Below are 57,671 nucleotides of genomic sequence, written 5' to 3'. Positions count from 1 at the left end.
GCTGGGTTAATAAAAAGCGGTAGGGCATGGGCAAATTAGATGGACTAGTGATTTTTCCAATTTTGCGGGCTTTAGAAAGGGTTTGTATCGCTTCTTTTAATGCTTGGGATTGCGAATTTGCCTGCGCAAATGAATTTGGGATTGCTAAAATTATCGCCGTGGCAAAGCAAAGGACAAATTGTTTTCTCATTGTCGTTCCATTTAATGAGGAGATCTTAAAGAATGAATCATAACTTAATTGCGGGATATAGGGCATGGTTAGTCGGATGTATTTTCTTAGAACAATGAATCCATGATATACTTGATTAACCTAGCTTCTGTTATGTATGACTAACAAGCCTTATTTTCTCTCCAAATCTTCATCTACCAACAGAGTATAAGCTGACGAATTTAAGTAATGTTCAGTTAGTTAATTTTTATAGGAAACAAAACAACATGAGTTTTAAATTATTAGGTTTAGTAGAGCCCCTGGTTCGTGCTGTTAACGAATTGGGTTATCTAGAACCTTCGCCCATCCAAGCCCAAGCCATTCCCGCCATTTTAAGTGGTAAGGATGTCCTGGCCTCAGCGCAGACAGGAACAGGTAAAACTGCCAGTTTTGTCTTGCCTATTCTGCAAAAATTAAATGAAAAACCTCGTGCTAAAAATAACCGCACCAGAGCATTAATAGTTACTCCCACACGGGAATTGGCCGCACAAGTCCATGAAAGTATTATTCAATACGGGCGTCATTTGTCCCTTCGCTCTGCTGTAGTTTTTGGTGGGGTAAAAATTAATCCACAGATGATGAAATTACGCAGTGGCGTAGAGCTCCTGGTAGCCACCCCTGGGCGACTGCTGGATTTACAGCAGCAACGAGCCATTCAATTGGATGATGTTGATGTCTTGGTGTTGGATGAAGCTGATCGGATGCTGGATATGGGGTTTATCCATGATATAAAACGCATCATTAAGTTATTGCCTGCAAACCGACAGAATTTGATGTTTTCTGCTACTTTTTCTGATGAGATTCGCACTCTGGTTAAAGGGATATTGCAACAGCCACTAGAAATTGACGTAACCCCACGCAATACCACTGCGGTTGCTGTAAAGCAAACGGTTCACCCGGTGGATAAAAGCCGTAAATCGGCTTTACTTAGCCATCTGATTCATAAAAATAAACTGGGGCAGACCTTGGTATTTTCTCGAACCAAGCATGGTGCAAACAAATTAGTAAAACAATTGGCTGAAGACCATATTCATGCTGCCGCCATTCATGGTAATAAGTCGCAGTCACAGCGCACCAAAGCCCTGGCTGAATTTAAATCAGGAGAGTTACATGTTTTAGTTGCGACAGATATCGCAGCACGTGGAATTGATATCAATCAACTCCCTTGTGTTATTAATTACGATCTTCCCCAGGTTGCCGAAGATTATGTGCATCGCATTGGCCGTACCGGCCGGGCAGGAGCCTCAGGATTGGCCATTTCTTTAGTCAGTGCAGATGAAGTAGGGCAACTGAATGCAATCGAACGGTTAATCAAACGCAAACTGAACCGAGTTGAAATTGATGATTTTGAACCGACACATAATGTTCCTCAGAGCACATTATCGACTCCCAATAAAAAAAACTTTCCCTCTAACTCAAAAAAGAAAACATCTGCCTTTTCAAAACAAACAACGAAGCAAAATTTTGGCAGACGTAAATAAATTGCAGGATGATAAGGTGAGTCCCATTTATCTTATCTAAAGTGCGGATCCTTTTAATCGCTGAAGCGCATATCCTAGTCAGAAGATACAGCCTTCAGCGAAACCATCATTGCAACGAATTATCCGCGCACTTTGAGTGTACACGAGAGAGCTCTTATAGCAGGCTAATTGCTTTGCGAAAATAGAGTAAAGTGCTGTAGAAAAAAATAGAACCAATAAGGGCTAGTGCTGCCAGTTGCGGCCATATAATATCCAAACCTGCTCCGCGAAATAAAACGGATTGAGCGAGCATGACAAAATGGGTAATTGGAGCAGCAAGCATAATTGTACGTACCAGCTCAGGCATATTTTCCCTAGGAGTCATGCCTCCTGAAAGCATCTCCAAAGGTAGAATAACCAGGATCAACAGCAATCCAAATTGGGGCATCGAGCGTGCTATGGTTCCCATAAAAATACCCATAGACGTTGTTGCAAATAGATTCATGGTGCTCCCTAAAAGAAATAAAAAGATGGAGCCCTCAATTGGAATCGCCAATAGATGACGTACTATAACAATCAGTGAAAAGGTACTCACCACTAAAACCACTAAACCCATTGCACAAATTTTACTGGTCATAATTTCGAAAGGGGTAATAGGCATCACCAATAAATGTTCTATAGTGCCATGTTCCCGTTCGCGAAGAAGCGCTGCCCCAGTAAGGACAATGGACAACATGGTTATGTTGTTGATAATTTCCATAACTGCGCCAAACCAGGTTTTGCTCAAGGTGGGATTGAAGCGAACCCTCATTATCAGATCCACGGCTGGTACAGCAACTTCACGATAATGTTTTAAAAATTCAATGATTTCCCCACTAATAATGGTTTGAATATAACCTGAACCAATGAATGCTTGACTCATACGGGTTGCATCAACATTTAACTGAATGGATGGTTTACGTCCTGCTAACAAATCTCTTTGAAAATCGGGTGGTATGTCCAGGGTGAACGTATAAGTTCCAGAGTTCATGGCTGAATCAATTTCCGTTAACTTGATGGGAACAGGACGAGTAAATTGGGGAGGATAAAAAGCATCTGCAATTCTTTGCGATAAAGGGGATTGATCTTCATCAACTACAGCGATAGGCGTATTATTCAGCGTCTCAGGCATAGCCGTTGCGGCAGCATAAACAGAAACTGTAAATGCAAAAATAATTAATGCCAGCATGATGGGATCACGGAGCATTCCACGTAATTCCTTAGTTACGAGATAAGCTATATTACTAATCGCCATGAACTACTCCTGCTTTTTTATGAACACTAAGCAAAGGCCTAGTAAAATCGGAACCGTAAACAACAAGGAAAAAAAAGGTCTGTATAGATCACTAAATCCAAGACCTTTGGAAAAAACTCCACGGGATATATCAAGAAAATGAGTAACAGGGTATATCCTCCCAATTATTGCACCTATGCCTTCCAATGATGATACAGGTTCAAGCATTCCTGAAAATTGAGTGGCAGGAAGAATGGTTAAAATTGCTGTACCAAAAATCGCGGCAATCTGGCTGTGCATGAAGGTGGAGATCAAAAAACCCATGGAGGTAGCTATTACCACATAAAGAAATGCCGCAATGAACAAGGTCAAAAAACTTCCGGTGACTGGTACTTTAAAAAAGAATATGGATAGCGTGACCAGAGATAGAAAATTGACCATGGCCAAGCCAATATAGGGTAGTAACTTCCCGAATAAAAATTCAATGCGGGTAACTGGGGTAACATATAAATTGATAATGGAACCCAGTTCTTTCTCGCGCACCACAGCTAGTGCAGTCAGGATGGCAGGGATCAGCATCAGGAGGAGGGGGATTATTGCCGGAACCATAGCCGGTAAGCTCTTAACGTCTGGGTTGTAACGGAATCTTGTCTCTATATTGAAATAATCCAGCAAATTGACTTGCTGCAATTCATGGATATTTGCGACCAACCAATGCTGATGTAATCCCAAAATATAATTTTCTGCTGTTTCTGCGCGTTGAGGCATAACTCCTTCAATCCAAGCTCCAATCTCCACTGTTCGGCCACGCTTTATATCTCTCGCAAAGCCATTTGGAATTTCAAGGGTCAGATTCAATTGGCCGGAGCGCATTCTTCTGTCTAATTGTTCGTAATTCTGAATGGGTGGGTACTCACTAAAATAGCGTGAACCGGCGATATTAAGCACATAATTCTGACTTAAAGTGCTTTGATCTCGATCCCATACTGCAAAAGAAAGATTCTCAACATCCAGATTAATGCCATAACTCATAATAAGCATTAAGATGACGCTGCCTAAAAAGGCCATCACTGCCCTTATGGGTTCACGAATCAGTTCAAGCGTTTCTCGTCTGCAGTAACTGTACATTCGCCTTGCATCAAATGCTGCCTTGCTTTGAGCTTGTTCCACCGAAAAAGAGTTTTCTCTAGCATTATCTATTGATGAGGAAGTCTGTGTTTTCGAAGTTTCATTTTGTGCTTCCTCAAGATAACGGATAAATGCCTCCTCGAGAGTTTTGGTTTTTTTCATTTCAATTAAATGGCTTGGCTTATCACTGACTAATACCTTGCCTGCATGCATTAAAGATATTCGATCACAACGTTCCGCTTCATTCATAAAATGAGTGGAAATAAAAATCGTAACCCGATCGTTTCGCGACAAATCAAGCATTAATTGCCAAAATAAATCACGGGCTAAGGGATCTACACCTGAAGTTGGCTCGTCCAAGATTAAAATTTTCGGCTTATGAAGCACCGCTACAGCTAAAGAAAGTCTTTGTTTGTACCCTAAAGGTAGAGCGCTCGGAAATTCATAGATTACCTCAGTTAAATAAAACCGCTTCACCAATTGATTAATGCAAGTGTTTAGATCTTCTTTAGGTAAATGAAACAAATGCGCATGCAATAACAAATTTTGAGAAACGGTTAATTCTGTATAGAGTGAGAAGGATTGCGACATGTAACCAATTTGACGACGTATTGTTAAGTCATTCGCATCAACGGTTTTACCAAAAAGCCAAACTTGCCCGTCACTGATTGGTAAAAGCCCTGTCAGCATCTTCATCACCGTCGTTTTACCGCAACCATTTGATCCCAAAAACCCAAAAATTTCTCCGCACTCAATCCGAAAATTGACTGAGTCGACCGCAGTAAAGTTGCCAAATTTCTTAGTCAAATGGTTTGCTTCTATAGCAACTTCAGAGTGTTCCTGTTGCACTCGTGGGCGCATAACTACTCTTTGATGTTGTTTCTGCTGTTCTTTGGTTAATAAAGAAATGAATGCATCCTCCAGGGAGGATGTATGGGTTTGAGAAAGCAAGCTCTCATATGTGCCTGTAGCTAAAATTCCTCCATCATTCATCGCGACCAACCAATCAAATTCTGCTGCTTCGTCCATATAAGCAGTGGCCACGAGGACAGTCATCCTGGGTTTATTCCTACGTATCGCACTGATTAATTCCCAGAATTGGCGCCGGGATAGCGGATCAACACCTGTGGTAGGTTCATCCAGAATAAGCAAATCAGGTGAGTGAATCAGAGCACAGCATAAGCCAAGTTTTTGTTTCATTCCGCCAGATAATTTGCTTACAACGCGATCCTTGAAGGGTAAAAGCCCTGTAATAGCCAATAATTGGACAATGGACTGTTCGCGTTCCATTCGGCCATGTCCAAATAAACGCCCAAAGAAATCGACATTTTCAAAGATTGAAAGGGAGGGATAGAGATTTTTTCCTAACCCCTGGGGCATATAGGCAATACGCGTACATACCGCATTACGGTGCCTGGCGCTTTTCATATCGCCGTCTAAGATCCTTACACCTCCTTGTTGAATTCCACGCGCTCCTGCAATTAAGGACAGCAAGGTGGATTTCCCAACTCCATCCGGACCAATAAAACCCATCATACAACCGGCAGGGAGTTTGAGATTAATTTGTTTGAGTACCTGAATCTTGCCAAACCAGAAGCTAACATTATCCACCAGACCAATAAGTGAAGGCTCTTCAATCATTTGGTACATTCACTTTTAGGTTGGCAGGCCATTCACTTTTTGGATTCAACTGGACATAGGCCATGCCTGGCAAACCAGTTTTTACCGCATGGATGTGCTTTTTTAACAGTTTAGGAGAAATTCGAGCTTTAACACGGAACATCAATTTTTGTCGTTCACTCGCTGTTTCAACTGTTTTGGGTGTAAATTGGGCTACGTCTGCGACAAAAGTCACTTTTGCCGGTATTACGTATTGAGGAATAGCATCCAATACAAGATGGACAGGGGCCCCAATCTGAACCCTTCCAGCCTGTTCTGTTGGTAAAAAAAAGACCATATATACATTGGTGAGATCCACCATATTTAATACTTTCCCCCCAGATGAAAGCACCTCACCTGGTTGGGCAACCCGAAATTGAATGCGTCCATCTAATGGTGCAATCAAAGTACTGTCTTTGATTTCAACCTTCAGACGCTCTATGGTGGCATCCGCCGCCTCAACAGATAATTCAGCCGCCATAACCTGCGCATTTGCATTTGCAATTAAGGCATCTTTTTCTGCAACCTGAGCATTGGCAGCTTTTAATCCCGCTTGCGCACTAAAGAAAAGGGCGCGCGTCTCATCCAGGCTATCAACTGAGGCCGCTTCTTTGGCCACCAATTTTTCAACTCGAGATAAGCGATTTCGTGCTAAATTTAATTCAGCCTCGCGCTGAGCCACTGTAGCCAGAGCAACTTCTTTTTCATTTTTCCTTTGGTTAACCTGAAATTTGGCACTGACGACATTACTTTGAGCTTCTTTGTATCTGGCTTTTGCTTCTCGAAGCTGGGCTTCAAGAGAGTCTGTATCCATAACAGCAAGTATCTGGCCTGCCTTTACAAAATCACCTTCATCGACCAAGATATTTTTAATTCTGCCAGCAATTTTAGTGTCGATATCAACTTCAATCGCTTCAATTCGTCCATTGCCACTGGCGAAATCACTACCCATATCTTTAGGTTGGAAGTATTGCCAGAACAGGAATAACAGGATAATTACAGTAATTACAGCTAAACCTAATAACCATTTCGACTTCATGTCATGTACCATTTGGAAATCCTTTATAGGCCATCATTCTTCCTATCAGGCTTGCCGATGGGGATATACTTTAATAAAGAGCTTATTACATGGTAATAGTGGTCATCTCAGTGTACTACCTTGGATAAAAAGAGCAATACAGCGCTGATGAAGCATGGGGAATACTACAAAGAAGACCCATGCTTTCCAAAAATAATAAGAGCGGCTTTCAACAATTAGTGGAGCAGAGTTTCCATGTTCTGTCTCGTCGTAAAGCGTTTGGCAATTTGCAAGTAAGGATATTCCAATGACCCTTGGGAAAGATTCATTAGAATCTATTATTTTTCTAATAAGATAATATCCGTCCCTCGAATACGAGAGATTTTTTGAACTGTGATTGACGTTCCCTGTAGAATTTCTTGAGTTTCTAAAAATAAATCCAGACCATGATGTTTTAATGATCGCAATAAGAAATAAGCTTTTCCTTTGTTTGTAAGGGTATTTACTATAGCTAGAATATAACTCTTAAAAGAGCTATCCAAAAAAAACCTACAACGATTTTTAAATTGAGATGGGGAAAGCGTCCCATGGTCTGGTAGAAAATAGGGGGGATTGCTGATGATTAAATCAAATTTGCCCGTCCATTCCGTTTTATGTAATTCATCATAATTTAAAAGATGCCAACGACATTGGAGTTCGGGTCGATTAATATTAGCTAAATTCTGAAAAAAGTGTTCCGTATAAACATTTTGAATCTCAATAAAATCAATATGCCTTAATTCGCGAAGATGCCAGGAGAGCTCAAATCCAATGACTCCACACCCGGCACAGAGATCCAGTACTTTTAACGATGAAAGATCCAGGGATGATTTAAATTGTGTCGCAACAAATTTTGCAAGATGAACCGAATCTAAACTGAAGTGGTATTCATCAGGTTGTTGATAATTATAAGTATATTCTATGATTGGCTCACTAGACATAATATTATTTTAAAGCAGTATTTTGGAATTTTAATATTCATCAAATAATTGATCCACTAATGCAAATACAAAGTACCCTCGTGTTTGCTTTTTATTACTGTTGCTGACGTATCGGCCTTAAAAGGTCTTATGTTCTATCATGACTTGTGAAATGCAAGCAGGGAGGGTCTTTTGTTGCACCCAGTGAGTGGATTTGTCAAAATAATCATCCATTTCCTTTAAAACCGCTCCATTCAAAAACGCTCTAATGAAAAAGTTAATCAACAAATCATTGATGTTAAAATTTGTAATGCTGTATTTGTATTCACCAATTGATGAAAACATGATACGGGTTTTTAAGGAATTTTTAGATATCAGTCGTGATGAACTTGATTTCATTTATACGTTGCAGAAGTTTCAAAAAGACATACATTCTATACCTCATCCCAGTCGTTATAAAAAAAGAAATTTATTCTTTTGTAATTTGGTTCAGGAATCAGCTCATTTCAAAAAATTAAACGCACTGTTTGATTTCTATTTAGCACCAAACCCAAGCCAAGCAACCTGGTCTGAAAATTGGTCCTACTTTTGCCATTGGACTAGCCTCCATGTATTTAAACATTATAGAAAGTACATAAGTGCTTGGTATTTGTTTGGGAGTGCGTACTTAATATACTTAATTGCTCCCATGGTTTGGGCTAAATCTGTTTGTGGCCACTCTTATCAGTTTCAAAATTTGACGCATAATGGATTGTGCTTAAATCCCAATGAATTTGTTTTAAACAATTCGCTCACCATCTATGGCTCGAGCAATCACTTTTTTACCGAATTGTTATGTCGCAATTGTGATAATGGTCATTTTTACTTTGATAAAAATAGCATTTATGGGCCAATTATAGGAACTCTCAGGGATGATTATAAAACAACAAAATATTACAACGGTAAATTTTTCAAAAAATACATATCCGACGAAGAAGCTATTAATGCCTTAAAACAAATCCGAGCCATTTACTCGCAAATTGAAAAAGGGGAAATTTCTTATTCTTTGTTCTCTTTTTCATGCATGGATTTTACGCAAATGATTTATCAGGCAGCGGGTGGAAAGGAAGATTTGTATAAAGAATTCACGCAACAGCGACTTTCAGGATTAACAGGGGCATGGGCCACTTTAAAATATAATCGTTTTCATTATAAGTTTTGGTTATCCGCATTGACAGTGCTCTGGCAAATGCCTTCTATCCAGGAAGAGATCGATCAGTTTGAAGAACAACTTATATCTTGCATGGATAAAAAATCAGAAAATGACGACCTCATCTACTGCCAACAAACCCCATCTGGGGAAAAGTATCCTGAGGGCTATCAGCCAAGCTATCAACCAACTGCCGAATTTCAAGATGGAAATATCAATTATCTATGTAGGCCATAAATAGGGATATACATAGTCTTACTGTGTTTTACAATAAATCTGCCGGTTTTTTCAACAACCCGTTTTCCTTTCTATAACAAAGTGTTGCGTTAATTTCTTTTATGATAAGCTCTTTCAGTAAACAATTGGGATAGTTGCTATCATTCTAATCCCTAGGCTAATGCGGTTATTCTTTTTTGCCCAATACTGAAGCAATAATGTGATTACTCACTAGATTTAAAATCCAAACCTGAGCTAAGGGCTTGGAGCGTATAGGCCAGTAAACTAATAACGAATTTAAGTCTGTGGAAATAGATATAGAAGGATTCTGAATGCGTTTTTATTACCTCGACTTCATGTCATGTACCATTTGGAAATCCTTTATAGTCCATCATTCTTCCTATCAGGCTTGCCGATGGGGATATACTTTAATAAAGAGCTTATTACATGGTAATAGTGGTCCTCTCAGTGTACTACTTGGATAAAAAGAGCAATACAGCGCTAAGAAAGCTCTATACCAAAGATGTTAGTAATTTTTTTTCGTTGATAAAGTGGGATTTTCTGTTGCTGAAATATGATTAAATATTATGTAGTTAAAACCTATAAATACTCTTCATCATTACTAAGGGATTTTTGAATATATAAATGAAAAAGGAGATCAGTTATTCCTATGCTAAGGGAACATACCTCACAATTATCAACAATACATGTTCAGTGTGCTTAAATGCTCATTCGCTTCAGTCAAATAATACATACACTATATGAAACTGTCACCAGACAACAAGAGAAGATAGGTTGAACGATTTAACAAGCAAATACATCCTAATACCAAAGGACATCACCCGGGTTTCCAAGGAAAGTTTGCATTTTTTAGTGATTTATCTGAAGTATATGTCTATGAAGGGCAAGTGCCGTACTATACAAATGCATTAACTGGTTAAAGATTGTCATAATAAATAGAGCAGGAAGGTTTTATCAGTGAGACTTTGGAAAGATCATTAGAATGTTCATTTTTGCAATAAAATTATATCCGTCCCTCGAATACAAGAGATTTTTTGAACTGTGATTGCTGTTCCCTTTAAGATTTTTAGTATATCTAAAAATAAATCCAGGCCATGATGTTTTAATGAGCGTAATAAAAATAAGCTTTTCCTTTGTTTGTAAGCGCATTCACAATCGCTCGAATATAGCTGTGAAAAGCTATCCAGATAAAATCTGCAGCGGTTTTTAAATTGAGATGGAGAAAGTATTCCGTTGCCAGGCAGAAAATAGGGTGGGTTGCTGATGATTAAATCAAATTTAGCAGTCCAGTGCTCTTTAAGTATTCAAAAGATGCCAGTTACATTGGAGTTCAGGTCGATTAATGTGAGCTACATTTTGAAAAAAGTACTCTGTATAAATATCCTGGACCTCAATAAAGTCAATTTGTCTTATTCCTTGAAGATGCCATGACAGTTCAAAGCCAATAACCCCGCATCCTGCACAGAGATCCAGTACTTTTAATGATGAAAGATCTGTCTGATTTAATTTGTGTTGCAACAAATTTTGCAAGATGGATGGAATCCAGACTGAAGCGGTATTCGTCAGGTTGTTTGTAATTATACGTATAATCTATGTTTCGCTCATTCTGCATGGTACAAAATTATTCCGGACATTTGCAATAATGAGTTTAAAGTATTTTATTGAGGAGTTGAAATAGATGAAGTACATTTGACCTATCTAAAACGGGTTGCTTGCTTACTGTTGAGTGAGATAATCCAGTGCTCCGTCGCGCGAAGTAAAGTCACCCTGTTTTATCCTGAGGCTTGGCTTTTGGTAATAGGTATTTTATAAATCCATTGACTTTCAATAGCTTTCATAAATAATTAAGAAATTAATGGCAGGAAGCTTGGATGTTTAGAAACAAAATTTTATTTGTTGTCTTTATTTTTATAACAATCTCGATAGTTTTTGTGTACGTTGCAATTAAACAAGCAAAAAATTTGCAACGTGATACAAAAGCCCTTATGGAAAAATATTATCTGTTAAATAAAACTGATAAAGCCGCAGCAAAAAGAACTCTTCTTATCATTTTAAGTCAAGAAAAACAAAATATTGCTGCATTGAAAGAATTAACCAATTTGTATCTTCGGGAGAAAAATTTTAAAAGTGCTTTACCTCTTTTACAAACTATTGCGCAACTTGAACCCAATGAAAAGCAGTTATTCCGGCTAGCAAATGTATATTATGAGATAGGCCAATGGGAGAAAGCGTATTCCATTTTTAATCCATTAACCCAGCAAAGCGAAAACTATACGATAAAACATCAGTCCTTGCTCATGTTAGACCGGATGAATTCCTTTATCTCTAATTATAAGACTAACTCAACAGCCGCTATAACTGGGCATGAGAACGCTCCAAACATAAACCAAATTTTTCTAAGTTGGTTTTATACTTTAAAAAACGAGCAGCCTGAGCGAGCTGATATATTATTACCCTTACTGTATACATTGGATTTTAAAAATCCTATTTTGAATCAAGAAATGGGATTTTTAGAGCTGAGAAGAAATCATTCGAAAAAAGCATTACAGTTTTTTTTACAAGCTTTTCAGGACAAGCCTACGGATCAAAGCGCTTTACAAATCGCATACTTATATATGCAGCTTGGCGATAAAGCCAATGCTGCGCATTATTTTTTAATCGCATCACAATCTAATATCAAAGAAACTAAGTTAGCAGCACTCAGAGGATTAGACTATTCTATTTTAGCCCAATCCAGTGAAACCTATCCTCAACAATTAAAAGATAAATTTGGCAATCAGTTTAAATTTGCAACCCGAGACAAAATTTTACTAGATAGGTTCTATTCTCTTAAAAAGAAAGATAAAGCCCTTGCCTGGAAACTAATTAAACAAATTATTTTAGAGTACCCATTAAATATTTTGGCTCTTAAAGAAGGTGGGTACTTGGCACTTGAACTACATCACTCAACGGAGGCCATTGAATATTTCACAAGGGTTTATCATCTTACAAGCGAACCTGACATTGCCCTGCAACTTGGCTATTTATATGATCAGAGTTCAAATAAGTATCTTGCTTACCAATATTTTAAGCTAGCCACCTTAAACCCTGATAAAGAACAGGAGCTTAAAGCGCAAAACGCTTTAACTAACCTAGCAGGATTACAAACCAAATTCTTACCTTCCCCTTATTTTGGGGAGATATTTTTTACTCCTTTTACACAGAGTAGATTTGGCCTTACCGTAAGGCCATTTATAAGTCGATTTGGAGTCGAATTAAATGACAGTTGGCAAACAAAAACTTACCTGGTTTTTAGACAAACTGATGATAATAAATCGACTAATTCAGGACAAATTCCACAAATTTATGAAGACAATGTGCGGATTCTTGGTGTCGGAGCACTAACTTATCCATTTAACAATTTTCCACTTGTCATTTGGGCGGAAGGAGGGGAAGCATATGACTTGGTGTTCCGTAATAGAGAACGATGGCGTGGTGATTTGAGGGGTGGGCTTATGTACTATAATGAGTTTGGGGTGAGACCGGCCTACTATCCCACGCTTAGAATTAGTCCTGATTATTATAGTAGTTTATACGGAGACATTACTTATTTTTCAAGGTATGACAATAATGTGATTGGTACTTTCAGGACGCATCAAGGGATTCATTTGGCGCAATACAAGAGCACAATGATCAACGTATACGCCTCGGCGCGCATTATTGAAGATTCTCGGCGGGAATTCTTCAATAATATTGCAGAAGTAGGTCCCGGGATTGGAATTATCCCATCAAACCGTTTTAGATTGGAATTAAGGTTTGAATACATTAAAGGGGTCTATTTGCCAGCCGGCGGCTCTGTTAACCCTTATGGGAAATATTACACAAATAAACTTGCGCAATTATTATTTTATGTGAAGGTATAAATGGAATCCACCTACGTTATCGTTGTATTTTTAGTCATGTGGTATTTTCTAATCTTTTTGGCTTTACTTTTTATTGCCTCAGGGGTTGATGACCTCTTTTTCGATTTTTACTATTGGATACGATATTTAATAAGAAAATGGCAATCGCGTTCGTTTAAACCTTTAACTTATGAAAAACTAGTCTCTATAGACGAAAAATACATTGCTGTGCTTATTCCTTGCTGGCATGAAGCCGGCGTTATTGGCACAATGCTGAAACATAATTGTTATTCAATCGAATACACAAAGTATGTTTTATTTGTTGGGGTATATCCAAATGACCCACAGACTGTAGCAGAAGTACGAGATGTAGAAGCATTGATAAGCAACGTGCATTGTGTAATAGGCGAACATTCAGGCCCCACCAATAAAGCCGCAAATCTAAATGGCATTTATACTTACGTGAAACAGTTTGAAGAGAAGCAGGGAATGCAATTTGATATTTTTGTTTTCCATGATTCAGAGGATGTGATTCATCCGCTTTCATTTAAGCTCTATAATTTTCTAATTCCTCGAAAAGACATGATTCAAATCCCGGTATTTCCTCTGGAGGTGAATCATTGGAATTTTACTCACTGGTTATATGCCGATGAATTCTCAGAAATACACACCAAGGACATTATCGTACGGGAGGCAATTCGAGGGCATGTGCCATCCGCAGGGGTAGGGACAGCATTTTCCAGAAGTGCGCTAAAGGCTATAGAAAATCCAACAACACACCAACCCTTTTCAACAGACTCATTAACTGAGGATTATCATACCTCGCTTGCTATTAGGCTGGAAGGGCTTAAGCAGATTTTTGTTACTCAAACTATCATTCGAATGAAATGGCAGCGTCGAGGCTTAATACGCAAGCGATATGTACTTAAGAAAACCAAAGAGTACATAGCAACAAGAGCCCTGTTTCCTATGGAGTACAAAAAAGCTGTGCGGCAAAAAGCTCGATGGATTATTGGGATAGTTTTCCAGGAATGGCTTCATTCCAAATGGCCAAAGTCATGGAAAGTTAAATACACTTTGGCTCATGATAGAAAATCCTTCATTGCCCATTTTATTAATGGATTTGGTTATTTTGTTTTAATATTCTGGCTCATATATGGCCTGTTTACTTACTCAAAACCAGAGTATCCATCTTTGCAGGAACAACTTAATCTACATCCTTGGGTCTGGGGACTTATAATCGCGGTTACATTTCTCATGTTACAACGTATGCTGCAGCGTTTTATTGCTGTATATAGGGTTTATGGCGTTATACCTGCCATTCTGTCAATCCCCAGGACTCCTTATGGAAACCTTCTAAATCTGCATGCTATCTTAAGGGCTTATAGGGTTTATTTTTCTACTTTAGGAGATTCAAAAACACCCTCAAAACAACCTGGCTGGGATAAAACTGAGCACCAATATCCCGGTAGCCATATTTTGATTTCCTATCGCCGTAGATTAGGTGATTTATTATTACAAAATAATTTCATTTCAGCAGAGCAATTAGAAAAGGCAATATTGGAGCAAAGAAAAACAGGTGAAAGGTTAGGTAGGGTTTTAGAGAAATTACATTACATAGATGAAAAATTCTTAACTGATGTCTTAGCCAAGCAATACAATTTGGAATTGTTTCCCAAATCTCAGATACCACCTAAACCAGAGGATTTTTCTAGCAAAGATTATAAATGGTTAATTGAACAAAATGCTTTTGTCATTTCCTTTGAGCCTCAAAAAAAAATAATAAAAATAGGAATTGAAGATCCTACTAATGAATTTCTTATCGAAAATATTATACTGCGATTTCAATCCTTTAACTTACAATTTGTGCTGTTAGACTCAAGCCGTTGATACTCAAGCGATTGCGAAAGTAATGTTTGTTGTAAAAACTCAACAATTCTTTCGCTCGCGTACCCATCTCCATAAGGAGAAGTATTTTTCACCATGGAATGGTAAAGGTCTTTATGATCTAGCAACCTTGTAACAGCATCAATAATATTTTGCTCTTCAGTACCGACTAATAAGCCTACTCCTTCATTTATGATAGCAGGCCGCTCAGTCGTGTTTCTCAAAACAAGGATTGGTTTTCCAAGAGCGGGGCCTTCTTCCTGTATTCCGCCGGAATCTGTAAGAATAAAAATTGAACGGCTCATTAAGTGAACAAATTCATCATAACGAAGTGGGGGAAGCAAATGGATCCTAGGTCTGTCTTTCAATAATGAGACGGTTACCTCTTGAACTTTTGGATTTGGATGAACAGGAAAGACGAAATTTACATCAAACTTTTGAGAAAGATTTACAATAGCTGAACAAATATTTATTAACGGCTGGCCAAAATTTTCCCTGCGATGAGCAGTTACCATCACTATATTATTAAGCTCGTCAAAATCCCCTCGATCAACGGTATTTTCAAGTGTCCAATACAGGGTGTCAATAACAGGGTTACCTGTGACAATTATTTTAGATGCTGGTATATTTTCACGTAGCAAATTTTCTTTTTCTGCAAGAGTCGGTGCAAAATGCCACGTAGATAATGGAGCCGTTAGAACTCTATTCATTTCCTCGGGAAAAGGTTCCCCTGAATTATAAGATCTTAACCCAGCTTCGATATGGCCAAATTTTATATGATGATAAAATGCTATCAGTGAGGAAACAAAAACAGTCGTGGTATCACCGGCAGCTAACAAAACATCAAATGTTGTTGTCTCTACTAATAATTCAAATTTACTGCACAAATTTCCCGTTAAAGTTCCTAAGGTCTGATTTACTGTCATACTGTTCAAATCAACATTGGGAATAATACGGAAAAATGTTAATAAGTCATCCAGCAAATTTCGGTGCTGAGCTGTATTTATTACACTCAATTTAACCCAAGGACACTGTTCTAGCCTAAAAATAACCGGAGCCATTTTGATTAGTTCAGGTCTTGTTCCTATCACACATCCGATATGTATTTTTTCCATCATATTAGTCTTAATTCTTGTGGGCTAAAATTAGACCTTGACTTCAGAGCAGGAGTCCACTCAGGGTGTACACAAACCATAAGCTCGCACCTCAATTATTTGTCCACTTGATTTATCTGCGTTAGTAAAACTTAATATGACAATTAACCATCCAGTTATATATTATAGTAAAAACTCTATACCACCAATCGAATGCCGAAGTTGATTGCTTAAAGCCAAAGAGTATCGATGCTGTAATTAATACCCAACCTATTAATCCATAACTGAGTGATACGAATCATCTAGTCGCAATAATGCTGCGATTTACCAAGCTTAATTTTTGAAGTCTGTCCTGCCATCAACTTTTACAATCTCCTATCACAAAGTGTGTGTTAATTTCTTTTATGATAAGCTTTCGGTAAAGACTATAGAATAGGTAAGGTATTCTAATTTTGCCCAATAAAGAAGCGCATATTTTTGAAGAATAAATACATTTAAATCCCAAATAAGGAATCCCCCAGAGCTAACGTTTGGGATTGTAGATCAGTAAATTGATAGCGAATTTAAGCCCGAGATAATAGATTAGTAAGGATTCTGAATGCGTTTTTATTATGGATGTATGGGTTTTCTGATAGCGAGCACGTTAGCTGCACAAAGTCAAAACTCGCTAACGCTTGAGCAAGCAATCCTTTTGGCGTATAAAAACAATCCATCACTAAAAGCACAAGTTGCTCTCGTTGAACATGCCAAAGGGCAGTTTATTCAGTCGAAATTATATCCCAACCCAAGTTTATCTATTCAAGCCGAAAACATTGGAACACCTTCTACACTTGAATCAGGGTATACTGGACCTGAGGAAACCATTTCAATTGAACAACCAATACCCCTTGGAAACCGGATATATTACCAAAGCAACGCCGCCAAAATGGAGTATTTCGCGGCTTGTATGAAACTTGAAGCTAGCCGATCAAATCTTTATATTGATGTAGGGAATGCCTACGTAGATGCTTTTTATGCCCAATATTGGACTCAAGCTTCAAAACGCCTTGTAAAGTTTAACCAATTAGTCGTTTCCAGTATAAAAAAACGGCTAGAAATAGGAGCTAATTCCGAAGTTGATTTGAAATTAGCAGAAATAGGACTTGATGAATCGATACTTATCTTTAATAAAGCCCGGCGATATGAACTGAAAAGCAAAAGACTTTTAGCGAATTTAATTGCTGTCTCCAGCCTTGAAAAAACCAAACTGAATGAAAAGGGACTTTCCCATCATTTAGATACCTGGCCTTCGATAAAAAATCGTCTTATCACCAGTAATCTTATCAAAGCCCAAATGGCGCTTGTAAAAGCGATGGGCGCTCGTATAACTGCAACAGCTAAAGAAATCTGGCCTAATTTAAATGTGCAATTAGGCTTTCGCCATTTTAAGCTTTATGATCAAAAAGCCCTTGTAATTTCCACAGCATCCCAAATACCGGTTTTTGATCAAAATCAAGGGAATCTTTACTCTGCGCATGCAAAACGCAACCAGGCCATTCAAGATTTACATCAATTAAAGCTAAATTTGGAAACCTTGTTATATGAGAGCTTTTTAGATGCCTCTCAATCAAAGGAAGAAGCCCAGATAGTAACCAGCAGAATGCTCCCTAGTGCAAAAAAAGCGGTTCGCTTGGCTCGCTCAGGGTTTGAGCAAGGGCGCTATAGTTATCTGGTTCTTAATAACGCCATGCTTGTACTGAACCGTGAAGAACAACATTATGCGAGGGCCCATGCTAATTATCATAAAGCTCTTATCAAAATCCAGGGCCTTTTAATGGGGGGCAGGGATGAGAAGTAAGGCCCGCTATGCATTCATTTCATAAAGGATAGAGATGAAAAAATACCATTATTCAATACTAGTCGCTGCCATTGTTGTTACTGCCGTTTCGTGGTTTTTATCAGCACACCTATCTAAATGCAGCAAATTAGCCTCTCAGCAGGAGGAAGTACCAGCCCGTGGGGATTCAAACCTAAGAAAAACGCAATTAAATGAACAACAAGAAAAAGAAGCACATATTGAGATATCGACAGCCGGGCCTGGAATCATTAAACAATATGTCCATCTAAATGGAAGAATCACCTTAAATCGAAATACAACCACCGAAGTCAGAGCACGATTTCCGGGAGTGGTTAAAAACGTCTTTGTTAATTGGGGAGATCCGGTAAAAAAGGGACAGCTTTTAGCAACCATTGAGAGCAATGAAAGCCTCAAAGACTATGAGGTTAAAGCTCCAGCGGAAGGAAGGATTCTGGCTCGAAATATTTCTGCTGGTAGTGTAGCTGGTGGAAATCCTCTATTTATCATTGCCAATTTAAACAATGTTTGGGCGGAGCTTCATGTTTTTCCAAGGGATCTAGACAAAATCCAGGAAGGACAAATGGTTATTATCCACTCTCAGGAGGGAGATAGAACAGCAGAATCGCCCATTGCTATGTTATTGCCAACAACAGACCCTTTAAGCCAAACAGTCATTGCCATAGTCGCTTTATCCAATTCAGAGAATGTCTGGCGTCCTGGTGCAATTGTGAGAGCTGATGTTCTAATTGGAGAAAAAAAAGTTCCCATCATGATAATGAAAACCGCTTTACAAAATTTCCGAAACTCTACCGTGGTTTTTACTAAGGTGGGAAATCAATATTTTATGCGGGAAGTGAAGTTAGGTGAGCAAGACAAGAATTGGGTGGAAGTTAAGCAGGGTTTGGAGGTAGGCGAAACCTATGTTTCAAAGAACAGTTTCATCATTAAAGCCGATATTGAAAAAGCAGAAGCAGAGCATGAACTTTAATCAGGATGATTCTTTATGCTAGAGCAAAGCATTCATTTTTCCATTCGCCATCGATGGCTGGTTTTATTGATCGTCCTGGGGTTAATGGGATTTGGGATTTACAATTTTAAAAATTTGCCCATTGATGCGGTGCCAGATATTACCAATGTGCAAGTACAAATCAACACCGAGGCAGAAGGGTATTCGCCATTGGAGGTAGAGCAACGAATTACCTTTCCAATCGAAACAGCCCTTGCTGGGCTTCCCAAACTTGATTATAGCCGATCGCTTTCACGCTATGGTCTTTCACAAGTGACCGTCGTATTTGAAGAAGGCACGAATATTTATTTTGCCCGTCAACTCATTGCTGAGCGATTACAACAAATAAAAAGTCAATTGCCTTCAGGTATAGTTCCAGAAATGGGTCCCATTGCAACAGGTCTGGGCGAAATATTTATGTATTTAGTGGAGGCTCAGCCTGGAGCTATCAAAGAAGATGCCAGCGCTTATACCCCTATGGACCTGCTGACCTTACAAAAGTGGGTTATTTTACCTCAACTTCGCAATACAAAAGGGGTGATCGAGGTAAACACTCTTGGCGGTCAAGACAAACAAGTCCATGTTATGCCTTACCCTCAAAAATTATTGGCTTATCAGTTGACGATGAACGACCTTATTAAAGCATTAGAAAAAAACAATGCCAATATGGGTGCAGGTTATATTGAAAAAAATGGCGAGCAGTATCTGATTCGGTTGCCAGGCCAAGTAAAAACCATAGAGGATATCAAAAATATTATTGTCGACAAACGGGATGAGGTGATTCTTCGTGTTGGTGACATGGCTGATGTGGCTTTAGGTTCACCTTTACGGACAGGGGCCGCTACCCAAAATGGCAAGGAATTAGTTTTAGGTACTGCAATGATGCTGGTTGGTGAAAATAGCCGGGAAGTTTCGGTTCGGGTTGCTAAAAAGCTGGAAGAAATCAATCGTACTCTTCCCAAAGGGATTATTGCCAAACCTGTTTATGACAGAACCAAACTGGTCGATAAGACCATCAAAACCGTTGGCAAAAATTTACTTGAAGGCGCACTCTTAGTCATTGTCATTCTTTTTCTTTTGCTTGGTAACATTCGCACGGCACTGATTACAGCAGCAGTAATCCCAATAACCATGTTAATAACCATTACTGGTATGGTAGAACAAGGAGTATCCGGTAATTTAATGAGCTTAGGCGCTCTTGATTTTGGTTTGATAGTCGATGGCGCCGTTATCATCATTGAAAACTGCTTACGCCGGCTGGGATTGGCTCAGCACGATTTAGGGCGCTTGCTAACAAAAGAAGAACGCTTCGACTTAACCTCACAAGCCGCCGCAGAAGTCATTCGCCCAAGTATTTTTGGCGTGCTCATCATTACTATGGTTTATTTCCCTATTTTTTCGCTTTCAGGTGTTGAAGGAAAAATGTTTCACCCCATGGCAATAACTGTCGTCATGGCACTTTCTATTTCACTTTTACTCTCGTTAACTTTTGTCCCTGCAGCAGTTGCACTTTTTATTACAGGCAAAGTAGAAAATAAAGAAAACTTCGTTATTTCTTTTATAAAAAAAGGGTATAAACCCTTATTAAGCTGGAGCATCACCTATCCATGGAAGGTGATCGGTTGTTCGTTATGTCTAATTTTACTTAGTCTTATTTTGTTATTGAACATGGGAACAGAGTTTATTCCAAATCTTGACGAAGGCGATCTTGCAATCCATGCTCTTCGAATCCCGGGGACAAGTTTAACCCAATCCATTGAGATGCAGGCAATCCTGGAAAAACGCCTTAAACAATTTCCAGAAGTACAAGAAATCTTTAGCAGAATTGGAACTTCTGAGGTAGCAACTGATCCAATGCCTCCGAATATGGCAGATACTTTTGTGATGCTAAAGCCTCGAGAGGAATGGCCTAATCCTAAAAAACCAAGAGCAGACTTGATTAAAGAAATGAAAAATGTGCTTGAAGACATTCCTGGTAATAGCTATGAATTTACACAACCCATTCAAATGCGTTTTAACGAACTCATCTCAGGTGTGAGAAGTGATTTAGCCATTAAAATATTTGGCGATAATATTGATGAATTAATGAACATTGCTGAACAGATTAAGGCTATGCTTGCTAAAACCCCTGGTGCTTCAGATATCAAAATTGAACAGGCAACAGGATTACCAGTGTTATCAATTATCCCTGATAAGGCAGCAATGGAAAGTTATGGACTTAATATTGCTGATGTACAGGATGTAATTAGGGTGGCTATGGGGGGAAAGAATGTAGGCCAGTTATTCGAAGGTGATAAGAGATTTAATATTGTTGTAAGACTGCCTGAGCCACTTCGCATCGATGTGGAAACACTAGAAGAATTACCCATACCCCTGGGTTCTAAAATAAGTGCCAAGTCAAAACAACCTAATTACGTCCCTCTTAAAGAAATTGCGAAACTTAGCGTTTCTTATGGCCCTAATCAAATCAGTCGAGAAAATGGCAAACGTCGTGTTGTTGTCACAGCAAATGTGCGTGATAGAGATTTGGGTGGCTTTGTTGATAACCTTAAACAAAATATTCGTGAACAAATTAAATTGCCAGCTGGAATATGGATTGATTATGGCGGTACGTTTGAGCAGCTTATTTCAGCACAATCGCGATTAATGATCGTCGTTCCTATTACCTTATTGCTGATTCTCAGCCTTTTATTTATGGCATTTGCTTCAATCCAGGATGCCTTAATTATTTTTTCCGGGGTTCCCTTAGCACTTACGGGAGGGGTGGTTGCTCTTTGGATGAGGGCTATTCCATTTTCCATTTCTGCGGGTGTTGGTTTTATCGCCTTGTCTGGGGTTGCTGTACTAAATGGGGTAGTCATGATTTCATTTATCCGAAACTTGATTCAAACAGGAGTTCCATTGAAGAGCGCGATTACGCAAGGGGCACTCACACGATTAAGGCCGATTTTAATGACCGCTTTAGTGGCCAGTTTAGGCTTTGTGCCAATGGCCCTTAATGTAGGGGCAGGAGCCGAAGTCCAAAGACCGCTTGCCACAGTTGTAATTGGCGGAATTTTATCATCAACTTTTTTAACCTTGTTGGTTTTACCAAGCTTATATCTTGTGATTCACAGAAAAAACAAACCTTAAGGGTTTGAGACTGCTGCAATTAAACCGTTCCGATAAGAGATTGTTTTCTGAGATGTTTGTATTATTTAATACCCACATAGATATTTGAATTGCTATTAAGCCTGATATTCTTAAAACTTGCAATATCATGCATATTTGAATCTGCATAGGCTGTTTGAGATCTGAGCAAAAGCTAAAGAAGGCATTGGTTAAAACGTTTAAGCGAGACTATGTAGCTTTAGTAACCCAGAAATGCGTACATAATTCAGCAACTTCCCCCAATTGATTAACTTCCATTACCTCATCAGTTTTTGAATTAGAATTGGAATATAAAAGGACATTTTAATGTTGGTTTGACATGTATTGATCCTCTCAATGGATTTTATTTGGCTTAAGGGATAAAATATTAGCCAATTATTATTAGAAATTAATATTATGAAAACCAAGCAAGAGAGAACGATTGAAAGTTATGATATTCATACGCAATTATATCTACACGTAGATGAGGATCAAAACCGTCGCCATCAACGATTTCGTTACATGTACAATGTATTGGCAATACTAGCTGCATTGATTCCCCGGTCTCTTTACTTTTCACAGTGCAAGCATCAAGGATGGAGAGAAAGCAGAGCGGATTTTCAACATGGCAGGCAATAGGTGCTAGTTTTTTTTTCGCGATTGTTCCCATAGCTTCCGGCATTATGAGTTGGAATATCATCGATAAACTTGAAAATGCCCGACGCCGAACCGATAAAATTCAGAAAACAACCATGTCTAAAGAGGATTGGATTTATCATAGCGCTCTTTTAAAACAAACAAAAAATCAAATGAATGAACTAGGAATTAACGTTAAAGCGAGAGATCTTAGTTTAATATCTCGAAAAAAGAAAAAAGTTATAATCGAATATCAAGAGGATGAGCCTAAACTATCGTTCAATGGAGAAATGGTTGATGTATACATGGATGTTGCTCAAATTGATCGTGATCGCAAGCTTAGTTGCTGTGCTATTACTTTACGCGAAAACAATGAAGGAAAAGATAACGAGCAACTTCTAGGTTTAACTTACTTTTTCAAGAATAAACATGCCGAAAGTGTGGCGATTGTTGAAGAGTTAGAAACACAGTATAACCTTAAAAGATAAACAGGGGACTGGGATTGCGTTCAACCCCAAAGACAACCCCCCTAAGTCTGATTATTTTGATAATCAGACTTAGGGGGAAATTCTTTTTTAATCAGATTTAAAAATTTACACGGCTCCCTTTTGGGATGCCGTGTTTTTAATCAAACATTCTTGTCGATGCGTTTAGCTAATTCAATGACTTCATCTGTTATTGTTTGAGAATACTCAAGATTTGCACATTCCAGTTGCCTAAAGAAAGTATTGTCATACCACTCAACATTATAAACAAATCCAGTTTGTTTATTTCCAGTTACATCAACAGTTGTAATTTTTTCGTTGACATCATTTCTCACGGCTTCCTTGGCAATAACAACTGAGCCATGACTTAAGCGAATGTTATTTTCACTAAACGCACAATATCCGACGTCATTGTTTTTAAAAAATTGAATTGCACCAACCCATCCTTGACCTTTTAAATAAGTAAGATAAGGAGCAACGCCAATGAATTCACTGATGTCATTTGATGGAACGCCTACAAATGTGTAAGCCATCTTGAGATCACCAATAGAATGTCGCATATGAGTTGACCTTGGATCGTAATCATTGTTTTGCTTCTTCATTTGATGTTCAGCAATGGTTTTAATGCTCAACAAATGCTGCGCTCTTTCACTTGGCTGGTTTATGTAACCATATTTAGAAATATCATTCTTATCTTTTTCCAACTCCTTTTTGAATTGGGAATAACTAGACATTTTTTTTTCAGGCACAATTTGAACGCCTCCATCAGGATAGAGCATATTTTGTTTTTTAAAGTGTTCAACCGCCCAATTATTTCTAACCTTTTGAATGGGTGCTGTATCTTCAGCAACTGCTGTCATTGCTGTTGTTATTAATGCTGCCAAAATAATTTTTTTCATAACTTAATTTCCTTTTAATCTTAATAATCCCACCAGCCATCATAGATATTGCAATCTCCAGCGCTGGTCATGACATCTAACCTTTCTTTCCCTTTTAGATACGAAAAATGATATCCATTAACCCACCAGCCATCACCTTTATAAGCTTCGCGTGAATGATATGCAGCTGCTCGCCAAGTTTCTTGAGTTCCTGTATTAATTATGTGAAGCGGTTTTGACCACCCTTTGGGGTAATGATGACTTTCAACCCTCCACCAATAAGAGTGACCTAGATGCCAAGTAATGGATTCATTAAATCCAATGCAATTGGCTCTGCTTCTCCTTGTAATTAGGAGCGTTGAGGATAAATGCAAATTTTAATTTTATATAGATGTCTTAGTAAATTGTTTTAAATGACCAGCAATTTCTTCTTTAATGTGGTCATGCATTTGAATGCAGTTCTTTTATTCCCATCTGGGAAAGCATGGGCTTGTGCAATTGCTAATAGGTAAAGAGCTGCAAGCAGATATATATCTGCTATATTATCGTAAAAATAAGCATTTAAAACTCTGTTGGCAGCGCCGCTGATGCGCCCCAAATCGTGCGCTGGCGCTGATGACAGAACAGAGGATTGAATAAAAATGATATCCTTTTCGTCTAAAATTTCGATTTTCATCTATCAGCTAAAGCTTGAATGACACTGGCATGCCGCTTTTCTATTTTAGACAGAGCCAATTTCACTTTTTCTTGGTGAGTTAATTTCTCAGTTTTAGGGTTAAGAATTAAGTCATCTTTCCCCTTCTGGCGAATGCAAACAGTTTCGCCATTTCTATTTTCATTCAAAATTTTAGCAAGATTTTGCCTCATTGCCGTATAAGATATTGTGTGCATTATAACCCCCTATGTACATGTACAAATTATAGAGGTTTTGATTAAGAAAACATTAAGTTTTAAATAATCATTGGTTATTTTAATATCGTGATCTGCGTGTGTCCATCGTACCCTAATACTGAAAATTTTTGTGCGTAATTCGCTTGATAAGCCACTAATCCAACTGAGTATGAATAAGTTTTTATTTCGATTAAGCTCTCTACAAATCGTCGCTTTATATCTGCCTGTTGCATCGTTATTCTGATGCTGTGCATAATCTGCATAAAAACTTAATTTGTCTTCTTTCCATTATTCAGCATTTATTTTTTAAAAAGTACTTGATTCAGTTGAATTGGAGTTAGGTGAACAGTGCCATCATGAACTGGTGCTGACGTCAATTCATAATGCGTAATCAGGTAGGCTATTATTGTCTTAAAAAGATACTCAGCGAGATTATGTGATGGGCATTGTCGTTTGCCTTGAAAAAAAATGCCTCGTGTTATTTGTGCTCTCTCTTGATTTAGGCTGCCATCTGTGTTTTTAAAGCGAGAAGGCTTAAAAAGTCCAGGTTGCTCACCAACCAGTGCGTGATTGAAAAAAGGCCAGTGACGCAATATAACAATCATTGAATTGGCAGAGATCATCTGGTCGCCTACCTTTAAGTCCTTAGTAGTAAAACGCCAAGATCTCGAAGCCACTTGATTTTCTGCAACGGATTCCTCTACCCGTGCAAATCGACAACTTTCCAAATACAGACGATGTAACAGACCTCCTTTTTGTTTGTCATCGTTAATTTGCTGAAAAATTTCATCTTCTGAGTGCGAAAACAATTCAGCAGGTAGCGCACTTCTAACTTTGCTTAATAGCTTGGGCTTAGACATTAATGCAGTTAAAGCATTGGCTACTATACTTGCCACCCCGGTGCTAGCCACCAACATTCCAGGCAAGGTTCTAATCATAGGTTCATTTAAATAAAGCCCTAGCTGTGATTTATCTAAGGTTTGTAAATGTGTCCTTAGCATCTCTCGATCGGAGTTCAGTTTTAGTTTTTTTGCGATCAAATGTATAATGGCCAGACTTAACACATTTCTTATCGGATAATTCTGATCGCCATAATGATGTAAATCAGTCAAAATAGCTTCTTGTTGACTCGCAAGAAATTGTTGAATTTGCATTTGATATTCTTGTTGACCTTTCCTGGCTGAAGCATATAAGCCAAGATGGAAGAGTGTTGGATAATGCAAGTTAGCTAAATAAAGACGTATTTCGTTTGCAAAATCAGCTCCGGAATCTTGATTTCCCTTTGATAAAGAAGCCAATGCACCTAAAAAAGGGTGATCAATAGCTTGCTCCGAACTTAAATTAAATAACCCTTGGAAAAATAAAGCGCTTACCAATTGAGCGAGAAATACTTTTAAGTTAATAGGTTGGTTTTCCTCTAATCTATCTAAACCAGATTTTAAATGTTCAAGCCCTAATGCGATGTATTTACGGGGTTGAGCCATTGCGTGGACAAAACACTGGTGATAATTAATCGCATCGGATTCAGTGCTTGCCAATAATGAAGTTCCACCCAAAACATAGTCAACCATATCCATAGGAGCCCTGCCTCGTGGTTCATTATCTAATTGGTTGATGAGCTCAGTTAGATCGTGATCATTCTTTGCTTTCAAAAAATAGACGTTACCAAATAGCCAGCCGAAATTAACCCGAACGATTTGACTTGGGGTTTGCTGTAATATTTGAAGTAGATGAGCTGAATCTGGTCCTTTAAAAAAATTAAACATTTTTATTTCCTATTTCTACATTGTTGCCATTTCAGTGAGCTTTGGTACAAATAAGGGTTCATTTAGTCACAAGAGGCCTTAACTCTAGTTCTGAGTTGAGGGCGAAGTGATTACAGCATTTTCACATTCGATTTGGAATTTACCACCCTTCCTGCAGTTGGATAGAGCATTATGCTCCTATGAATGGATCTACTCATTTAATTATGCGGATGCAACGTATCTTTCAGGTACTATGTTTATCATAAATTTGTACCCTGTCAATGCCTCTGGCAGCTTGCTGTATAAATCATCAGAATAAGAAGAGGTTGTAGAAAAACCTAGTATGATATTTGAAATTAATAAGTTTATTTTGTTGTTCACAATTCTATCCTTAGAAATTGCTGTGCGGCGAAAGTGTATAACAGGAAGCACATAAAAAATAGATATACTTCTTGTCGAATATAAATTCATCGCCGTTTCATTCATTGGTAGAGCATTGAAGGTAAGTATTCAATTTTTTCTTTTTGCTAAACTGAAGCCTTTTTTGTCTATCAGATATAAATTCAAAGGAGGAGTTAGAAAAGATTTAACTTATTATAAAGAATATTGCTCTTCCGATATTTAGATGGTAGGTTAAATTTACCCTTAAACACGTGCTGTTCCATTTGTAACCCTTTAAATCTATGAAATTTTTACGCAGCGCGTATAACTTTTTTATCTATCACTTGCTATTATTCAGTACTGCTGTGGTGCCACACTACTGCCTGGCAAACCCTGCAGCCAGCATCCCTCAGAATTCCCAAGGAACGACTACCGCTATAAACGAAAGCGACCTATATACTTTTGAGCAATTAGGTTGGGATAGCTCCATAACTCTTAATGGATATCAACCTAATTACACGTTCTACCTACCCATTCCAAAACGCTTAAACATTCAAAAAGCTTTTTTGCATCTAAAAATGGCTTTTTCTCCTTTATTAAAGGAAGGAACCAGGGTTGATCTTCACTTTAATCAAACCCCCATTCGTCATTTAGTCATACCTAATCACCTAAACGAGGAGGTAAGTTGGGATATTGAACTGCCATTGACAAATTTATCTCCAGACTGGCAGAAACTAACTTTCTCGGCCAAGTTCGTAAGCACAAAGAACTTATGTGATCCAGACATTTGGATCTATATCTCACCGCAAAGTAGCCTGTCAATTGCAGCCACAATACAACCATTCATGGGATCGCTAAACCAACTCCCTTATCCCTTCATTGACCCTACTGCTATTAAGTTAACACCAACTTTGTTATTGCTTCCTTCAAATCCTACGGCACAAGAAATATTTTCCTTGCTCAATGTGGCTACCCAATTAGGGCAATCCTCAGGAGACCAAACGCTTAACTTATCAGTAGGTTTTATAAATGAAAATGAAAAAGCCCTGGCTAAGAGCAATCTAATCCTTATAGCCACCTTTGAACATCTTAAGCAAAGTTACTTTGCACAAACTGCCCTGAGTCAACAATCTTCAATTATAAATAAAGCATTAAAGAGTTCGTCAGGCATTCTGGTACTGACTGGCTCCCCCTTCAATTCAGTGCTAGGGCAATTAATAATTACAGGAAACAATTCGAGTTCTTTAAATAAAGCCGCGAGTGCCTTCTTATCCTCTGAATTTACATCGCTCTCTTCAGGCAAAATCGCCGTGGTTGAGCAAATTCAAACTTCACCTCAAATCAGTTCAAGGGGAAGGTGGTACCAGTCCAGTTTGAAGGAATTGGGTTATCCAAGTAAAAGTGTTTCAGGCCTAGGCCAGCATCGCCTTACCTATAGTATTCCCTTGCCCAATAACCACATACCACTTCAAGGGAGGATTAAAACCTACGTTACAGCACCCATTTTTCCCGGAAAAAATTATTCCTATATTACGCTTTTGGTGAATGGTTTAAAGCAATCCACCTATTGGTTAACGAAAGAGCATTCTAATTGGCAGGCGGAAATCGATTCAAGTGCTATGAAGCCTGGGATTAATACAATTGATTATTTAGTTAATTTGCACCGTGAGGGAGAGTTATGCACTCCTGAAAATGCTCATGAGTTGTGGGCAACCATCCATGCAGAAACTCAGTTTGAGACAGGCTTGTCGACTAGTTTTCCTCTCGCAATGCTCAACCAGCTCCCTGTACCTTTCAGCAATAAGGTCAATGTTATTTTACCTGATGTTTTATCCAAGGATGAGATTGATAGACTCGCTAATTTATTTTATAAATTTGGACAGTTGATTGCTCCAAATCCATTGCAACTTAAATTTCATAATAGCCGTGGGGTAAATGAAGAATTTGTTAGAAATCATAATGTTATTCTTTACGGCACTCCTGAAACCAATCCATGGGTGAAATTTGCTCTTGAATACATGCCGGTTCAATTAAACGGGGCTTCTCGCCTTCTTAAGCAACACAACCGCAAACTGCAAGTGACTGGTGAACAATCATTCGGATTACTGGAGTTAACCTCCTCACCATGGAGTGAAGACAATGCGGTTTTATTAATTACTGCAAATGCCCAGAATGCCTTATATTTAGCCTGCAATGCGCTTAATGATGATAAAACCCGCATGAGCCTTAATGGCAATATTGCATTAATTAATTCTAACCAATCAATTGAGCTCCTAAACAGCTATGACAACAGTTATATAAGCCTAAGACACAGAGTTACAACTTATATCGTTAATGTGGCAAAAAATATTCAATATTATTTGGGAACGCATTTGCAAATTTTAATTATTATTTTTGCGATAATAGTACCCATATGGATATTGCTTCGACGCAAAAAAAGGGGCGATTAATGGGCTTTCAGGCACAGGTTATTCTCCTATTAGGATCCCTGCTGCTGGTTCAAGCCTGTCAATGTCACCCTTCTAAATTCTTTGATCCCGGAAATGCTTTCCCTTCAACCCTGAACGAACTTCAGCCGTCCTCATATTGGCTGGATAATAAAAAACCCTTTGCAACCAATGCATGGTTTATCAATTTGGTTCTCAAACAAAGTAGCAGTAGCTTCAGCAATCCAGTTAACCAGTTCCCCTATCTCATTAAAACAAGCGCAAAAGGCATCAGTTTGAGTTATACAGGACCGAATTTTTATGCCGAGCCTGCTTATCCAAACATTGTGTCTGCGCTGTATTATCAATTTTCTGATCAATTAACTTTAGGCCCACTTGAATCCATGCCAAGTTATGGTCTGGAAAATTACCATGGACTGCAAATTCAATTATCATGGAAAAATCACCTAGAGCAAAAAATGACTTCACCCTTGTTACAAGGTTCCCCTTATATCACTCAAATGTTTGTAAATGCGACACCCAAACTGCATTCAAACTACAAGTGGCTCTCGATAAATAACCAAACTAAACCTGGAATACTGGCTACAAACACTCGATATGAGGTGGTGCAAGCCCTGGATGAGCACAATACGCAAACCTGGCTTCTTTATAGCGAAAAATCCCTTCAATTCCATTGGAAGATTTCAAAAGAAGGACAAGAACTGGTCGCAACTAACCCTTACTCCGGTTGGATTAGATTAGTTCTACAAAAAGACAGCTCAATGGGGATAGAAAATGATGCGGCCACCCTTGATAACTATAGCCAGACCATTCCTCTTGATTATCAGCAGCATTATACTGTAAACCCAAGCAACTTGATTTATTCTTTCTCCTGGACCACTCAAAATGGCCAGCCTCCCCTTATGCTTTCACTGCCACATCAGCGTAACTCTTCTACATCCTCGTTAATAAACTATTTTGGCATAAAAGGTCTCCTGCGGGGTGAAACCAGCTCGAAATGGGAAATTGTTCTACCCAAAGTGCCAATACAATTTTTAGAACCCAAAAGAATGTCCGGTGAACAACTGCTACCGTTGCGGGCGGCTTTAAGATCGGAAGCGAATCAATTATTAACCCAGCCCTTTCCGGATGATGGGCCATACAGGGTCGGTAAACGATACGCTCGTGCTGCTCGCCTGATTTTAATTGCCCGCCGTCTCAAAGAATCGCGTTTAGAAAAGGCAATGCTCCAGTTTATTGAAAAACGATTAAGCGAAAAAATGAAAGGTCAGTCGAGCTGGCACTTTGAGTACGACACGACTTGGGGCGGAATCATCCCCAGTGTAAATGATTATGGTGCTCGTCATTATACCGATCACCATTTTCATTATGGATACTGGGTTTATACCTTCGCTGTGATCGCAAAATTGGATCCTCACTGGCTTAATCGTATTGTCAAAGGAAAACCCTTTTCGCCAAAACAATGGATAGACTGTTTAATTCGCGACTTCGCCAATGAAAACAAAGACGATCCCTATTTTCCTGTGCAACGCTATCAAGACGATTATTCAGGGCATTCCTGGGCTTCGGGATTGACATCTTTTGTAGATGGGCAAAATGAGCAATCCAGCAGCGAGGCAGTAAATGCATACTACTCACTTGCTTTATACGGTCGTGCAATTCATGATAAAAGTCTTTTGAATTGGGCCCAATTTCTCATGAATCGAGAGTTAAAAGCCGCGCAGCTTTACTGGCAAGTTAAAAGAAATAATTCCATTTACCCGGAACAATTTAAAGCAAATAATCAAGTGGTAGCCAATCTTTGGCAAAATAAAATTGATGCCAATGCTTTTTTTAAAGCATGCAATAAAGGGTATCGCTGTGGTATTGAATTTTCATATGGCATTGAAATGCTTCCTTTTAATGCCATCTCCTTGCAACTACTTGATAGAGATTGGCTGAAAGAGATATATCCATTAATAAAAAAACTGATCACAAACCAGTATGCTACTATTTCCCCTGCCTGGAAATGGCTATTGATTAAAGGGTTAGCACCTATTATGGATGAAACGGAAAAAGCTTATTACTTTAAGCAAGTTATGGATTCAAACCAGGAGGAATATGATAATGGTGATTCTAAAACTAATACTTTGTATTTTCTGATCAATGATTGATAAATCAGCAAGAAAGGATTCTTGGATTCGCTGGCTCCTCCTGGTGTCCATGCAATTTATCATTAGCCTTGCTAATGCTACACCTTTGATAAAATCCTTTGACAATTCAATCGCCTTTGCCCTGCCAGCTTCTCAGCAGGTTTTTCAACTGCCGCAACAGGCAAAAAAAATGTTGCAAGATAACTTGCCTGTAGCGAAACCCTCTGAAACCCAGTCTGCCACTACAAAGTGGTTCCTGAAGATGTCATATTATCTTTGTATTGCCTTGGCTTTAACTGGAGTCATACCCGTAATAGCATTGTTTATTGAACATAATTTAGCTGGCCTCCATGCTCTGGCCAATCATTTTAAAAAGTGCAAAGATTATTGCCCTCGAGTGGCTGTAATCATTCCTGCATGGAATGAAGCCATGGTGTTGGAGCACACCATTCACATATTGTTACAGATAGATTACCCCCTCTCAGCATTGCGCATTTATATCATCGATGATGGGAGCACAGACGCCACAGCAGACATCTTGCAGAAAAAATCACAAGAATACCCTGAACAGGTTTTTTATGTTCGCAAAGAAGGCGGGGGCATGGGAAAAGCCCATGCCGTGAATTATGGCTTAAAAATTGTTTTGAATGAGGATTGGGCACAAGCAGTGCTGTTCATAGATGCCGATGTCTCCTTTAAAAAAGATGTTTTACGAAGACTGGTTCGCCATCTTGCTGATCCTGAAGTAGGGGCTGTAACCGGTTATATTAAAGTAGGAAATCGCAATACAAATTATATTACACGTTCCATTGGTTACGAGTACATCGTATCTCAATCCATCGCGCGAAGAGCACAAAATGTTTTAGGAGTGGTTGCCTGTCTCGCTGGAGGAGCGCAGCTGCATACGCGCGAAAATATCCTGGCTTTGGGCGGCCAAATCAATACCACGACGTTGGCAGAAGATACCTACACAACTTTTGCCACTCAGACATTGGGAAAAAAAGTGCTTTATGAAGGAAATGCCTTTGTCTATGCAGAAGAACCCAAAACCATCATTGATGTTTGGAAGCAGCGTTTTAGGTGGGCGCGAGGCAATATACAAATAACCAAAGCATTTAAAAACGTCTGGTTTCGCAAGAACAGCAATCTAGGCAATCTACTTTTTGGCATCATCTGGTTTTGTGTAATATTAACCCCAATAATCATGATACTTTCCGCCATAGGGTTAGTGGGTCTTTTTTTCCTCAGTAAAGAACATTCTGCCCATATTTTCTTTTACCTTGCCTCACTAAGTCTCTTTGTTTACTTGTACACCACACTGTATGCCATCATAGTGGACAGGAAAACCTCTCGTCTGTCCTGGCTTGAAGGAATACTTTATCCCGGGATTATTTCTTTGAGTATTTTACTCTTCTCTATTAATCCTGAATTTGTTTTAAGGCAACTTAATTTACTATTCAACACCCAATCCTCAACCAAATTTAATACATTTATTCTATTGTTTATGGAAACATGGAGCGCCTTCTGTATGATTTGGGCATGGTTAATCTTTAGATTGGAATTTGCCGGGGTTTCCAGCAAAATAACCAATTTTCTATTATTGATTGTGGGCTACGGTCCCCTTCTATGCGCCATAAATCTTTCGGCTTATATTGCCGAAATTAAACGCCCAACGCTTAAGTGGGATAAAACTGAGAAAATAACGTCAAAACGGATTATTTATCCCCGCGCTTCACAACCGAAGGTGAAGTACGACTTTTCCAGGGCATTAACCCAAGATATACGACGCGAATACCGTTTTCTTTTCTGGCAAATCCTAAGTCTTTTGATCACTGGTGGATTATTCCTTTTATTTTATTTAATGTAAAAAATATGAGAACACTCAATATTTTACTTCTTATTTTTTTTATTCAAGCTACCGAAGCAGCGGAACCTATTTTTTGTGATGTTACTAAAGGCTTGGAATTAATCAATCAGGAAAGCTATTTGTCATCACAAATTGAAATGATTTTAAAAAGTTGCGATCGGGTCGATCCTAATAATCCATCTGTTTTACTGCTTCATGGTCTGCTTGCTCGCAAGAAAGCGCTGCAGGATAAACAGCAATATGCAATTGCAATTGATTGGATAAAAAAAGCTCAGAATGCCGCTCCTCAAAATCTATCCATCTCATTGGAATTAGCAGCCACCTATCAACAAGCGAATGAATTGTCCAAGGCAAAATCGCTCTATCAAAATATCTTGTCGCAAACCCCTAACAATCGCGCCGCCCTGCTCGGATTGGCATTCATATATCGGGTTGATCAACAGTTTAAGGAGGCAGCAACCATTTATCAAAATTTGCTCATTGAGAGTCCTCATGACGTTGAGGCCCTTAATGGTATGGGTTGGATTAAAACGGCAGAAAGGGATCTGTCTTCGGCAAAATTTTATTTTACTGAAACCTTAAAGATTCAACCTGAAAATACAGAGGCTCTAATCGCTCTGGATAAGATTAAACAAACTCAACTGCAGCAATCAGGGCAAGCTATATTATGTGATGTGTCTAAAGGATTGATTTTACTGAATCAGAAGGAGCCTCCTTTTCCAGCCATCAATGAAATTTTGACGAGGTGCTCTTTAAACAAGATTGAGAACTCCGATACGGATTTATTGCATGGTCTATTAGCACGTCGAAAAGCTGAAGCGAACAAAAAATATGACGAGGCCATTTCTTGGTTAAATAAAGCCATGCACTCAGCAGCCCCTGATAATTTCAATCCCGCACTTGAATTGGCCGTTACTTATGAATGGGCCAACCAATTTGCTAATGCACAAGCAATCTATGAGACCATTCTTAAGCAGAATCCTGAGCTTAAAGCCGCATTGCTGGGAAAGGCAAGAGTATTACGGCTTGAAAAAAATTACTCAGCCTCCCTGCTGATATATCAACAATTATTAAGTAAAAATACCAAGGATATCGATGCACTGAATGGACTTGGATGGCTTAAGCTCTCAGAAGGAGATTATCACTCCGCTGCAGAATTTTTTCACACTACCCTAAGCATTCAACCCATTAACAAAGAGGCCTTATTAGCTCTTAATCAGATAAAAGAAGCCAAATTGCAACAGGAGAAGCAGGCATTAACCTGTCAAGCCGCACATGGTTTAAAATTACTCAATCAAAGTAACCCCCCGTTTCAAGAGATTGAAGCCATTCTTTCGAACTGTGAAAAAGAAAAGATTGAATATGCTGAAGTTGCATTATTAAGGGGCTTATTAGCAAGACATAAAGCGCAAAGCGGCAACAGCAATTACGAACATGCAATTTTTTGGCTACAAAAAGCCATGCACTTAGCTGAAGACAGCAATATGACTCCTGCTTTAGAATTGGCAGTAACCTATGAATGGGCTTCTCAGCCGAAAAAAGCTCAACTTATTTATGATCTCGTGCTTAGAAAAGAGCCGAACAACAGGGCTGCCCTTTTAGGTGAAGGACGGGTACTTAGACGTCTTGAGCTCCTGGGACAAGCAAGTGTCGTTTATCAGCAGTTATTACTGAAGAACCGCAAGGATATAGAGGCCCTCAATGGACTGGGCTGGGTTGCCTTAGCAAAAAACGATTTCAATTCGGCAAAAAAAATTTTTCAAAAGAGCATATCCTTAGAACCCAATAATCAAGAAGCGACACTTGCAATAAAACAAATCAAGGAAACCGAGCTGCACGCGCAATTAAAACAGTCCATGCCGCCCTCATTATGTGAAGCGGATAAGGGTCTGGTCTTACTCAATCGAGAAAACCCAGCTCTAGCTGAGATAGAAAGGTTGTTGGCACGTTGCGATCAGTATGCAGCGAACAATACCTCTACCTTAATGCTTCATGGATTATTGGCAAGATACCAAGCCAAAAAAACCCAACAACAGGAATACTTTAGAATTGCACTTGACTGGCTGGAAAGAGCGCGAGAGACGGCTGAACCAGGAAATATCAATCCCGCATTGGAACTTGCAACAACATACGAATGGGCTGGAGAACCGAAAAAGGCTTTAATTATTTTTCAGCAAATACTAAATAAACATCCCGACAACCGTACAGCCCTATTAGGGAAAGCAAGAGTTCTTAGGGCTTTATTCCAAATACCTCAAGCCATTGGCCTGTACCAACAGTTATTACGCAAGAGTCCAGATGATGTTGATGCTCTAAATGGTCTTGGCGAAACCTTCATGAGTAATTACCAATTGGCTGAGGCAAGAGGCGTATTGAATGAGTCATTGGCTAAAAACCCAAGCAACTTGCAAACTCTAACAGACCTGCAAACACTCAATCAAACCACGAGAAATATTTTAGGGCTTACTCAAGGGCATTATAGTGTTCCTCCCAATACTGCAGACGGTGTCAATTTATTTTACTTTCGAAACTTGAATGCCACAGATGCATTGACACTATATGCCACACATAATAATCGGCAAATAGAGAGCAACTTTGGTGCCGGCCCTACTTTATTGCCCAATAATAGCCTTCTGCTGGGGTATCAGCGCATTATACCTAATCGTTATGGTTGGGAATTAAGTTATGATGCTCGCCAACACAATGCTCGTCCCTTCGAACATCGAGTTTTTGGCTCAACGAATTGGTTTGTTTTACGTAATTTGGAATGGTTTAATGGCCTAAGATTGGTTTTTCCAATGCCATGGACTACAAAACTTTATATTTCGGGCTTAACCCTGCACACAAACTTACCAGTTAATGTCAGTGTTACCGGTTTTTGGTCAGACCAAAAAATCGGCGGCCATAACTCATCCTATTCTCTTGATTTTAGTAAAGAATTTAATAAACGATTATTCTACAACGTTGGGCCTTCTTATCTTGTGGATCAACAAAGCTGGGAAGTTCATGGAAGGCTCATTTTGCCAGTCTTTAAATCCCAGGCTTTGGTTGCTGAGGCTTCCCACTATTTTTTTAACCGAAGTACCTTCATTATCGCTGGTTGGCGGATTTATTGGGCTTAATAACTCAGGGAGGGAGAATGAAAATTTTAATCACTGGGGCAGGAGGAGCAGCTGCAATAAGTGTTTGGAAAAGCCTTAACCAAGAACATGAACTTTATATGGCTGATATTGATCCTTGCGCAGCAGGATTGTATTTGGTACCTGCTGGACAAAGAAAAATTATCCCCCGAGGTGACTCGAGCGATTTTATTCCCAGACTTCTCGATGTTTGTCGACTAAATCAAATTGAGCTTTTGATTCCGACAGTTGATGTTGAACTGCTTCCTCTTGCAATGCATAAAACAGAATTCAGCAAGCATAATATTCAGGTACCAATCAGCCCAGAAAAAGCATTGAACATTTGTCGGGACAAATTTAAATTACTCAAATTTTGTGAGGACACTGGTTTTACCCCTTCCTTTTTTTTACTCAACAAAGAGGGTCTTAAAACAAAAATAAATTACCCCTGCTTCGCCAAACCGCGCTTCGGTTCAGGTTCAAATGGAGTCCTGACGATATATGACAAAAATGCACTCTCACAATTACCCATGGATGGAAGCTATTTAATCCAGGAACTTCTTCCTGGGCAGGAATTTTCAGTTGATGTGTACATTCAAAGCAATGGGCAAGCACTTGCCTCAGTACCTCGTTTAAGGCTTAAGATTGACTCAGGCATTGCAGTTGCCTGCCAAACCCGAATTGATCAAACACTCAGCATGATGGCTCTTGAAATTGCTAAAAAAGTTGGGATTACTTATGTCGCTAATATTCAATTCAAGGCAAACTCGAAAGGTGAATATAAACTGTTAGAAATAAACCCCCGTTTTCCAGGCACATTACCCTTAACTACGGCTGCGGGAATTGATATCCCAAAATTGCTGATTAAAGATATTCATGGGGAGTTATCTGACTCAGCATTATTGCCTTTTAAAGAATTAATGGTGGTGAGGTATTGGATTGAACAATTTATACCCATAAGTGATTGGCAAACGTTATGTCAAAGCTAAATCTTTGGTTGATAAGGCATGGTGAAACCGAGGTTAACACAGGCATATGGAGCACCAAACCTGCTGAATCCTGTTTGACGCCTTTAGGCAAGAAGCAAGCCCGCTATATTGCTACAAAAATCATGCAGCAACCTGATTTACTGATAGTCTCACCCCTACAACGTGCAAAGCAGACTGCCCAATACCTGTTAAAAAGATGGCCGAATACAGAGCTAAATATATGGCCAATCTATGAGCATATCTATCTATCGCCGGTTCGCCTGAGCTATTTGGATCCCTTATCGAGAAGAAAAGAAATTGAACTGTATTGGAGCAGGCTAGATCCGAACTATTGTGATGGTAAAGATGCAGAGTCATTTGCCTCGTTTCTTAAAAGGGTGGCTAATTTTCATCATCAGATCCGGAAATTACAGGGATTTATTGTGGTGATTGGTCATGGGCAATTTCTCAAAGCGTACCAGCTAGCACTCACCCAGGGTTTTCATCCAAATGCTGAGTGGATGCAACTATTTCGCCAGCAGGAAACCAGTAATCCAATTAAAAATGGCGAAATTATTGAACTCATATTCGAATAAACCTACAGCTTGGGCCTGGGAAGCAATGATGTGTAGGATGCTTAAATAAATTTACAACCAAAAAACTTGAGACTATATTTTTATTAAAGTAAATATTTTATTTGGCTGTCGTTGTAGATTAAGGGAGTAATCGCTTGAAACGACTCTTTAGAATTTTACTAATTGAGCCCGATTATGGAATCGCCCGAACCATCATGCGCTGCCTTGAAGAACAGGCTGAAGTTACCCATGTGACTGAAACGAATCGGGCTAAAGAACGAATTGCAGCCAATAACTGGCATTTGGTCATTACCGATATCAATTCTCCCGAAGTAAATGACTTAGATATTACGCAGATGGTTAAAGCAGTTGATCCCCATACCTCCATTATAATTATTACCTCCAATGTAAAGGTTGATTTCATACTCACTGCGATGCAACATCATGCAGATGGCTTGTTTTTCAAACCAATAGATGAAGTTGAGTTCACCAGCCGAGCTATACAGTTAGCTGAGGAAGCCAAAAATAATAAAGAAAAAAAGAAAAAAATCGTTTTGGCCATAGGTGCTCATCCAGATGATGTTGAATTCGGATGCGCTGGAACTTTAGCTAAGCTTCGGGCTGAAGGGGCTCGTATTAATATTTTGACTTTAAGCCTAGGGGCAGTCGGCGGGGATCCAGCCATTAGAAAAAGGGAGGCCGAGGAAGCTGCCAAAATGCAGGAAGCCCAACTGTTTTTGGGCAATATGAAAGATACAAAAATAAGCGACACAAGTGAAACGATAGAATTTATTGAAGAAATTATCAATCAAGTTAATCCCACTCATGTCTACACGCATGCGTATAATGATAGTCATCAAGATCATCGGTGCATACACCGAGCGACACTCACCGCGAGCCGCCAAATTTCCAAGTTATTTGGTTATTTATCTCCGTCCAGTACCGTTGACTTTAGGCCAAATATTTTCATAAACATTGACCATTTCATAGACGACAAGCTAAAAATCCTTTCCCTATTTAGAAGTCAAATTGACAAGAGGCCTTATTTGCGGCCCGAAATAATTGAAGCTACCGCTCGTTATTGGGGACGATTTTGCAATTATCATCTAGTGGAACCTATGGAAGTAATTAAAGAGCATTATTAAATCATGGTGAATTCCTTAGATAAGAGAAAGGATAGTCACCGAAGCTTAAAATGGCAAAGCAGCTAGTAAATAGACTAAATCAGCTGCCGACTGGCCATTCTGGCAAATAAACCATTATGGGCCATTAGTTCGTCATAAGTACCCGACTCCACAATTTGCCCTTGCTCCATAACTAAGATGAGGTTCGCATGTTGAATGGTTGACAAACGGTGTGCTATAACCAGGCGGCTGATTTTTAACTCCTCCAAACTCTTGCTGACCATTGACTGACTTAAATTATCTAATGAACTGGTCGCCTCATCAAAAAATAAGATCCTTGGTTTTTTTGCCAGTGCTCTTGCAATTAAAACCCGTTGTCTTTGTCCTCCAGAAAGTGTCCCTCCTCGTTCTGAAATAATGGTATGTAAGCCCATTGGCATTTTTTTGATGTCTTCAGCCAGCCCCGCCATTTCCGCAGCTTGCCAAACCGCTTCGAAACTTAGTTGTGCTGAACCTGCAATATTCTCAAACAAACTGCCCGGCATAACCAAACTATTTTGCAGCACCACTCCACATTGTTCTCGTACTCTTTGTAAATTCAATTGTTTCATGTCGTGGTCGTCGAAAAAAATATGCCCTTGCTGAGGGCTTTCAAACCCAAGCAGTAAACGCAATAGCGTGGATTTGCCCGAGCCAGAAGGCCCGCAAATCGCCACATACTGCCCGGGCTCTATAATAAAGGATACATCTTTAACCACTGGCTGCTCTTTTGAGGAATAAAAAAACGTTAAGTGATCGACTTCAATTTTTCCATTTAAAATAGCTGGATCGGTTTTTCCTGCATGTATTTCTGGTAAACACTCAATAATTGGGGCTGTTCTTTTTAGTAAAGGAATGCTGTGGAGCAGTTGGCTAAGAACGTTCGTTAGTGAGAGCATCCCAGCAATGAATTGTCCTAGAGCGGCATTAAACGCAAGGAAAGCACCCAAACTCAGTGCGCTTTCACTTTTTAGCAATTGGGCAAAAATAATCACGATGAGAACGGGCATACTAAAAGCATTTAAACTGGATAGCAGTGCATGGTACCAATTGACCTTATAAGCAGTACCTTTAATTTCGCCATTTTTTAGAGCCCATAAAGAAAAAACTGTTTTTTCTCGTCCGCTACTTTGAATTTTTGCTACCCCATTTAACAGTTGGACAATCATGCCCGAAAGCTGCCCTTCAAGTGCCTCCATGTTTTTATAATTAAACAGCTGCGTAAAACTAATCAGCAAAGTGTAGGTTGAAATGATAAAGCCGAATGCAGTTGCTATTAATGCAAGTTTGGCATCGTAGTAAAACAATAATGCAAAGCTAAGTACTGAAAAAATACCGCTTAGAATGGAGTTAATGACGACTCCTTCTATGATCCGTCGAATACTGCTTGCTCCCAAAGCTCTTCTTGCCAGTTCCCCACTGCTAAACTGACGAAAAAAATTGGCTGGTAGACGAATCAATCGATCCCATATAGCAATATCAATGTTTAGATTGAGCTTACTGCCAATTCGAATGATAGCCATCGCGCGAGCTAATTCAAATAATCCTGCTGCACAGGCTGCAACCAGCAATGCCATTAGAATTTGTTGCAACTGTACCATATTCCCTGCAGGCACCACCTGATCGAATAGTACGCCTGTAAACCAGGGTACCGCCAGACTCATTATGGCAGCCATAACACCCATGATTAATAAGCGTGTGATATCCTTTCGACACCCTCTAAAAGCAAATGCAATGAGTTCTCGTAGCTTGAGCTTCTGTTGAGGGAGAGAACAATACAGTTGCCAGCCTATGGGATTAAAGGATTGAGCTTCCTCTTGGCTGAGTTTCTTTTTTAAGCCCTGTTGAGGATCAAATAAAATTAAACTGCCTGCCTCTTGGGGAAGTGCAAGATAGAAGATATTTTGTTCCTTTTTCTGTAACAATAAAGGGTGGGTTCCAAAAAGCCACCATTTTCCTTTGAGAGAAACCTCTCTCATGGGTAAACCAATTTTTTGGGTTAATTGCTTTAAATTAGTGGGTTGAAACGATTCAGGAATATCAATTTGGTAATACTGCGCAATATAGCGAACGCAAATTGCCAAGCTTGCATCAGGCTCCCCTTGGGGAATGTATTTCCTGTTATAAATGATGGTGAGCATTTGAACAAAAGCACGTTTAAGGAAACTACTCTCGTTCTTTTTTCTTTGTCGAATCCGTGCCCGCTCTTCTTTATGTATGAATTTGGTGGTTTTAATCAATAAAGGCCAAATGACTTCCTGAAATGAAATCCGGTTTTGTTTGAAGTTTTCAACAAGGCTTTCCCTAAGCAGTTGAACATCAATTTGCTTTAAATATTGCGGCCTTAGGAACTGTGTAAAATGCTGTGCCCAATTGAAAAATTTCTGAGGAAACGTGGCCGCAGAGATGTCTGCTTCCGATAATTCAGTCACCCAAGTTTCAGGAAGCGGTGAAGCCAGTAATTTCCAGCCATTCTCTTTTAGTAAAGCTTCTGCAAAACCTAATAGCAACTCGCCGCTTTGTAAGCGAAACAATGGATAACGTTTGTCTGTTTCGATTCCAGTTGTCGGAATTAAAAACAAATCAACAGCCCCAGCTTGTATGAAGTAGTTCATAGAAGACTTAAGCAAATCGAATTCTTTTGAAAGTTGAATAAGCCCCTCTGAGTTAGCCATATTTTAAGTCTCACTTGCCAATAAACGACAATAAGTACCTTGTCGCTGCAGCAATTCTTGATGAGTACCTCGTTCCACTACTTTGCCATTGTCAAGAACAATGATTTCGTCTGCATCGCGAATGGCACTTAACCGATGAGAGATAATTAACAAAGTACAACCCAGTTGACGAATGTGACTGTCGATCATTTGCTCCATGTAGGCATCTAAAGCAGAAGTGGCCTCATCAAGGATTAAAATACTCGGTTTTTGTAGCAATGCTCTTGCTATTTCCAATCTCTGCCTCTGCCCTCCACTAAAATTGGAGCCTCCTTCAGTAATCATACTTTCATAGCCCCCAGCGCGCTGCCCGGCAATGACATCATGCATAAATACTGCTTTGGCCGCATTGAGAATAGCCTCGTCTTCAATGGTAGAATCCCATAAGGTTAAATTGTCCTTTACACTTGCCTCAAATAAATTGATGTCTTGATCCACCCCGGTAATAGAGCGGGTTCTTAGTTCATTAGGAATATCATTCAAAGGCATACCATCGATCAAAATTTGGCCAGACCAGGGTTGATAATGACTCAACAGCAGTTTGCCAATGGTTGATTTACCACTTCCTGAGCCTCCAACCAAGGCGAGTCTTCTGCCCGGTTTGATGTCCAACGAAAAATTTTCAATCAATGGCGAAGACAATGGACTGTAGCCAAAAGTGACCTTTTCAAACTGCACATGCCCAATTAATTTGACCGGCTTTTCCGTTTTAGTCCGAGAAGGAGAATGATAACGCTTAGCCATTTCATGATCCGTTACATCCTTTACCCGCACCAAATCGGAATTTATTTCCTGAATTTTACCAATCATTAAAATCAGTGAGTTGATAGGCTGACTAAAGTTACCATATAGCAATTGAAAACCCACCACCGTTCCTATGGTTAACTTCCCCTGCATAATGAACCACGCCCCAAGGCCAAGGATAAGAGCCGTGGTTAAAGCATCAATGGCCTGAGGTAAGATGGCCATGCTCTCGCGGGTAACATTTAATTGTTGTGTACTAATTAGATAGTTGGCATGAAGGCCAAAAAATTTCTGGAAAAAATCCCGTTCAGCGCCTGAAGCCTTATAAGTTTCAATCATTTGTAAACCACTAATGGCTGAACTTAAAAGATTGTTAACTGCCTTTGTTTCTCTGGCACTTAAATCAGTCCTTTTCCTATTACTTGCCAGTAGAATAACCAAGTTAATACCACTTGAAATTAATACCACGAGAGCAAGAGGTATACTTAAGAGTAACAGGATAAAAAAATAAATAAATGCCAGCAACAAATTAACCGCATTGACGCCAAATTGTTGCGACACAAGCGCCGCGATGGAGTCACTTGATTGAAATCGACTTAAGATGTCACCTAAGTAACGTTGGCTAAAAAATGATTGCGGTAAACGCAGTAAGCGCCAAAAAAATGTAGAACTATGGACTACAGATAATTTACTTTCAAGCCTTGAAAGCATCAAACTTTGATACCAAGTTAAAAGCCCTTTAAAACAGGCAGCGATAATTAAACTGATTAAGACTGGTTTTTGCCAGGCAGTCATTTGCTGAACCAGGATTTCATCAATAAAAACCTTAACCAAACCTGGAATTGCCAATCCAGGAATAGCTAAAGCTAAAGTTGCCAATATAATGAAAATGACTGCATTTTGTGATTGACTAAGGCGATGGACCAACTGCGGTAGTACTTTTGGCCTATGCCCGTATTTGATGAAACCGGGCCCAGGTTTAAGTTCAAGAAAAACTCCAGTGAACCCTTCATCAAATTCCTCCCAACTTAATACTCTTGGGCCAAAGGCAGGATCATTAATGAAAATTTTCTGCCCCTTTACGTCCTCTAAAACCACAAAATGATTAAACTCCCAATGAATGATGGCAGGTAAATGAAAATCGGTGACGTCTTCGGGCTCGAGGCTATAAGCTGAAACCGTGAGACCATGTTTTTCCGCAGCGAGAACAAGATTATCAGCCCTACTCCCATCACGAGAGACTCCACAGTCACTACGTAATACGTCCAAAGGAATCCAGCGGCCATAAAAGGCCAGAACAATTGCAAGAGCAACTGAGCCGCACTCCACTGATTCGAGTTGTAATATGGTTGCTGTTTTATTTCTGCGACCAAATAAGCGAGCCATGGTCAATCCATTCCTAAAAACTGTTTAACCGTTGGTATAACCAGGGTTATCGGAGGCTGAGTTTTTACAATAATATCAGCGCTGCACAAAGTTCCATTAGTAATGCTAATATCGGGGCCTTGAGAAGTTGTCCATTTGTAACCACTCATCGTATTGGCCTCAATTAAATCAATACGAATGTAAAGTTGCGGTCCTGATTTTGAAAAATCTTCGACTAATTTTTCATTAGAAAGAACAGACATCATGCTACTTTGGCTACTTGGAAACTTCGCCACATCCCTTACTACCCCAACAATGCTGCCATACTCCTGCTTTTTTACAGTACTGGGAACCACTTGAGCCGCCATACCAGGTAAAATCAATTTTCCTAAGGCAGCTGGCACATAAACAGCAGCATCGATGTGCTCGGAGGAAGGCTCAATATCCAAAATTTTCATCCCGCTCTGGACAACTTCACCGGGTTTACCCAAAACACTGATGACTTCCCCATCGACGGGACTGACGACTACACTGCTTAATGTCAGTCTTTTTTCAATTGCACTTAACTCAAGACGCGTTTGTAAAATCTTATTTTGAAGTTGGCGAAACCGTTCTTGGTTCGCTTCCGCGCGACGTTTCATTTCGATAACGCTTTCGGCCATTTTTCTGTTGATTTCATCTCGATCTTGAAGATCTTTGTAATATCTTGCCTTTAAATCCGCTAACTCCTGACGTGAAACAGCCTTGCCAACCACTTTCTCGCGCTCTTCTATTGCTTGCTTTAGATATTGCAAATGGAGCGTGACGTTTGACAGATCTTTTTGCCAATTTTGTTGGAGGACTTTGTTATTTTCCTGATCCAGCTTGAAGTCATTTTGGATGAATTGTTGAAGGTCTGTGAGCTGATTTTGTAAGGTTGCCAATACCTCCTTTTTATTTTCAAGCTCAAGATTTAACAGGGAAAGTTTGAGTTTCGCCAAAGGCTGGCCTTTCTTAACGTGATCACCAACTTTGACCTCAATGCTTAATAATCGACCTGTTTCTTCCGCAATAGCATCATATATCCTCTGTCCGCCACTGATTAAAATGCCATTTCCTGAAATTCTCGTATCAACCTGCCCATAAATTCCCCATAAAACGATTAAACCCAGTAGAAGAATAAGTACTAAAAGAATGAGCCAATTCATTGGCGACACAAGACGAAACAAATTATCCAGCTTTTCTGGATTATTTAATCTACTTAGGCTTTTCTCACGAAATAATTTGGACATTGGGCGGGTCAAAGGGCCTTTAAATTTGAGTATATACCTGATTTCGCAGTATTTCTAATGCGAACAAACCAGGGTCTTCTTATTTTTTGGATGACGCCATTACTGCGCCATCCAGATTGCAAGATCATCACAAGCAATGTTTATTTGGATATTTGCTGCAATAATTTGCAAAATAAAACTTAAGAGCCGAGCTAAAAATTTTGGGTTCCTGTTCCATAAGAAAAATGCGTTCAGGCAACAGCTCAGTATAATTAGAAAGCTTTAACAGCCTCTGATAAAACATGCCTGCTGATGGATAAAACCATTTACTTAAAAATGGCAAAATAAGCTCAGGATCATTGCTGTTGTAGCGTTCTTTTATATCTGCCATCAACTCCTTCATCACTTGATAATTATTGGCAAAATAATGGTTGCTATTGTCGGTACGCAAAAGCAACATGCTTTGTTCAGACGGTGCATTCTTATTGCCCACATGGATGTTTAAAGAAATGACCACTCCTTCAGCATTCTCCACGAAGAACGTTTTGCCAAGTAATAATTTTCCATTATGCTCTTTTAGATAGGTTTGCAAATAATCAATTGCGGCATCATTAAGTGGATCAAAATAACTTTGAAGGTTATAACTGATAGCATAGTCGGTCTTTGGATCGTAGCCACAAATAATCAACGTATTGTAATAAAAAAGATCGTGTTTAATGGCTTTTGAAAAAAAATCATCTATGGTTTTGGCGACTTCATCACAATTTAAAGTTGAGTTGTTGAGTTTGCCATGAATCCTAACAATTTGGGTCGGGTATTCATGAGTGCGTGTAAACATTTCAGGGTGTTTAATAATGGTCTGTAAGTTGCTGTCTTTCTTGATAATTTTATATTTAGATGAAGAGATTTCCTGAGAGTAAATGTGACTGGATTCCGCACATGCAGCCAAAGAACATACAAAAAGAAACGCGCTGAGTAATTGTTTCATAATCAATCCTTTGAAAAATGAAATAAACTCTCCTAAATAACTAGAGAGGGAAAACAGCACATATTCATTATAACTTGCTTTTATACAATACAAAATGGAATTTATGTTTTCTGAATGTGTTAAATAATTACGATACTTCTTATTAGGGCTCTCTCAGAGAACTATTTTGAGCTAAACTTAAAGAAATGAGCGTTAAAGATGGGAATTTGTATGGATGCTAACGATTATCATGTTCTACCCAATAACCAGGATGGCGGCTGGGATATAAAAAGAGAAAGAGCCCCTCTAGCCATTCGACATTTTCACCGACAAAGAGAAGCGGTTGCTGCTGCAAGAAAAATGAGTCAAATCGCCGGTACTGATTTATTTATTCATGGGAAAGATGGCAAAATTCACCTACACGATGGAGATTCTTTTTCTAAAAAAGAATCCACTTCTACAGCGGATTCAAGCAGCAAAGAATATTAAGCAATTTTTTTCCATTCTCGCGCCAGATTGCTGTCTTTCTTCTCATGAACCACTAATAAAATACCTCCCGATTTAATCTCAGCTTCATAATTCTTAGCGGTCTCCTCAGGTATCCCCCAGCCTATCAGTACACCGATTAAACCGCCTGAAATGGCACCCATTCCCAGGCTAGCCAAGGCGGCAGTTAACGGTCCCGCTACGATAAGACCTAATCCAGGAAATAAAACAGTTGTGCCAATAGCAGCAATTGCGCCAATGGTCCCCCCAATTGCACCGCCAATTGCACTACCAACAGCCACATCGATTTCCTTGGGCGGTGATTGCAAAGCTTGCTCGGGAGATTTCAAGAACTTTTTCTGGGTTTCATCCGACATAATTATATTGACGTCGTCCGGTTTATAACCCAGCTCAAGGGCTTTACTGTAAGCAAGTTCTGCCTCTTCCTCACTCGAAAAAATAGCTGTCGTAAATCGACTGATTTGTTGCTCTTCCATGATAATCCTCTTTCTGCGATATTAAGATCTATAGTTCCAAATGAAATTTATTTCCATCCTAGGAGATTAATTCATGCTTAACAAGGCGTTCCAAAAATCTTCGTTAATATTTTTCTTTTCAATAGCCTATGGTTTTGCTGCAGATATTGATCATTTAAGAGGAAGTAGGTACTGTGAAATTTTAGTTAATGAAAACCGCTTGAATTTGGCTGTCTATAATAGCATTGGGATTAATGACTGCCCTGAAGACCTTTGGAATAAAATAGACATTCAATGTGTGAAAACACAAACAGGGGCATCATTCGCTAAATTGAATGGACCTCGTTATTGGGTAATTGATGGTTTGCTGAATTCAAAGCTGGCTTCACCGGAGGTACAATCCATTTGCGGACTAAAATTGCGTAAAGCTGGAGTATTAAAATTAGGGCTTTCCGATATTATGTTAAGTTCTCAACCTTACAGAGGACATACTGTAGACAGACATACAACCTGGATTTACAAAGCTGGGCAACCTATTTATGAATTAATAGATCCCTCCGGTCAAATTTTTGTAATGCAATCTTATAGCATCGAGAAACAAGCCCAAACTTTGGATGGCCTCCAAAATTTAAACAAAATACTAAAATTACCTCCTAATTGGCAATTCCGTAGTCGTGTACTGCAAGAAGACAAACAATTGCCTGCAGTGAATAACAAAGCAACGGTTGTGCAGGATGAATTATTTAATACTTATCAATTGGCACCGCAAGATTTTTGAGAATGGTATTGGTGCATTATTTTTGAGTTTTCTCTAAACAAGGTTAATCTTTTCAGATAAAATAGATTATTTATTAAACTAGTAGAACTCACATGCCAGTTTCTCATATTTTACTAGCTCTCCTTGTTGCCATAGTTTGGGGCATTAATTTTCTTTTTGTGAAGCTGGGACTTGAAGAAATTCCCCCGCTGCTTCTATGCACCTTGCGTTTTACCTTAGCCAGCATCCCTGCTATCTTTTTCATAAAACCACCGGCCACCTCTTTTAAACTAGTGGCCTCTTATGGGCTATTTATGTTTGCCCTGCAGTTTTCTTTAATGTTTCTTGGAATGCATGCAGGCATGACCCCGGGAATGGCCTCCCTGCTCATTCAAGTTCAAGTGTTCTTTAGCATGTTTTTTGCAGCTATAATCTTGAAAGAACAACCTAATCCCTGGCAAATTGTTGGTGCTTTAGTTTCCTTTATGGGGATTGCTGTCGTTGCGTTCCATTTAGATCAACACATTTCATTAGCAGGGTTTATCCTCATTTTAGCCTCTGCTGCCACTTGGGGATTTGGCAATCTGATGACCAAAAAAGCAAAAAACGTAAATATGATGGCTTTAGTGGTCTGGGGAAGTTTTGTAGCTGTATTTCCCATGCTGATACTCAGTTTATCTTTTGAGGGCCTTCATACTATTGAGGAAAGTCTCTCTAACTTAAGCTGGCGCGGAGGAAGTTCGCTGCTTTATATTGTTTATATATCAACATGGGTTGGCTATGGCGTTTGGAACTGGTTAGTCAGCCGTTACCCTGTTGGAGCTGTTGTACCCTTTACCCTTCTTGTCCCAGTAGTCGGTATAATCAGCTCAATCCTGATTTTAGGCGAATCCTTCCATCTTTGGAAATTGGTTGCTTGCTTATTTGTACTCGGTGGCTTGTGCATCAATATTTTAAGTGTGAGAGTTTTGGCTGTGAGAGGACGAAAATTGTTGCAAGAAGAATGCTCTGGGTAATTTAATGAGTTTATTAACAGGTTTTGAACCTTTTTAATAATTCTTCCAAAAGATCATGCTCCTCTGTGCTTCCACCAAATCTCTAGAGCTTGAAATATACTGCGCCTAACCACCCTTTAAGGATCATCTCAATGTGTGCAATATGTTTTCCCCTGCGTCAGAGGGATTTTTAAGTGGAAGATTGGAATAAATCCTGAGGGGTTAAGCTTCGAAAAAAAATCGAAGTAATAGCGCTCTGGTGATTGAGCCGCAGAAGAATAGGCTTTGTCTCTAATCCATATTTATTTTTTTTCCTTGCCATAACTCTCTATTTCCCCATAAGTTCAATCGCCAGGCATTAAATTCAATTATATTTTTTGAATTCATCATCAGGTTAATATCCTTACCAATATTTTGTAGATACCATTTAAATGTTTTTCTTGCCTCATCATCTTCTGGAGATACTTCAAACATCAGTTTTTCCGAGCCGAATTTTTCAATGAGGGCAAAAATAACATCTTTGCGCCAGTTATCAGGGTCTGCTATTCCTTCTGTAATTCCTTCCGATTCCACCATGAGCATGAATGCGCCCGCATCAAGGAATTGCTGGGCTTCTTCGAGCAAACGCGCGGAAGTTTTACTGGCTGTAATGTGCTTGCGATAACCAAACTCCTGAACTCCTCCTCCAACTCCAGACATAATTGTAACTTCCGGTTTGGCCTTCATACCGAGCGCTTCAATTTTTTGTATAATTTTAACTTGATCCTCCAGTTTAAAATCTTCAGCATGTTCAAACATTCCGCTTGAGACTTCAATCACATCAAAGCCCAATTCTTTACTTTCACTGAGATAATCATCAATATGAGGTGATTGCTGAATCAAAACTCTCTCCAAAAAACCTCCAGTATTAACATAGACTTGATGCTTATGAGCAAGTTCAATGAACCGTTTTATTATTGCCTTTGTCATAAGGGCTTGAACTCCACCGGCAAACTTAAGGCCATCAATATAAAAACCCCATGTTTCAAGCAGGTCTTGCCATTGGCCCACAGTAAACGCTTCGTAATAAGCCCCGCGAACTTCAATCAGGCCAGTCGTTCTCGGCTTAGGTGGCAGCGCCGCTAAATCAACAAAATCAAAAGCTCTTTCAAACTCAAGACTCATTACTGCCTCCTGATGGGTATCTGGCGAGTAAATTAAACTGTTAATGCGACTTTTATCCAACCATCTTTTCGTAAGTCAAATTGTTTATAAGCCTCCAAAATATCAGTAAGTGGCTCTTGTTGCGTCAGAATTCCGGTTGGGTCGATTAAGCCGGCCTCGACCATTGCCAGCAATTTGGGAATATAGGCCCGATGAGGGCAGTTACCCATCACCAGTTTTAAATTTTTGTTCATGGCTTTACCAATTGGATAAACCTTAAAATTTTGTGGGTATACTCCGATGATTGAAACAGTTCCACACTTTGCAACCAAATCCACAGCTTCTCTTAATGTATAACTGGGTGCATTACCTGGGATCCAGTTTGGGCCATCATTTCTAACAGCAGGAACCAAATTACTAAGCTCTTCCTCGAACTCGCCTTTCTGCTTGGCTGCTTTTTTAGCGGCAGGACCTTTTTCAGGGGCATAGGCATCAATCCCAACTGCATCAATGACCACATTTGCCCCTAAACCATTGGTTAATTCTTTGACCATTGCCAAAGGTTCTTCCTCATTAAAATTAATGCATTCAGCACCTTGTTTTTTCGCGAGATCAAGACGGGAAGGAATTGCATCAATAGCAATAATTCTTGATACGCCCCGAAGTTTACAACTGGCAATCGCAAATTGCCCTACGGGTCCGCAGCCAAGAACGACAGCAACATCTCCTGTTTTAGCACCAGCAATATCAACAGAAAAATAGGCCGTTGGAAAAATATCGGATAATAAAATTGCCTGATCATCTCTCACGCGATCAGGTAATTTCACCAGATTGTGATTGGCAAATGGCACACGAACGTATTCAGCCTGGCAACCTTGCAAAGGACCTGTCATTTCCGGCCCACCAAAAAAGGCCGTCCCTGCTTCCGGCCCATTAGGATTTGCCTGATTGCATTGGGAATAAAAACCCAGGTGACACATTTCACAATAACCACAAGCAACCGTGGAAGGAATAATCACCCGTTCGCCTTCGCGAAAATTTTTAACAGCTGAACCGACTTCTTCAACGACTCCCACGGCCTCATGACCTAGAATCGTTCCTTTCTTCATTGGTCCAACTGTCCCTCGAATGAAATGCAAATCAGTTCCACATATTGCTGAAGTGGTGATTTTAACAATGGCATCGTAATCGTCCTGGATAGTAGGTTTACTCACTTCTTCAAAACGAATATTGCCAATGCCGTGATACACAAGCGCTCGCATACAACCTCCTGTCATAACAAATCGCCTTTTTCAAATTACTCCCTTGCATGAGATTCAAATAATTTAATCATGGCTTCATTAAATTTAGGAATATCATCTGGCTTGCGGCTCGTAACCAATTGCTCATCACATACGACGGGTTCATCAACCCATTCGGCTCCGGCATTGATTAAATCTTGTTTGATGGATGACCATGATGTCAATTTATGTCCTTTTGCCACCTCACCATTGATAAGCATCCAAGGTCCGTGACAAATTGCAGCGATAGGCTTATGTTGTTCATTCATTTGTTTGACAAAAGAAGCTGCTTCGGGAAAAGTTCTTAATCGATCAGGATTAATCACGCCACCTGGTAAAAGCAATGCATCAAAAGATTCTGGATTGGCTTGGCTCAGAGGTACGTCGACAGAAAACTCATCCCCTTTCTCAAAGTGATTCCATCCTTGTACTTGATTTGCCTCAGGAGAAACCAGAAAAGTTTCAGCACCCTCAGCCTCTAGAGCTTCTCTTGGTTTTTCCATTTCTACTTGCTCAAAACCATTAGCCGCTAAAATAGCCACCTTAAGTCCTTTCAAACGGTTCATACATTGTCCTTTAAATAATGGGTCTTTTTTTTAGTATAGTCCCTTACCAAGTATGTAGGCTCAAAGCGGGGAAAACAGTTGCTCACTCGTTAAAATTCTAACACCTTTATCGAGTAATTCTGATTTCAAATTCTGAAAAACCAAGGGATTAAGAGGGTAAGTGGCATCTTCAATAAGGCAACAGGAAAAACCCTCTGCCAAGGCATCTTTAATCGTGTGATAAACACAAATGTCCGCGCACAGGCCACAGATGTATATTTCGTTTACTTTTTTTTCTTTTAAATATCCACTTAGTCCAGTAGATTTACGATGCTTATTGTCGTAAAAGCCACTGTAACTATCAATTTCCGGATCCGTTCCTTTGCGAAAAATGGTTTCTACCCTATCGCTCTCCAATTTGGAATAAAATTCCGCTCCTTCTGAACCTTGTATACAATGATCTGGCCAAAGTACTTGTTCAATGCCATGGAGCATAATGGTTTCAAAAGGTTTCTTGCCGGAGTGATTCGAGGCAAAAGATTGATGGTTTCTTGGATGCCAATCTTGAGTTGCGATTATCAAATCAAATTGCCTTTGCAATTGATTAATGATTGGAATAATCACCTCACTGTGGGGAACCGCCAAAGCACCGCCTGGCATAAAATCATTTTGTACATCTACAATAAGTAAAGCTTTCATAAAAATTTTCGATGCTGGTTCAGTAATTCATCTCGTTCCATTTTCAAGGCGCTACTTAAACCCACTTTATACAGATGAGGGTTGTCGAAACGTTTATACTCATCAGGAAGTTGTTTAAAACGCAATTGGAAATACTGTTGTATCTCTTTTAAGCTTAGATTTTCTGTTAAGTCTTTGCCATTTTCCATCACTTTGTTCAATAAAGCTTCCTGTTGAAAACCCGTTAGACTTAAGGATTTCGTCATGTCGTATGGATGAAGCATCATGTCAACGGCCTCTTCTTTCTCAAGAGCAATCACATCGGCTCCCAAAAAAAGATTGTCGCGATTTAAAATTCTTAAAACTTGTTTTCTATCCGGCAAAGTGATTTTTGAAAGATTATCTGACAGTTTAATTCTCGATTTGTAATTAGCCATAGAAAGTTTATACACACCATCCAAAGCTGCATCGGGGTGTCCGGTGACTAAATTTGTCCCCACACCGAAAATATCGATGGGTGCACCTTGTTCCATAAGACTCTTAATGACATGCTCATCCAGCTGATTGGAAGCGATAATTTTGACATAATCTAATCCGGCATCATTTAGCATATGTCTCGCCATCTTAGCTAAATAGGCCAAATCTCCGCTATCTAAGCGAATTCCTTGAAGACGATGGCCATTTTTTTCCAGTTTTTTCGCAACTTTAATCGCATTGGGAATGCCACTTTCCAAACTATGATAGGTATCTACAAGGAGCACACAATGGTCAGGCCATATTTTTGAAAAATCCTCAAAAGCCTCAAGCTCCGAGTCATAGCTTTGAATATATGAGTGAGCCATCGTTCCAGAAGTTTCAATATGATAATCCCTTCCTGTACAAAGATTACTGGTGGCATCAAATCCACCAATAATAGCTGCCCGGCTAGCATAATAGCCACCTGGACCTTGTGCTCTTCGCAAGCCAAAATCCACTAAAGCACAGGAATCAGCAACATATCGTATTCTGCTCGCTTTTGTAGCAATAAGTGACTGAAAATTGATAATGTTTAACAATATAGTTTCAATTATTTGCGCTTCTATAATTGTGCCTTCAACCCGAATGACTGGGCAAAGGGGAAAGATCAATTCTCCTTCTTTACAAGCATAAATATCTCCTTTGAAGCGAAAGTGCTTGAGATATTTCAGAAATTGCTCGTTGAATCCTTGCTCCTTTAAATAATTGAGATCTTCCTCATCAAAGTGAAAATGCTCCAATGCATGCAGTAAATCTCTTAGCCCTGCGAAAACGGCATACCCTCCATCAAACGGTAACTTGCGAAAGAAATAATCAAAAACAGCTTTATATTCCCCATGTCCCTTTAAGTAATAAACCTGAGCCATCGTTAATTGATATTTATCCGTATAAAGAGCTGTATAATCGAACATTAGCTTAAGATTCCTTATGGTCGGAGCACGTTGGTAGCCAAGAACAGTTTAATCATTAATTATTCGAAATGAATGACTTTAGTGCTTTCCATCCTAATTTTATAAATACGCTATTATATGTTTTTCAAAAGGTTATACAAAGATTTTTTCAGTATGATTGAAGTATAGTCATTGAGTTTACGATATACGCATTGACGCACTGAACAAAAAACCTAATTGAGGTTTTTCCTTTACTTGCGGTATGAAGTTATACATGCCATCAGTACTTAAATCATTTTATGTACTTTTATTTTTAAACACCCAATGGGGTCTTAGCTCGGCAAAAAACTTTCATTTTAACGATTAACAAAATTGAAGTCTGTCATTCATATCTTTGCAATAAGGCTGGCCTAATAAGCACTATAATTAAAGAGAGGCAGCAGTATGTTGAAACTGGCTGCTTTTGAGTCGCGGACTGACGCTGTGTCTTGTCGAGTTTGTTGATGGAGATGCTAGAAATGGAGTATAAATTATGGCGTCTGCCAATTTTAATCTTGGGATTGGTTGTTTCTACATTTAGCTATGCTCATGGCTATCAACGATACTGGGGCGGAAACGTCATTATTATAAACACCCCTCCTTTTGGAGGGTATTACAACAATTATAATCCCTATTATAATTCTTATAATTATCCTTACTACAATCCCTATTACAACCCCACATATAATCCTTACTATTATTATCCAAGATATCGTTGTTTAACCGTTCCAAGATGCTACCCATCCGGCTCCTGCAATTATCAGAATCAAGAGTGTGGATACTACTAGTTCAATTAAACCCTTTCATCTAATACGCAGATCACTTGTATATCCCTACTTCTTAATGATTTAAATGGATTTAGGCTGCTCTATTGCTTTGTTCATCCACCACCCTCAAATTTCCTCAGGAAAAATCGTTCTCCATTGATCAATTACCTGAATGCCGCTAAAGATTACAAGAGTATAAAGCCCATAGCAAAGCAAATATTTATAAATGCACAAGTATATTCGTTCAAGATTTTATGCTGTGTGCTGGTATCCAGGTGCAGGATCGACATGAGTTTCATTGTAGTTTGAAACCACATTTGCCGTTGCAAGATGAGTTAGGAAAAGGAAATGATGGCATCCGAACCAGTAACAGCTGTAATTCTTATGTTAGAAGATGTCTAAGAATTTTTAATGCCATTGTTAAAGCCTTGTCCTATCGGATTTTTAAGTGGCTAAGAATCGTAAAAATAATCCGGGCTGGTTGTTGGCTTAGTGAATGTAAGCACCTCAACGTGGAGTACAAAACCACGAGGCTTTTTGATGAAATGAATGCGAATGAGAGTGCAAAATCAGCATGCCAGGCGAGAAAAATGGGTAAAAAAAAAGCGGCTTAATAGCCGCTTTAGGAATAAAGCCCTGGCGATGACCTACTTTCACATGAGGAAGCCTCACACTATCATCGGCGCTGGTCTGTTTCACTTCTGAGTTCGAGATGGAGTCAGGTGGTTCCAAACCGCTATGGTCGCCAGGAAAAACGTTGTCCTGCTGAGCAAATACCCATGTTAGGGGATATTCATTCATCAGGCTGGTAAAGATAAATATTAGGGCAACACAAGCTTGCCAAGCCTTGTCTTTGACTTGCCACATAAAAGCTATTCAGGTTATATGGTCAAGACAATCAGCCAATTAGTACGAGTTAGCTTCACACATTACTGCGCTTCCACACCTCGCCTATCAACGTCGTAGTCTTCAACGGGCTTCATGGGAAAACTCATCTTGAGGGAGGCTTCCCGCTTAGATGCTTTCAGCGGTTATCCCGTCCGAACTTAGCTACCCGGCAATGCAACTGGCGTCACAACCGGTACACCAGAGGTTCGTCCACTCCGGTCCTCTCGTACTAGGAGCAGCTCCTCTCAATTTTCCTACGCCCACGGCAGATAGGGACCGAACTGTCTCACGACGTTCTAAACCCAGCTCGCGTACCACTTTAAATGGCGAACAGCCATACCCTTGGGACCTGCTTCAGCCCCAGGATGTGATGAGCCGACATCGAGGTGCCAAACACCGCCGTCGATATGAACTCTTGGGCGGTATCAGCCTGTTATCCCCGGAGTACCTTTTATCCGTTGAGCGATGGCCCTTCCATACAGAACCACCGGATCACTAAGACCTACTTTCGTACCTGCTCGAGCCGTCACTCTCGCAGTCAAGCACCCTTTTGCCTTTACACTCTTGGTACGATGTCCGACCGTACCGAGGGTACCTTTGTGCTCCTCCGTTACTCTTTGGGAGGAGACCGCCCCAGTCAAACTACCCACCATACACTGTCCTCAACCAGGATTACTGGTCCAAGTTAGAACCTCAATAATGACAGGGTGGTATTTCAAGGTCGGCTCCATGCGAACTGGCGTCCGCACTTCATAGCCTCCCACCTATCCTACACAGTCATCATCAAAGTCCAGTGCAAAGCTGTAGTAAAGGTTCACGGGGTCTTTCCGTCTAGCCGCGGGTACACTGCATCTTCACAGCGATTTCAATTTCACTGAGTCTCGGGTGGAGACAGCGTGGCCATCGTTACGCCATTCGTGCAGGTCGGAACTTACCCGACAAGGAATTTCGCTACCTTAGGACCGTTATAGTTACGGCCGCCGTTTACCGGGGCTTCGATCAAGAGCTTCTCCGAAGATAACCCCATCAATTAACCTTCCGGCACCGGGCAGGCGTCACACCCTATACGTCTTCTTTCGAATTGGCAGAGTGCTGTGTTTTTAATAAACAGTCGCAGCCACCTGGTCTCTGCGGCCCTCACCAGCTTCATTTCGCATGGAAACTAACCAGCAAGGGCGTACCTTCTCCCGAAGTTACGGTACCATTTTGCCTAGTTCCTTCACCCGAGTTCTCTCAAGCGCCTTAGTATTCTCTACTTGTCCACCTGTGTCGGTTTGCGGTACGGTTCTCTATAAGTTATGGCTAGCAGCTTTTCCTGGAAGCTTGGCATCAATGACTTCCCTGCACCCCGAAGGGTCAGGACCACTCGGCACCTCAGCGTTAATGAGAAACCGGATTTGCCAGGTCTCTCCGCCTACATGCCAGTACCGGGACAACCAACGCCCGGCTCACCTAGCCTTCTTCGTCCCCACTTCACCACTTATAAAAAGTCCAGGAATATTAACCTGGTTCCCATCGACTACGCTCTTCAGCCTCGCCTTAGGGGCCGACTCACCCTGCTCCGATTAACGTCGTGCAGGAAACCTGGGACTTCCGGCGAGAGGGTTTTTCACCCTCTTTATCGTTACTCATGTCAGCATTCGCACTTCTGATACCTCCAGCACACTTCTCAATGCACCTTCATCAGCCTACAGAACGCTCCCCTACCACGTGCACTAAGTGCACATCCGCAGCTTCGGTGTATGGTTTTAGCCCCGTTACATCTTCCGCGCAGGCCGACTCGACCAGTGAGCTATTACGCTTTCTTTAAAGGATGGCTGCTTCTAAGCCAACCTCCTGGCTGTCTGGGCCTTCCCACATCGTTTCCCACTTAACCATAACTTTGGGACCTTAGCTGGCGGTCTGGGTTGTTTCCCTCT

General features: G+C 39.7%; 39 protein-coding genes, 2 rRNA genes and 1 pseudogene (2 of these 42 running past the window's edge). 19 read left to right on the top strand and 23 right to left on the bottom strand.

Annotated features, from left to right (window positions below; all coding sequences use genetic code 11):
• Positions 1 to 190, bottom strand: partial view of a hypothetical protein gene (locus EL203_RS06750; RefSeq protein ID WP_064108400.1) — the 5' portion only. The gene continues 449 nt to the left of window position 1, outside the view; only the first 190 of its 639 coding nucleotides appear in the window; the start codon lies at positions 188 to 190; its stop codon lies beyond the left edge, outside the window.
• Positions 191 to 435: 245 nt separating this feature from the next.
• On the opposite strand from EL203_RS06750, the gene EL203_RS06745 reads away from it, so the two are divergent.
• Positions 436 to 1,689, top strand: a complete 1,254-nt coding sequence (locus tag EL203_RS06745) for a DEAD/DEAH box helicase (RefSeq protein ID WP_058471039.1) — start codon at positions 436 to 438, stop codon at positions 1,687 to 1,689.
• Between the two features lie 154 nt (positions 1,690 to 1,843).
• Here the strand turns inward: EL203_RS06745 and EL203_RS06740 are convergent, their stop codons facing one another.
• The 4 genes from EL203_RS06740 to EL203_RS06725 form a co-directional block, all read right to left on the bottom strand.
• Positions 1,844 to 2,962 (bottom strand): ABC transporter permease, encoded by a 1,119-nt coding sequence (locus EL203_RS06740; protein ID WP_058471040.1) that lies wholly within the window; start codon positions 2,960 to 2,962, stop codon positions 1,844 to 1,846.
• A 3-nt stretch (positions 2,963 to 2,965) separates the two neighbouring features.
• Positions 2,966 to 5,710, bottom strand: coding sequence for a ribosome-associated ATPase/putative transporter RbbA (rbbA, locus tag EL203_RS06735; RefSeq protein WP_122224932.1), 2,745 nt, complete (start codon positions 5,708 to 5,710; stop codon positions 2,966 to 2,968).
• Positions 5,703 to 6,767, bottom strand: a complete 1,065-nt coding sequence (locus tag EL203_RS06730) for an HlyD family secretion protein (protein ID WP_232004044.1) — start codon at positions 6,765 to 6,767, stop codon at positions 5,703 to 5,705. The genes rbbA and EL203_RS06730 overlap by 8 nt, the downstream gene beginning before the upstream one ends.
• A gap of 317 nt (positions 6,768 to 7,084) precedes the next feature.
• Positions 7,085 to 7,726 carry a methyltransferase gene (locus EL203_RS06725; RefSeq protein ID WP_082647117.1) on the bottom strand — a complete coding sequence of 214 codons (642 nt, stop codon included), beginning with the start codon at positions 7,724 to 7,726 and terminating at the stop codon, positions 7,085 to 7,087.
• A 247-nt stretch (positions 7,727 to 7,973) separates the two neighbouring features.
• On the opposite strand from EL203_RS06725, the gene EL203_RS06720 reads away from it, so the two are divergent.
• Positions 7,974 to 9,131 carry a hypothetical protein gene (locus EL203_RS06720; RefSeq protein ID WP_126320104.1) on the top strand — a complete coding sequence of 386 codons (1,158 nt, stop codon included), beginning with the start codon at positions 7,974 to 7,976 and terminating at the stop codon, positions 9,129 to 9,131.
• Positions 9,132 to 10,117: 986 nt separating this feature from the next.
• Here the strand turns inward: EL203_RS06720 and EL203_RS14735 are convergent.
• A pseudogene (locus EL203_RS14735) lies at positions 10,118 to 10,743 on the bottom strand (methyltransferase).
• 259 nt (positions 10,744 to 11,002) lie between these two features.
• Between EL203_RS14735 and EL203_RS06710 the strand changes: the two are divergent.
• Together EL203_RS06710 and EL203_RS06705 are read left to right on the top strand one after the other, a co-directional pair.
• Positions 11,003 to 13,033, top strand: coding sequence for a tetratricopeptide repeat protein (locus EL203_RS06710; protein WP_058471043.1), 2,031 nt, complete (start codon positions 11,003 to 11,005; stop codon positions 13,031 to 13,033).
• Positions 13,034 to 14,902, top strand: coding sequence for a glycosyl transferase family protein (locus tag EL203_RS06705; protein ID WP_058471044.1), 1,869 nt, complete (start codon positions 13,034 to 13,036; stop codon positions 14,900 to 14,902).
• Here the strand turns inward: EL203_RS06705 and wecB are convergent.
• A complete protein-coding gene (gene wecB / locus EL203_RS06700) occupies positions 14,857 to 16,017 on the bottom strand; it encodes a non-hydrolyzing UDP-N-acetylglucosamine 2-epimerase (protein WP_064108401.1) in 1,161 nt (386 codons plus the stop codon). The genes EL203_RS06705 and wecB overlap by 46 nt on opposite strands.
• Positions 16,018 to 16,591: 574 nt before the next feature.
• Between wecB and EL203_RS06695 the strand changes: the two genes are divergently transcribed.
• From EL203_RS06695 to EL203_RS06680, 4 genes are all read left to right on the top strand, one after another.
• The gene (locus tag EL203_RS06695) at positions 16,592 to 17,830 is read left to right on the top strand and encodes a TolC family protein (RefSeq protein ID WP_058471045.1); all 1,239 of its coding nucleotides are present in this window, start codon (positions 16,592 to 16,594) and stop codon (positions 17,828 to 17,830) included.
• Between the two features lie 34 nt (positions 17,831 to 17,864).
• Positions 17,865 to 18,818 (top strand): efflux RND transporter periplasmic adaptor subunit, encoded by a 954-nt coding sequence (locus EL203_RS06690; protein ID WP_058471046.1) that lies wholly within the window; start codon positions 17,865 to 17,867, stop codon positions 18,816 to 18,818.
• Positions 18,819 to 18,833: 15 nt separating this feature from the next.
• The gene (locus EL203_RS06685; protein ID WP_058471047.1) at positions 18,834 to 21,968 is read left to right on the top strand and encodes an efflux RND transporter permease subunit; all 3,135 of its coding nucleotides are present in this window, start codon (positions 18,834 to 18,836) and stop codon (positions 21,966 to 21,968) included.
• 593 nt (positions 21,969 to 22,561) lie between these two features.
• Positions 22,562 to 23,089, top strand: a complete 528-nt coding sequence (locus tag EL203_RS06680) for a hypothetical protein (protein WP_058471048.1) — start codon at positions 22,562 to 22,564, stop codon at positions 23,087 to 23,089.
• Positions 23,090 to 23,229: 140 nt separating this feature from the next.
• On the opposite strand, the gene EL203_RS06675 is transcribed toward EL203_RS06680, so the two are convergent.
• The 4 genes from EL203_RS06675 to EL203_RS06655 all read right to left on the bottom strand — a co-directional run bounded on the left by EL203_RS06675 (position 23,230) and on the right by EL203_RS06655 (position 26,621).
• Positions 23,230 to 23,985: a hypothetical protein gene (locus EL203_RS06675; RefSeq protein ID WP_058471049.1), complete on the bottom strand. Its 756-nt coding sequence runs from the start codon at positions 23,983 to 23,985 to the stop codon at positions 23,230 to 23,232.
• 388 nt (positions 23,986 to 24,373) lie between these two features.
• Complete coding sequence (locus EL203_RS06665; protein WP_058471050.1) at positions 24,374 to 24,640, bottom strand: type II toxin-antitoxin system death-on-curing family toxin; 267 nt, start codon at positions 24,638 to 24,640, stop codon at positions 24,374 to 24,376.
• Positions 24,637 to 24,855: a type II toxin-antitoxin system Phd/YefM family antitoxin gene (locus EL203_RS06660; protein ID WP_058471051.1), complete on the bottom strand. Its 219-nt coding sequence runs from the start codon at positions 24,853 to 24,855 to the stop codon at positions 24,637 to 24,639. The genes EL203_RS06665 and EL203_RS06660 overlap by 4 nt, the downstream gene beginning before the upstream one ends.
• 299 nt (positions 24,856 to 25,154) lie before the next feature.
• Positions 25,155 to 26,621, bottom strand: a complete 1,467-nt coding sequence (locus EL203_RS06655) for a cytochrome P450 (protein ID WP_058471053.1) — start codon at positions 26,619 to 26,621, stop codon at positions 25,155 to 25,157.
• Positions 26,622 to 27,283: 662 nt separating this feature from the next.
• Here EL203_RS06655 and EL203_RS06650 point away from each other — a divergent pair.
• From EL203_RS06650 to EL203_RS06620, 7 genes are all read left to right on the top strand, one after another.
• Positions 27,284 to 29,431 (top strand): cellulose biosynthesis cyclic di-GMP-binding regulatory protein BcsB, encoded by a 2,148-nt coding sequence (locus EL203_RS06650; RefSeq protein WP_058471054.1) that lies wholly within the window; start codon positions 27,284 to 27,286, stop codon positions 29,429 to 29,431.
• Entirely contained in the window at positions 29,431 to 31,581 is a 2,151-nt protein-coding gene (locus tag EL203_RS06645; protein ID WP_058471055.1) for a glycosyl hydrolase, read from the top strand. Before EL203_RS06650 ends, EL203_RS06645 begins: the two co-directional genes overlap by 1 nt.
• 49 nt (positions 31,582 to 31,630) lie before the next feature.
• Positions 31,631 to 33,427: a glycosyltransferase family 2 protein gene (locus tag EL203_RS06640; RefSeq protein ID WP_165481221.1), complete on the top strand. Its 1,797-nt coding sequence runs from the start codon at positions 31,631 to 31,633 to the stop codon at positions 33,425 to 33,427.
• Positions 33,428 to 33,432: 5 nt separating this feature from the next.
• The gene (locus EL203_RS06635) at positions 33,433 to 36,549 is read left to right on the top strand and encodes a tetratricopeptide repeat protein (RefSeq protein ID WP_058471057.1); all 3,117 of its coding nucleotides are present in this window, start codon (positions 33,433 to 33,435) and stop codon (positions 36,547 to 36,549) included.
• A gap of 17 nt (positions 36,550 to 36,566) precedes the next feature.
• On the top strand, positions 36,567 to 37,535 hold the full coding sequence (locus EL203_RS06630) for an ATP-grasp domain-containing protein (RefSeq protein ID WP_058471058.1): 969 nt from the start codon (positions 36,567 to 36,569) through the stop codon (positions 37,533 to 37,535).
• Positions 37,523 to 38,110, top strand: coding sequence for a histidine phosphatase family protein (locus EL203_RS06625; RefSeq protein WP_058471059.1), 588 nt, complete (start codon positions 37,523 to 37,525; stop codon positions 38,108 to 38,110). Before EL203_RS06630 ends, EL203_RS06625 begins: the two co-directional genes overlap by 13 nt.
• A 134-nt stretch (positions 38,111 to 38,244) precedes the next feature.
• Positions 38,245 to 39,234 carry a PIG-L family deacetylase gene (locus EL203_RS06620; RefSeq protein WP_058471060.1) on the top strand — a complete coding sequence of 330 codons (990 nt, stop codon included), beginning with the start codon at positions 38,245 to 38,247 and terminating at the stop codon, positions 39,232 to 39,234.
• Positions 39,235 to 39,308: 74 nt separating this feature from the next.
• On the opposite strand, the gene EL203_RS06615 is transcribed toward EL203_RS06620, so the two are convergent.
• The 4 genes from EL203_RS06615 to EL203_RS06600 all read right to left on the bottom strand — a co-directional run bounded on the left by EL203_RS06615 (position 39,309) and on the right by EL203_RS06600 (position 46,313).
• A complete protein-coding gene (locus EL203_RS06615; RefSeq protein ID WP_058471061.1) occupies positions 39,309 to 41,927 on the bottom strand; it encodes an NHLP bacteriocin export ABC transporter permease/ATPase subunit in 2,619 nt (872 codons plus the stop codon).
• A gap of 3 nt (positions 41,928 to 41,930) precedes the next feature.
• Positions 41,931 to 44,096 carry an NHLP family bacteriocin export ABC transporter peptidase/permease/ATPase subunit gene (locus EL203_RS06610; RefSeq protein WP_058471062.1) on the bottom strand — a complete coding sequence of 722 codons (2,166 nt, stop codon included), beginning with the start codon at positions 44,094 to 44,096 and terminating at the stop codon, positions 41,931 to 41,933.
• Between the two features lie 2 nt (positions 44,097 to 44,098).
• On the bottom strand, positions 44,099 to 45,346 hold the full coding sequence (locus tag EL203_RS06605) for an NHLP bacteriocin system secretion protein (RefSeq protein ID WP_058471063.1): 1,248 nt from the start codon (positions 45,344 to 45,346) through the stop codon (positions 44,099 to 44,101).
• Between the two features lie 127 nt (positions 45,347 to 45,473).
• Positions 45,474 to 46,313, bottom strand: coding sequence for an Lpg0189 family type II secretion system effector (locus tag EL203_RS06600; protein ID WP_058471064.1), 840 nt, complete (start codon positions 46,311 to 46,313; stop codon positions 45,474 to 45,476).
• A gap of 210 nt (positions 46,314 to 46,523) precedes the next feature.
• Between EL203_RS06600 and EL203_RS06595 the strand changes: the two genes are divergently transcribed.
• On the top strand, positions 46,524 to 46,781 hold the full coding sequence (locus EL203_RS06595) for a DUF2188 domain-containing protein (protein WP_082647214.1): 258 nt from the start codon (positions 46,524 to 46,526) through the stop codon (positions 46,779 to 46,781).
• Here the strand turns inward: EL203_RS06595 and EL203_RS06590 are convergent.
• On the bottom strand, positions 46,778 to 47,275 hold the full coding sequence (locus tag EL203_RS06590) for a hypothetical protein (protein WP_058471065.1): 498 nt from the start codon (positions 47,273 to 47,275) through the stop codon (positions 46,778 to 46,780). The two genes, EL203_RS06595 and EL203_RS06590, sit on opposite strands and share 4 nt — an antisense overlap.
• A gap of 73 nt (positions 47,276 to 47,348) precedes the next feature.
• Between EL203_RS06590 and EL203_RS06585 the strand changes: the two genes are divergently transcribed.
• Both EL203_RS06585 and EL203_RS06580 read left to right on the top strand, forming a co-directional pair.
• Positions 47,349 to 48,032 carry a hypothetical protein gene (locus EL203_RS06585; RefSeq protein WP_058471066.1) on the top strand — a complete coding sequence of 228 codons (684 nt, stop codon included), beginning with the start codon at positions 47,349 to 47,351 and terminating at the stop codon, positions 48,030 to 48,032.
• A gap of 92 nt (positions 48,033 to 48,124) precedes the next feature.
• Complete coding sequence (locus EL203_RS06580; RefSeq protein ID WP_058471067.1) at positions 48,125 to 49,027, top strand: EamA family transporter; 903 nt, start codon at positions 48,125 to 48,127, stop codon at positions 49,025 to 49,027.
• Positions 49,028 to 49,297: 270 nt separating this feature from the next.
• On the opposite strand, the gene EL203_RS06575 is transcribed toward EL203_RS06580, so the two are convergent.
• Genes EL203_RS06575 through EL203_RS06555 form a run of 5 tightly spaced genes read right to left on the bottom strand, consistent with a single transcriptional unit; the run spans position 49,298 to position 54,079 of the window.
• The gene (locus tag EL203_RS06575; RefSeq protein ID WP_058471068.1) at positions 49,298 to 50,170 is read right to left on the bottom strand and encodes a phosphosulfolactate synthase; all 873 of its coding nucleotides are present in this window, start codon (positions 50,168 to 50,170) and stop codon (positions 49,298 to 49,300) included.
• Between the two features lie 32 nt (positions 50,171 to 50,202).
• On the bottom strand, positions 50,203 to 51,411 hold the full coding sequence (locus EL203_RS06570; protein WP_058471069.1) for a zinc-dependent alcohol dehydrogenase: 1,209 nt from the start codon (positions 51,409 to 51,411) through the stop codon (positions 50,203 to 50,205).
• A 35-nt stretch (positions 51,412 to 51,446) separates the two neighbouring features.
• Entirely contained in the window at positions 51,447 to 51,995 is a 549-nt protein-coding gene (locus EL203_RS06565) for a type 1 glutamine amidotransferase domain-containing protein (protein WP_058471070.1), read from the bottom strand.
• Between the two features lie 60 nt (positions 51,996 to 52,055).
• The gene (gene pncA / locus EL203_RS06560) at positions 52,056 to 52,673 is read right to left on the bottom strand and encodes a bifunctional nicotinamidase/pyrazinamidase (protein ID WP_058471071.1); all 618 of its coding nucleotides are present in this window, start codon (positions 52,671 to 52,673) and stop codon (positions 52,056 to 52,058) included.
• Positions 52,670 to 54,079 (bottom strand): nicotinate phosphoribosyltransferase, encoded by a 1,410-nt coding sequence (locus EL203_RS06555; RefSeq protein ID WP_058471072.1) that lies wholly within the window; start codon positions 54,077 to 54,079, stop codon positions 52,670 to 52,672. The genes pncA and EL203_RS06555 overlap by 4 nt, the downstream gene beginning before the upstream one ends.
• A gap of 497 nt (positions 54,080 to 54,576) precedes the next feature.
• Between EL203_RS06555 and EL203_RS06550 the strand changes: the two genes are divergently transcribed.
• Positions 54,577 to 54,885: a hypothetical protein gene (locus EL203_RS06550; protein WP_126320103.1), complete on the top strand. Its 309-nt coding sequence runs from the start codon at positions 54,577 to 54,579 to the stop codon at positions 54,883 to 54,885.
• A gap of 613 nt (positions 54,886 to 55,498) precedes the next feature.
• On the opposite strand, the gene rrf is transcribed toward EL203_RS06550, so the two are convergent.
• Both rrf and EL203_RS06540 read right to left on the bottom strand, forming a co-directional pair.
• Positions 55,499 to 55,614, bottom strand: a 5S ribosomal RNA gene (gene rrf, locus EL203_RS06545).
• A 135-nt stretch (positions 55,615 to 55,749) separates the two neighbouring features.
• Positions 55,750 to 57,671: ribosomal RNA gene (locus tag EL203_RS06540) — 23S ribosomal RNA — on the bottom strand (it continues 977 nt past the right edge of the window).

Origin of the sequence: Legionella jordanis, from assembly GCF_900637635.1 — a bacterium.
Taxonomy (GTDB): Bacteria; Pseudomonadota; Gammaproteobacteria; order Legionellales; family Legionellaceae; genus Tatlockia; species Tatlockia jordanis.
The sequence above is the reverse complement of the archived record's forward strand: the minus strand, read 5'-3'. Positions and strand labels throughout refer to the sequence as shown.

What these genes read in the sequence shown, in the direction of transcription:
- EL203_RS06695 (WP_058471045.1), top strand. Translation starts at nt 16,592, where the DNA reads ATGCGTTTTTATTATGGATGTATGGGTTTTCTGATAGCGAGCACGTTA.
- EL203_RS06660 (WP_058471051.1), bottom strand. Translation starts at nt 24,855, where the DNA reads ATGCACACAATATCTTATACGGCAATGAGGCAAAATCTTGCTAAAATT.
- EL203_RS06605 (WP_058471063.1), bottom strand. Translation starts at nt 45,346, where the DNA reads ATGTCCAAATTATTTCGTGAGAAAAGCCTAAGTAGATTAAATAATCCA.
- EL203_RS06745 (WP_058471039.1), top strand. Translation starts at nt 436, where the DNA reads ATGAGTTTTAAATTATTAGGTTTAGTAGAGCCCCTGGTTCGTGCTGTT.
- wecB (WP_064108401.1), bottom strand. Translation starts at nt 16,017, where the DNA reads ATGATGGAAAAAATACATATCGGATGTGTGATAGGAACAAGACCTGAA.
- EL203_RS06610 (WP_058471062.1), bottom strand. Translation starts at nt 44,096, where the DNA reads ATGGCTCGCTTATTTGGTCGCAGAAATAAAACAGCAACCATATTACAA.
- EL203_RS06655 (WP_058471053.1), bottom strand. Translation starts at nt 26,621, where the DNA reads ATGTTTAATTTTTTTAAAGGACCAGATTCAGCTCATCTACTTCAAATA.
- EL203_RS06730 (WP_232004044.1), bottom strand. Translation starts at nt 6,767, where the DNA reads ATGAAGTCGAAATGGTTATTAGGTTTAGCTGTAATTACTGTAATTATC.
- EL203_RS06555 (WP_058471072.1), bottom strand. Translation starts at nt 54,079, where the DNA reads ATGTTCGATTATACAGCTCTTTATACGGATAAATATCAATTAACGATG.
- EL203_RS06590 (WP_058471065.1), bottom strand. Translation starts at nt 47,275, where the DNA reads ATGGAAGAGCAACAAATCAGTCGATTTACGACAGCTATTTTTTCGAGT.
- EL203_RS06710 (WP_058471043.1), top strand. Translation starts at nt 11,003, where the DNA reads ATGTTTAGAAACAAAATTTTATTTGTTGTCTTTATTTTTATAACAATC.
- EL203_RS06650 (WP_058471054.1), top strand. Translation starts at nt 27,284, where the DNA reads ATGAAATTTTTACGCAGCGCGTATAACTTTTTTATCTATCACTTGCTA.
- EL203_RS06575 (WP_058471068.1), bottom strand. Translation starts at nt 50,170, where the DNA reads ATGAGTCTTGAGTTTGAAAGAGCTTTTGATTTTGTTGATTTAGCGGCG.
- EL203_RS06595 (WP_082647214.1), top strand. Translation starts at nt 46,524, where the DNA reads ATGGATGCTAACGATTATCATGTTCTACCCAATAACCAGGATGGCGGC.
- EL203_RS06740 (WP_058471040.1), bottom strand. Translation starts at nt 2,962, where the DNA reads ATGGCGATTAGTAATATAGCTTATCTCGTAACTAAGGAATTACGTGGA.
- EL203_RS06640 (WP_165481221.1), top strand. Translation starts at nt 31,631, where the DNA reads ATGCAATTTATCATTAGCCTTGCTAATGCTACACCTTTGATAAAATCC.
- EL203_RS06725 (WP_082647117.1), bottom strand. Translation starts at nt 7,726, where the DNA reads ATGTCTAGTGAGCCAATCATAGAATATACTTATAATTATCAACAACCT.
- rbbA (WP_122224932.1), bottom strand. Translation starts at nt 5,710, where the DNA reads ATGATTGAAGAGCCTTCACTTATTGGTCTGGTGGATAATGTTAGCTTC.
- EL203_RS06550 (WP_126320103.1), top strand. Translation starts at nt 54,577, where the DNA reads ATGGAGTATAAATTATGGCGTCTGCCAATTTTAATCTTGGGATTGGTT.
- EL203_RS06635 (WP_058471057.1), top strand. Translation starts at nt 33,433, where the DNA reads ATGAGAACACTCAATATTTTACTTCTTATTTTTTTTATTCAAGCTACC.
- EL203_RS06625 (WP_058471059.1), top strand. Translation starts at nt 37,523, where the DNA reads ATGTCAAAGCTAAATCTTTGGTTGATAAGGCATGGTGAAACCGAGGTT.
- EL203_RS06675 (WP_058471049.1), bottom strand. Translation starts at nt 23,985, where the DNA reads ATGAAAAAAATTATTTTGGCAGCATTAATAACAACAGCAATGACAGCA.
- EL203_RS06615 (WP_058471061.1), bottom strand. Translation starts at nt 41,927, where the DNA reads ATGGCTAACTCAGAGGGGCTTATTCAACTTTCAAAAGAATTCGATTTG.
- EL203_RS06600 (WP_058471064.1), bottom strand. Translation starts at nt 46,313, where the DNA reads ATGAAACAATTACTCAGCGCGTTTCTTTTTGTATGTTCTTTGGCTGCA.
- EL203_RS06690 (WP_058471046.1), top strand. Translation starts at nt 17,865, where the DNA reads ATGAAAAAATACCATTATTCAATACTAGTCGCTGCCATTGTTGTTACT.
- pncA (WP_058471071.1), bottom strand. Translation starts at nt 52,673, where the DNA reads ATGAAAGCTTTACTTATTGTAGATGTACAAAATGATTTTATGCCAGGC.
- EL203_RS06665 (WP_058471050.1), bottom strand. Translation starts at nt 24,640, where the DNA reads ATGAAAATCGAAATTTTAGACGAAAAGGATATCATTTTTATTCAATCC.
- EL203_RS06720 (WP_126320104.1), top strand. Translation starts at nt 7,974, where the DNA reads ATGAAAAAGTTAATCAACAAATCATTGATGTTAAAATTTGTAATGCTG.
- EL203_RS06630 (WP_058471058.1), top strand. Translation starts at nt 36,567, where the DNA reads ATGAAAATTTTAATCACTGGGGCAGGAGGAGCAGCTGCAATAAGTGTT.
- EL203_RS06570 (WP_058471069.1), bottom strand. Translation starts at nt 51,411, where the DNA reads ATGCGAGCGCTTGTGTATCACGGCATTGGCAATATTCGTTTTGAAGAA.
- EL203_RS06645 (WP_058471055.1), top strand. Translation starts at nt 29,431, where the DNA reads ATGGGCTTTCAGGCACAGGTTATTCTCCTATTAGGATCCCTGCTGCTG.
- EL203_RS06580 (WP_058471067.1), top strand. Translation starts at nt 48,125, where the DNA reads ATGCCAGTTTCTCATATTTTACTAGCTCTCCTTGTTGCCATAGTTTGG.
- EL203_RS06565 (WP_058471070.1), bottom strand. Translation starts at nt 51,995, where the DNA reads ATGAACCGTTTGAAAGGACTTAAGGTGGCTATTTTAGCGGCTAATGGT.
- EL203_RS06585 (WP_058471066.1), top strand. Translation starts at nt 47,349, where the DNA reads ATGCTTAACAAGGCGTTCCAAAAATCTTCGTTAATATTTTTCTTTTCA.
- EL203_RS06685 (WP_058471047.1), top strand. Translation starts at nt 18,834, where the DNA reads ATGCTAGAGCAAAGCATTCATTTTTCCATTCGCCATCGATGGCTGGTT.
- EL203_RS06680 (WP_058471048.1), top strand. Translation starts at nt 22,562, where the DNA reads ATGGAGAGAAAGCAGAGCGGATTTTCAACATGGCAGGCAATAGGTGCT.
- EL203_RS06705 (WP_058471044.1), top strand. Translation starts at nt 13,034, where the DNA reads ATGGAATCCACCTACGTTATCGTTGTATTTTTAGTCATGTGGTATTTT.